At 62.8% G+C, this 55,134-nt stretch carries 55 protein-coding genes, 3 tRNA genes and 4 pseudogenes (2 of these 62 cut by a window edge); 33 read left to right on the plus strand and 29 right to left on the minus strand.

All coding sequences use genetic code 11. From position 1 onward, the window contains the following. From DRF71_RS03150 to DRF71_RS03190, 10 genes and pseudogenes are all read right to left on the minus strand, one after another. A protein-coding gene (locus DRF71_RS03150; protein WP_112309119.1) for a DsbA family protein crosses the window boundary here: on the minus strand, positions 1-681 show its 5' portion. It extends 69 nt beyond the left edge of the window; the window shows 681 of its 750 coding nt (coding positions 1-681); the start codon lies at positions 679-681; the stop codon falls past the left edge of the window. A 421-nt stretch (positions 682-1,102) separates the two neighbouring features. Then, positions 1,103-1,657: pseudogene (locus DRF71_RS03155) on the minus strand (IS66 family transposase); the annotation flags it as partial. 56 nt (positions 1,658-1,713) lie between these two features. Next, positions 1,714-1,875, minus strand: a complete 162-nt coding sequence (gene tnpB, locus DRF71_RS27165; RefSeq protein ID WP_157970900.1) for an IS66 family insertion sequence element accessory protein TnpB — start codon at positions 1,873-1,875, stop codon at positions 1,714-1,716. Between the two features lie 352 nt (positions 1,876-2,227). Beyond that, positions 2,228-2,330: pseudogene (locus DRF71_RS29325) on the minus strand (IS5/IS1182 family transposase); the annotation flags it as partial. Between the two features lie 69 nt (positions 2,331-2,399). Beyond that, positions 2,400-3,272: a DUF481 domain-containing protein gene (locus DRF71_RS03165; RefSeq protein WP_112309120.1), complete on the minus strand. Its 873-nt coding sequence runs from the start codon at positions 3,270-3,272 to the stop codon at positions 2,400-2,402. 213 nt (positions 3,273-3,485) lie between these two features. Next, positions 3,486-4,373 carry a LysR family transcriptional regulator gene (locus tag DRF71_RS03170; protein WP_112309121.1) on the minus strand — a complete coding sequence of 296 codons (888 nt, stop codon included), beginning with the start codon at positions 4,371-4,373 and terminating at the stop codon, positions 3,486-3,488. A 655-nt stretch (positions 4,374-5,028) separates the two neighbouring features. Then, positions 5,029-5,175, minus strand: a complete 147-nt coding sequence (locus DRF71_RS27170) for a hypothetical protein (RefSeq protein WP_157970901.1) — start codon at positions 5,173-5,175, stop codon at positions 5,029-5,031. A gap of 563 nt (positions 5,176-5,738) precedes the next feature. After that, positions 5,739-7,556 carry a translational GTPase TypA gene (typA, locus tag DRF71_RS03180; RefSeq protein WP_112309948.1) on the minus strand — a complete coding sequence of 606 codons (1,818 nt, stop codon included), beginning with the start codon at positions 7,554-7,556 and terminating at the stop codon, positions 5,739-5,741. Positions 7,557-7,614: 58 nt separating this feature from the next. Further along, positions 7,615-8,229, minus strand: a complete 615-nt coding sequence (locus DRF71_RS03185; protein ID WP_112309123.1) for a YitT family protein — start codon at positions 8,227-8,229, stop codon at positions 7,615-7,617. A 75-nt stretch (positions 8,230-8,304) separates the two neighbouring features. Further along, positions 8,305-8,907: a YitT family protein gene (locus tag DRF71_RS03190; protein ID WP_112309124.1), complete on the minus strand. Its 603-nt coding sequence runs from the start codon at positions 8,905-8,907 to the stop codon at positions 8,305-8,307. Positions 8,908-9,117: 210 nt separating this feature from the next. Between DRF71_RS03190 and DRF71_RS03195 the strand changes: the two genes are divergently transcribed. Beyond that, positions 9,118-9,618 (plus strand): hypothetical protein, encoded by a 501-nt coding sequence (locus DRF71_RS03195; protein ID WP_112309125.1) that lies wholly within the window; start codon positions 9,118-9,120, stop codon positions 9,616-9,618. A 94-nt stretch (positions 9,619-9,712) separates the two neighbouring features. Here DRF71_RS03195 and DRF71_RS03200 read toward each other — a convergent pair whose 3' ends face one another. The 6 genes from DRF71_RS03200 to DRF71_RS03225 form a co-directional block, all read right to left on the minus strand. Beyond that, positions 9,713-10,927 (minus strand): NADP-dependent isocitrate dehydrogenase, encoded by a 1,215-nt coding sequence (locus DRF71_RS03200; protein ID WP_112309949.1) that lies wholly within the window; start codon positions 10,925-10,927, stop codon positions 9,713-9,715. Between the two features lie 92 nt (positions 10,928-11,019). After that, a complete protein-coding gene (locus tag DRF71_RS03205; RefSeq protein WP_112309126.1) occupies positions 11,020-11,529 on the minus strand; it encodes a hypothetical protein in 510 nt (169 codons plus the stop codon). Between the two features lie 3 nt (positions 11,530-11,532). After that, complete coding sequence (locus DRF71_RS03210; protein WP_112309127.1) at positions 11,533-12,186, minus strand: HD domain-containing protein; 654 nt, start codon at positions 12,184-12,186, stop codon at positions 11,533-11,535. A 60-nt stretch (positions 12,187-12,246) separates the two neighbouring features. After that, positions 12,247-12,996, minus strand: a complete 750-nt coding sequence (map, locus tag DRF71_RS03215; protein WP_112309128.1) for a type I methionyl aminopeptidase — start codon at positions 12,994-12,996, stop codon at positions 12,247-12,249. Between the two features lie 128 nt (positions 12,997-13,124). Beyond that, positions 13,125-13,394, minus strand: coding sequence for a hypothetical protein (locus tag DRF71_RS03220; protein WP_112309129.1), 270 nt, complete (start codon positions 13,392-13,394; stop codon positions 13,125-13,127). After that, positions 13,394-14,053, minus strand: coding sequence for an alpha/beta hydrolase (locus tag DRF71_RS03225; protein ID WP_112309130.1), 660 nt, complete (start codon positions 14,051-14,053; stop codon positions 13,394-13,396). Before DRF71_RS03225 ends, DRF71_RS03220 begins: the two co-directional genes overlap by 1 nt. Before the next feature lie 292 nt (positions 14,054-14,345). On the opposite strand from DRF71_RS03225, the gene iscR reads away from it, so the two are divergent. The 11 genes from iscR to DRF71_RS03280 all read left to right on the plus strand — a co-directional run bounded on the left by iscR (position 14,346) and on the right by DRF71_RS03280 (position 22,900). Next, complete coding sequence (iscR, locus tag DRF71_RS03230) at positions 14,346-14,855, plus strand: Fe-S cluster assembly transcriptional regulator IscR (protein ID WP_112309131.1); 510 nt, start codon at positions 14,346-14,348, stop codon at positions 14,853-14,855. 112 nt (positions 14,856-14,967) lie between these two features. Further along, positions 14,968-16,026: a cysteine desulfurase family protein gene (locus DRF71_RS03235; protein WP_112309132.1), complete on the plus strand. Its 1,059-nt coding sequence runs from the start codon at positions 14,968-14,970 to the stop codon at positions 16,024-16,026. Positions 16,027-16,057: 31 nt separating this feature from the next. Next, the gene (gene sufB, locus DRF71_RS03240; protein WP_112309950.1) at positions 16,058-17,608 is read left to right on the plus strand and encodes a Fe-S cluster assembly protein SufB; all 1,551 of its coding nucleotides are present in this window, start codon (positions 16,058-16,060) and stop codon (positions 17,606-17,608) included. After that, a complete protein-coding gene (locus DRF71_RS03245) occupies positions 17,608-17,787 on the plus strand; it encodes a hypothetical protein (protein ID WP_112309133.1) in 180 nt (59 codons plus the stop codon). Before sufB ends, DRF71_RS03245 begins: the two co-directional genes overlap by 1 nt. A gap of 4 nt (positions 17,788-17,791) precedes the next feature. Beyond that, a complete protein-coding gene (locus tag DRF71_RS03250) occupies positions 17,792-18,376 on the plus strand; it encodes a hypothetical protein (protein ID WP_232831275.1) in 585 nt (194 codons plus the stop codon). Between the two features lie 10 nt (positions 18,377-18,386). After that, the gene (gene sufC / locus DRF71_RS03255) at positions 18,387-19,142 is read left to right on the plus strand and encodes a Fe-S cluster assembly ATPase SufC (RefSeq protein WP_112309134.1); all 756 of its coding nucleotides are present in this window, start codon (positions 18,387-18,389) and stop codon (positions 19,140-19,142) included. Further along, the gene (gene sufD / locus DRF71_RS03260; RefSeq protein WP_112309135.1) at positions 19,142-20,413 is read left to right on the plus strand and encodes a Fe-S cluster assembly protein SufD; all 1,272 of its coding nucleotides are present in this window, start codon (positions 19,142-19,144) and stop codon (positions 20,411-20,413) included. Before sufC ends, sufD begins: the two co-directional genes overlap by 1 nt. A 38-nt stretch (positions 20,414-20,451) precedes the next feature. Further along, on the plus strand, positions 20,452-20,967 hold the full coding sequence (locus tag DRF71_RS03265) for a YIP1 family protein (protein WP_112309136.1): 516 nt from the start codon (positions 20,452-20,454) through the stop codon (positions 20,965-20,967). Next, positions 20,964-21,554, plus strand: a complete 591-nt coding sequence (locus DRF71_RS03270) for a Yip1 family protein (RefSeq protein WP_112309137.1) — start codon at positions 20,964-20,966, stop codon at positions 21,552-21,554. Before DRF71_RS03265 ends, DRF71_RS03270 begins: the two co-directional genes overlap by 4 nt. Next, positions 21,544-22,767: a cysteine desulfurase gene (locus DRF71_RS03275; RefSeq protein WP_112309138.1), complete on the plus strand. Its 1,224-nt coding sequence runs from the start codon at positions 21,544-21,546 to the stop codon at positions 22,765-22,767. The genes DRF71_RS03270 and DRF71_RS03275 overlap by 11 nt, the downstream gene beginning before the upstream one ends. A 56-nt stretch (positions 22,768-22,823) precedes the next feature. Further along, positions 22,824-22,900 (plus strand) — tRNA-Arg (locus DRF71_RS03280). Positions 22,901-23,298: 398 nt separating this feature from the next. On the opposite strand, the gene DRF71_RS03285 is transcribed toward DRF71_RS03280, so the two are convergent. From DRF71_RS03285 to DRF71_RS27180, 3 genes are read right to left on the minus strand one after another with little or no spacing between them, the layout of a single operon-like run. Continuing rightward, positions 23,299-24,174, minus strand: a complete 876-nt coding sequence (locus tag DRF71_RS03285) for a terminase gpA endonuclease subunit (protein ID WP_112309139.1) — start codon at positions 24,172-24,174, stop codon at positions 23,299-23,301. After that, entirely contained in the window at positions 24,063-24,995 is a 933-nt protein-coding gene (locus DRF71_RS03290) for a phage terminase large subunit family protein (RefSeq protein ID WP_112309140.1), read from the minus strand. Before DRF71_RS03290 ends, DRF71_RS03285 begins: the two co-directional genes overlap by 112 nt. 13 nt (positions 24,996-25,008) lie before the next feature. Beyond that, positions 25,009-25,335 carry a hypothetical protein gene (locus DRF71_RS27180; protein ID WP_157970904.1) on the minus strand — a complete coding sequence of 109 codons (327 nt, stop codon included), beginning with the start codon at positions 25,333-25,335 and terminating at the stop codon, positions 25,009-25,011. A 746-nt stretch (positions 25,336-26,081) separates the two neighbouring features. Here DRF71_RS27180 and DRF71_RS03300 point away from each other — a divergent pair. Beyond that, positions 26,082-28,004 (plus strand): GSCFA domain-containing protein, encoded by a 1,923-nt coding sequence (locus tag DRF71_RS03300; RefSeq protein ID WP_157970905.1) that lies wholly within the window; start codon positions 26,082-26,084, stop codon positions 28,002-28,004. Between the two features lie 166 nt (positions 28,005-28,170). Here DRF71_RS03300 and DRF71_RS03305 read toward each other — a convergent pair. Continuing rightward, positions 28,171-28,729, minus strand: a pseudogene (locus tag DRF71_RS03305) (IS66 family transposase); the annotation flags it as partial. A gap of 251 nt (positions 28,730-28,980) precedes the next feature. Here DRF71_RS03305 and DRF71_RS03310 point away from each other — a divergent pair. Beyond that, complete coding sequence (locus DRF71_RS03310) at positions 28,981-30,153, plus strand: DNA cytosine methyltransferase (RefSeq protein ID WP_232831276.1); 1,173 nt, start codon at positions 28,981-28,983, stop codon at positions 30,151-30,153. Here the strand turns inward: DRF71_RS03310 and DRF71_RS03315 are convergent. After that, positions 30,137-30,793 (minus strand): Eco29kI family restriction endonuclease, encoded by a 657-nt coding sequence (locus DRF71_RS03315; protein ID WP_112309142.1) that lies wholly within the window; start codon positions 30,791-30,793, stop codon positions 30,137-30,139. The two genes, DRF71_RS03310 and DRF71_RS03315, sit on opposite strands and share 17 nt — an antisense overlap. A 133-nt stretch (positions 30,794-30,926) precedes the next feature. Beyond that, positions 30,927-31,001 (minus strand) — tRNA-Thr (locus tag DRF71_RS03320). 127 nt (positions 31,002-31,128) lie between these two features. On the opposite strand from DRF71_RS03320, the gene DRF71_RS28385 reads away from it, so the two are divergent. The 3 genes from DRF71_RS28385 (at position 31,129) to DRF71_RS03335 (ending at position 33,172) form a co-directional block, all read left to right on the plus strand. Then, positions 31,129-31,332 carry a hypothetical protein gene (locus DRF71_RS28385; protein ID WP_112309143.1) on the plus strand — a complete coding sequence of 68 codons (204 nt, stop codon included), beginning with the start codon at positions 31,129-31,131 and terminating at the stop codon, positions 31,330-31,332. Positions 31,333-31,416: 84 nt separating this feature from the next. After that, positions 31,417-32,685 carry a UDP-N-acetylglucosamine 1-carboxyvinyltransferase gene (gene murA / locus DRF71_RS03330; RefSeq protein ID WP_112309144.1) on the plus strand — a complete coding sequence of 423 codons (1,269 nt, stop codon included), beginning with the start codon at positions 31,417-31,419 and terminating at the stop codon, positions 32,683-32,685. Between the two features lie 10 nt (positions 32,686-32,695). Continuing rightward, complete coding sequence (locus DRF71_RS03335; protein WP_112309145.1) at positions 32,696-33,172, plus strand: DUF2948 family protein; 477 nt, start codon at positions 32,696-32,698, stop codon at positions 33,170-33,172. A gap of 18 nt (positions 33,173-33,190) precedes the next feature. Here DRF71_RS03335 and DRF71_RS03340 read toward each other — a convergent pair whose 3' ends face one another. Both DRF71_RS03340 and tyrS read right to left on the minus strand, forming a co-directional pair. After that, positions 33,191-33,697: a hypothetical protein gene (locus DRF71_RS03340; protein ID WP_112309146.1), complete on the minus strand. Its 507-nt coding sequence runs from the start codon at positions 33,695-33,697 to the stop codon at positions 33,191-33,193. Beyond that, a complete protein-coding gene (gene tyrS, locus DRF71_RS03345; protein WP_112309147.1) occupies positions 33,694-34,944 on the minus strand; it encodes a tyrosine--tRNA ligase in 1,251 nt (416 codons plus the stop codon). Before tyrS ends, DRF71_RS03340 begins: the two co-directional genes overlap by 4 nt. A gap of 187 nt (positions 34,945-35,131) precedes the next feature. Here tyrS and DRF71_RS03350 point away from each other — a divergent pair, with 187 nt between their 5' ends. Both DRF71_RS03350 and DRF71_RS03355 read left to right on the plus strand, forming a co-directional pair. Then, positions 35,132-36,202 (plus strand): anhydro-N-acetylmuramic acid kinase, encoded by a 1,071-nt coding sequence (locus DRF71_RS03350; protein WP_232831366.1) that lies wholly within the window; start codon positions 35,132-35,134, stop codon positions 36,200-36,202. Between the two features lie 274 nt (positions 36,203-36,476). Then, the gene (locus tag DRF71_RS03355; protein ID WP_157970906.1) at positions 36,477-37,493 is read left to right on the plus strand and encodes a Hint domain-containing protein; all 1,017 of its coding nucleotides are present in this window, start codon (positions 36,477-36,479) and stop codon (positions 37,491-37,493) included. A gap of 11 nt (positions 37,494-37,504) precedes the next feature. Here DRF71_RS03355 and purN read toward each other — a convergent pair whose 3' ends face one another. Both purN and purM read right to left on the minus strand, forming a co-directional pair. Beyond that, on the minus strand, positions 37,505-38,098 hold the full coding sequence (gene purN / locus DRF71_RS03360; RefSeq protein WP_112309150.1) for a phosphoribosylglycinamide formyltransferase: 594 nt from the start codon (positions 38,096-38,098) through the stop codon (positions 37,505-37,507). Further along, positions 38,095-39,165 (minus strand): phosphoribosylformylglycinamidine cyclo-ligase, encoded by a 1,071-nt coding sequence (gene purM, locus DRF71_RS03365; protein WP_112309151.1) that lies wholly within the window; start codon positions 39,163-39,165, stop codon positions 38,095-38,097. Before purM ends, purN begins: the two co-directional genes overlap by 4 nt. A 174-nt stretch (positions 39,166-39,339) precedes the next feature. Between purM and DRF71_RS03370 the strand changes: the two genes are divergently transcribed. Next, a tRNA-Ile gene (locus DRF71_RS03370) sits at positions 39,340-39,415 on the plus strand. Between the two features lie 164 nt (positions 39,416-39,579). Further along, positions 39,580-39,774, plus strand: a complete 195-nt coding sequence (locus DRF71_RS29330) for an Arm DNA-binding domain-containing protein (RefSeq protein ID WP_408634517.1) — start codon at positions 39,580-39,582, stop codon at positions 39,772-39,774. Between the two features lie 305 nt (positions 39,775-40,079). Here the strand turns inward: DRF71_RS29330 and DRF71_RS29335 are convergent. The 3 genes and pseudogenes from DRF71_RS29335 to DRF71_RS27185 all read right to left on the minus strand — a co-directional run. Continuing rightward, positions 40,080-40,331, minus strand: a pseudogene (locus DRF71_RS29335) (phage major capsid protein); the annotation flags it as partial. Next, positions 40,237-40,521, minus strand: a complete 285-nt coding sequence (locus DRF71_RS28970; protein ID WP_112309153.1) for a phage major capsid protein — start codon at positions 40,519-40,521, stop codon at positions 40,237-40,239. The gene DRF71_RS28970 and the pseudogene DRF71_RS29335, both read right to left, overlap by 95 nt. A 3-nt stretch (positions 40,522-40,524) precedes the next feature. Then, positions 40,525-40,701: a hypothetical protein gene (locus tag DRF71_RS27185; protein ID WP_157970907.1), complete on the minus strand. Its 177-nt coding sequence runs from the start codon at positions 40,699-40,701 to the stop codon at positions 40,525-40,527. 740 nt (positions 40,702-41,441) lie between these two features. Between DRF71_RS27185 and DRF71_RS03385 the strand changes: the two genes are divergently transcribed. The 12 genes from DRF71_RS03385 to xseA all read left to right on the plus strand — a co-directional run. Beyond that, positions 41,442-42,704 (plus strand): N-acetylmuramoyl-L-alanine amidase, encoded by a 1,263-nt coding sequence (locus DRF71_RS03385; RefSeq protein ID WP_232831277.1) that lies wholly within the window; start codon positions 41,442-41,444, stop codon positions 42,702-42,704. A 253-nt stretch (positions 42,705-42,957) separates the two neighbouring features. After that, positions 42,958-45,513, plus strand: a complete 2,556-nt coding sequence (locus tag DRF71_RS03390) for a penicillin-binding protein 1A (RefSeq protein ID WP_112309154.1) — start codon at positions 42,958-42,960, stop codon at positions 45,511-45,513. A 123-nt stretch (positions 45,514-45,636) separates the two neighbouring features. Next, the gene (gene prfB / locus DRF71_RS03395; RefSeq protein WP_112309155.1) at positions 45,637-46,758 is read left to right on the plus strand and encodes a peptide chain release factor 2; all 1,122 of its coding nucleotides are present in this window, start codon (positions 45,637-45,639) and stop codon (positions 46,756-46,758) included. 186 nt (positions 46,759-46,944) lie between these two features. After that, on the plus strand, positions 46,945-47,973 hold the full coding sequence (gene argC / locus DRF71_RS03400; protein ID WP_112309955.1) for an N-acetyl-gamma-glutamyl-phosphate reductase: 1,029 nt from the start codon (positions 46,945-46,947) through the stop codon (positions 47,971-47,973). A gap of 112 nt (positions 47,974-48,085) precedes the next feature. Beyond that, a complete protein-coding gene (gene ccmE / locus DRF71_RS03405; RefSeq protein WP_112309956.1) occupies positions 48,086-48,547 on the plus strand; it encodes a cytochrome c maturation protein CcmE in 462 nt (153 codons plus the stop codon). Positions 48,548-48,694: 147 nt separating this feature from the next. Next, a complete protein-coding gene (gene argS, locus DRF71_RS03410) occupies positions 48,695-50,437 on the plus strand; it encodes an arginine--tRNA ligase (RefSeq protein WP_112309156.1) in 1,743 nt (580 codons plus the stop codon). 73 nt (positions 50,438-50,510) lie between these two features. Further along, complete coding sequence (locus DRF71_RS28975) at positions 50,511-51,791, plus strand: SPOR domain-containing protein (RefSeq protein ID WP_269814325.1); 1,281 nt, start codon at positions 50,511-50,513, stop codon at positions 51,789-51,791. Continuing rightward, positions 51,788-52,819, plus strand: coding sequence for a beta-N-acetylhexosaminidase (gene nagZ / locus DRF71_RS03420; RefSeq protein ID WP_112309157.1), 1,032 nt, complete (start codon positions 51,788-51,790; stop codon positions 52,817-52,819). The genes DRF71_RS28975 and nagZ overlap by 4 nt, the downstream gene beginning before the upstream one ends. Next, positions 52,816-53,628 carry a segregation and condensation protein A gene (locus DRF71_RS03425; protein ID WP_112309158.1) on the plus strand — a complete coding sequence of 271 codons (813 nt, stop codon included), beginning with the start codon at positions 52,816-52,818 and terminating at the stop codon, positions 53,626-53,628. Before nagZ ends, DRF71_RS03425 begins: the two co-directional genes overlap by 4 nt. Beyond that, positions 53,625-54,269 (plus strand): SMC-Scp complex subunit ScpB, encoded by a 645-nt coding sequence (gene scpB / locus DRF71_RS03430; RefSeq protein WP_112309159.1) that lies wholly within the window; start codon positions 53,625-53,627, stop codon positions 54,267-54,269. Before DRF71_RS03425 ends, scpB begins: the two co-directional genes overlap by 4 nt. A gap of 27 nt (positions 54,270-54,296) precedes the next feature. Then, positions 54,297-54,503 carry a hypothetical protein gene (locus tag DRF71_RS03435; protein ID WP_112309160.1) on the plus strand — a complete coding sequence of 69 codons (207 nt, stop codon included), beginning with the start codon at positions 54,297-54,299 and terminating at the stop codon, positions 54,501-54,503. A 45-nt stretch (positions 54,504-54,548) separates the two neighbouring features. Further along, on the plus strand, positions 54,549-55,134 hold the beginning of the coding sequence (xseA, locus tag DRF71_RS03440; protein ID WP_112309161.1) for an exodeoxyribonuclease VII large subunit. Its footprint extends 1,052 nt past the window's final position; the window shows 586 of its 1,638 coding nt (coding positions 1-586); its start codon is at positions 54,549-54,551; its stop codon lies off the right edge, out of view.

Below are 55,134 nucleotides of genomic sequence, written 5' to 3' on the forward strand. Positions count from 1 at the left end.
GCCTTCGAGCACGAAAGTCGGCGTACCGTTGATTTGCAGCGTGTCGGCCAGTGCGTAATTGGCGTCGATCACCGCCTGGACTTCGGGCGTTGCGGCTTTCGCCAGCAGCACCGCGCCATCAAAGCCAAGCTCTTCCGCGAGTCGCGTCAGCGTCTCGGGCGACATCTCGCCCCGCATGGTGAACAGTGCGTCATGCGCTTTCTTATAGGCATCATCGCCATGCAGCATCCGCACCGCAATGGCGAATTTCGAGGCCAGCACCGACTGATCGCCCAGCACCGGGAATTCCTTCAGCACGAAGCGGATATTGCCGTCGCTTTTCACCAGCTCCTCGACCTCTGCATAGGCCTTTTGGCAATAGCCGCAGCGGTAATCCATGAATTCGACCATCACCACATCGCCCTGAAGATTGCCGCCCGCCCAGTCCGCGGCGCTGTTGAAGATCGCCTCGCGATTGGCCGCCAGCATTTCGATATCCCGGACCGCTGCCGCATCGTCTTCGCGTGTCTGCAGCACCTTCATCGCTTCGATGATGATTTCGGGATTTGACAACAGGTAATCCGCCACCGCCTCGTTAAACGCCTCCGGCTCGGCGGCGATCATCTCTTTCAGGCTCTCCGCCTTTACGGCAGGAACAGACACAGCCGTCAGAAGCGCGGCGAGGGCGAGGGCGGGACGCATGGGAAATCCTTCCGGGTTGATCCTGGGAAGCGCGCGGGGTTCAGTCGGCCGCCTGTAGCGCAATCCCGGGCAGTTTACGGGTTAGCCGAGGGGCAGATCAAGTCAGGGATACTGGCGGAGCGAATCCAATGCCTTGATTGTGATGGATGCAGCGCGTGCCAGGCCTGCGACATGATTCGTCCTGCTGCCGCAAGGGGGTCCTGTTTTTGCCGGCCTCATATATCGGCCAGGGCCGGCTTTGTTGCGCTGTTCTGATTGAGGCGGCAGGTATCCCTTTCCCGGCTATCGTCAGCGCATGGGGAAGGTTCCGGGCGTGCCGGGTGGCATAAAGCGGTTCACGCGGAGCTGGCGAACGCCCCCGGTTGGGGAGAGGCTGCGGCCCGATGGTAAGCGTTCGCTGGCCCCGACTGGCGGCTTAGCTTTACGGCTTGAAGTTCCATTGCAGGGGATCGTCGATGTCGCTTTGCGGATGGCCTTTGGCGATCGCAGTGAGGGTGGCCTTGAGACAGACGAAGGGCTCTATGCCGTTGATCTTGCAGGTTTCGATCAGCGAAGCGATGCGGCCCCAGGCGATGCCGCCTTCGTCGTGACCGGCGAAGAGGGTATTCTTGCGATTGAGGGTGATAGGGCGGATCAGATTTTCGACCCTGTTGGAGACGATCTCGACCCGGCCGTCCTGCAGGAAGGTTTGCAATCCGTCCCAGTGGGTATGGATGCAGACCAGCTTTTCGCCCAGGCGTGATTTGGTGGAGATCTTGCGGCGTTGCACCTGGAGCCATTCGCCGAAGGCCGCTACCAGCGGCGCGGTGCGGGCCTGGCGGGCGGACAGACGCTGGCCGGACGAGACGCCACGGATATCGGCCTCGACGGTATAGAATTCGGCGATACGGCGCAGACCCCCGGCGGCGATATCCGAGCCGTCGCGGGCGAAGACCTCTTTCAGTTTTCGCCTTGCATCTGCCCGGCAATGGGCCAGGTGACGCTCGCCTCCTCCAGTCGCTTGCAGGCCATCACCAGACCCGTGCCATCCCACTAAAGCAGCTTCAGCCTGTCAGCCCGGCGCGAGCGGAACACAAACACCGTGCCCGTGCCCGTGCCCGTGCCCGTGAACGGATCCTTGCGCCGCACCGATGACAGCAGTGCAGCCAGGCCGTCATGCCCCTTCCGGAAGTCGACCGGCTTCGTCGCGACCATGATCCGCACCCGGTTCAAGGGGAACATCATGGGCTGGCAGCCAGGGCGCGCACGACCGACGCAATCCGCTCCGCCGAGGCTCCGGTTTCCAAACGGATCACCACCGCGCCCGCGATGATCTCGGGCCGCTCCACAGCGCACAACCCCGCAACAGAATAGCATGGTCGCGCGCGTGATCCGGACGCTGAAAGCGCAGCTGGCCCATCGCCAGCACGCCGCACAGATGACAGGAAGACGGGATTGCCTTCCGCAACCATCGGCAACCGCATCAGGCGCTGAACATGAAAACGACAGCACAGCCATTCGACTTAGCGGCTTAACCCGAGCAGAACCCGGGCGGCAGTTCAGTCGAGGCGACCGGGCCGGCGGTGACAAACAGGCTGATCGGGCGGCCTTGCGCAGCGGCAACGGTGTGGAGTTTGGTGTTCCATGCCACCCCTGGTGCGACCGATCAGACAAATGCGCGGCGGTCTTGTCAGAGACCGCCGCCTGGGAGAGGAAGCCCCCCATTTTCGTCACGAGGCTCAGAAACCGAAAACCAGTGACAGGCCGAGTTTGTTATCCGTGCGGATGGCCCGGCTGTCATTGTATTCGGTCAGGTAGCTCACCCGGGTCGAGATCGCATCCGTCACCTTGAAATTGATGCCGAAATCATTGTTCGCCCGCAGCGCGCTATCCGAGTTCAGAACATCCGTGTCATTGGTAAAGAACACATTGTCGTTGATCTTGTAGTAGAAGCGCGACGAGGCGATGTAGCCGGTCTCGGTATTCGACTCTCCGGCGCCGTTTTTCAGATAGCTGACGCCGATACCGGCCTGGACGCGCCAGGTCATGTCCTGCTCATTGATGATGCGATAACCCGGACCCACGCCAAGGAACGCATCCTGTTTGGTCTTGTCCGACAGCAGCACACCATCGGTCACTTCCTGCGCCGTCAGCCGATCGGCCATACCATCCGAGACCACACGCCCCAGCACAAAGCCGTAGAAGCGGTCGTTGAAGGAATAATTCGCGTCATAGATCGCGAAGACATCCTTCTTGGTCGACTGGTTGTCGGCCTCGGAATAATCCAGCACGGCACCGATGGTCTGGCTGAAGACACCCGCGCCATGGCGCAGCCGCAGACCGATGGTCAGGTCCTGCGATTCATTATTGCCGGTCTTGCCGGAATAGCCGATCGAGGCCGATCCCGAGAAGCCCTGACGGAAATCCGGGCTGCCGAAACGGGCATTGTCCTCGGCGCGGGCCATGTCGCGCGCGACATCGCGTTCAACATCCTCGATCTGGTCATCCAGCGACGAGATTCCGACGATATCGGTCTGTGCGAAAGCGGGCACTGTCAGTCCGAGCGCCAGGACCGGCGCCAGGAGGGCCGAGGTCTGATACAGCGGTTTCATGGCAAATCCTTTCACGGTTTACATCCGTCCCCACTCCGGGGCGGCTGGTGAGAAGGAATTGGCGGTTTTCCCGGGAATCGGAACATTCAGGAAACTTGAGGCATCCCCGAGAATTACTCGTGGAACCGGATCGCCGCTGGTGAAACGGAAAATCCCGGGCCAGGTGGTCGAATATTTATTGTTTAAATACAAATTGATAGATTGCGTTTCGGCTCAGGTCTCGCGCTGCGCCAGCACCTCGGCATTGGTATCCACAGCCCAGGCCGCCGCCTGCAGCAGTGTTTCCTTCGCAACACAAAGCAGCTTCTCGCCGATGTCATCGCGCCACAAAGACCAGACCGGAAGATTGAAAACCGGCGCATCCGCCACCGGGTAAAGCTGCGACAGGTCGAGAAAGCGCTTGGCGTGGCGGGCAGGCAGATAGGCGGCAAAGGGGCGGGTCTGGATGAAAAGCGCCGCCAGCGAGCCGAATGCCAGTTGCAGGCGGGTGCCATGCAGCGCGGGCAGCGCCTCTTCGTGAAAGCGGATGAATTCCGGCCCCCAATCCACCAGCGCGTAGTTCTCGCTCAGCTCTGCGGTGGTCAGCCCGGCACGCGACGAGACCATCACAAGCTGGTCATCCAGCAGCTGCTCGGCATGGATGCCCGGCCGGTTCGCAATCGAATAGGACAGCGCGACGTCTATCCCCCCTTGCAGCAGATTCTGGGTCAGGGTCTCTGCCCGCGCCATTTCGGCACGCAACGCAAGGTCCGGCAGGCGGGCCCGCAGCAAATCCATCCAGCCAAATCCGAGCCGTGGCCAGAGGGAGGGTTCAGACCCGATCACCAGCCTGAACCCGTCCTCACCCGTCGCCGAGACCCTGAGGCGCGCCTGTTCCCAGTTTCGCAGGATCGTGATGGCAAAACCGCGAAACTCGCGCCCTGCCGCCGTCAGCGCTACGCCATCCTTGGACCGGGTAAAAAGCGGTCTCCCCAACTGGTCTTCAAGCCGCTGGATACGCAGACTGACGGCCGATTGGGTGACGAAGAGCCGCTCTGAAGCCGCAGCGAAGGATCCGGTTTCTGCTGTTTCCATAAAGGTCCGGACAAGTTGCAGTTCCATAACCGGCTACCCCACTCTGAGAAATCAACAGTTCGCCTCGCCGGAAGTCAGATGTCAACGAACAGCCCGCCAGCGTGAGCGCATCCATGCCGGATCTGTATCGCAAGGCAAGCCATCGGCTCCGGGGGGCAAAGGAAAATCCGGCGGCTCTTTGAATGGGGCTGTGGGCCAGATTAACCTTGGCGCTGTGATCGTCCCCGGTTGATGCCCGGCCCGGTTCTGGCCCTCATCGGCGACCATCGGGGCCTGCCGGTATCCGGGGCTCCGGACATGGCCCATGGCCTCTTCATCCTCCGGGATATTGATCACGCGATACCGGGGGGCGCGTGCGGTGCGTGCTTTGTGGTGCTGGAGGGGGTGGTGCAGAGCGTGATGAAATGAGGACCCGCCGCGCGAACACTGCCCCGGAGAACCCCGGAGAGCCCCGCAGCCCCGGCAATCGCCGCGGGCAGCGCCGGCAGATCCAGCGACAGGACGTGGCTGGTGACGGCTCAGCCGGAGATCAGCCCAACGGCGGCGGCCGGGATCGGGGAGGGGACGCAGATCGCCATGCGGACAATGAAGGTGTTCAGGGACGGGCTCCTTTTGTCATGCTGAGAAAGGCGGCCCGGGTCATGGACCCGCAGGGGCAGTTGTCGGCGGGCCAGGAAGGCGATCAGGGCGGCGTGATCTTCGGCGCTGAAATGCCATCTGCCACCATGCCGGGCAGGGATTGCGCCTCACGCAGATCCGGGACGGTCGGGCCCTGCCAGATGGTCGGGCGCGCCGCCGGCGCCGGGGCAGAGCGGGTTCGCCCCGGCATGGCAATCCCGACCTCCCGCCGCAGCGCGTTGCCGGGCGCAATGGGGCGGCCGATGCCGCCGCGCGTCGGATCATCGGAATGCCATTTGTTGCACTGCCTGACGCTCAGGGCGTATGGCTCAGCGCTGTGCGCCGCGTGACCGGGATACCGACAGATCGCCGCCTTGATCCGTGAGGTGGGGCTTGTTGATCCGGCTGATCCGGACGCCCCTGGGCGGTGGGTGGACGCATGCGACAGCGCCCGTGGCAGCTATGGCGCCTCTGGCGCTGGATACGGAGGAGGAGGGATGCCGCTGGCCAGGTCCTGCCGTCGCTGATCGGTGCTTTTCGGCACGGGTTTCGGGCAGCTGTCGCTCGCGGCTGTCCATATGCGGCGAGAAGGGAATGGCGGTGCGCGAAGGGGGGCGTAGCATCGAAGGCTGCACTGTCGACAGCGGATGCAGCAGCTTACTGCCCTTACAGGCCGGCGTCTGAATAGCTGCGGAAACGACCGCCGGCACAGTTCGGATGCGGGAGCACCCTGATGCCGGCGGTCGCTGAATTTAAGGCGGAGGACGGCTGCGATCAGCCTTCGCGGCTCATGCGTTTGCGCTCATGCGGGTCGAGATAGCGTTTGCGGATCCGGATGATCTTCGGCGTCACTTCGACCAGCTCATCGTCCTGGATATAGGCGATGCTTTCCTCAAGGCTCATCCGCACCGGGGTGGTGAGGCGGACGGCCTCGTCGGTGCCCGATGCGCGGACGTTGGTGAGCTGCTTGCCGCGGATCGGGTTGATTTCCAGATCATTGTCGCGGTTGTGTTCGCCGAGGATCATGCCGGTATAGACAGCTTCCTGCGCGCCGATGAAGAAATGGCCGCGATCTTCCAGCTTCCACAGCGCGTAAGACACCGAAACGCCATTCTCCATCGAGATCAGCACTCCCTGGCGGCGACCCTGGATCGGGCCCTTATGAGGCACCCAGCCGTGGAAGATGCGGTTCAGCACACCCGAGCCGCGCGTATCGGTCAGGAACTGGCCCTGATAGCCGATCAGCCCGCGCGAGGGCACATGCGCGATGATCCGGGTCTTGCCGACGCCGGCGGGTTTCATCTCGACCAGATCGCCTTTGCGCTCTCCGGTCAGCTTTTCAATGACGACGCCGGAATATTCATCATCGACATCGACGATGACTTCCTCGACCGGCTCCATCCGGGTGCCGTTCTCTTCCCTGAAGATCACGCGCGGGCGGGAGATCGACAGCTCGAACCCTTCGCGGCGCATGTTTTCGATCAACACGCCCATCTGCAATTCGCCACGGCCCGAGACCTCGAAGGCGTCGCCGCCGGGGGTGTCGGCGATCTTGATCGCGACGTTCTGCTCGGCCTCTTTCATCAGACGGTCGCGGATGACGCGGCTTTGCACCTTGGTGCCATCTTTGCCCGCCAGGGGCGAATCGTTGATGCCGAAGGTCACGGTGATGGTCGGCGGATCAATCGGCTGGGCGGGAAGGGCGGTGTCGATTTCCAGCGCGCAAAGCGTGTCGGCCACGGTCGGTTTGGTCATGCCGGCAAGGGTCACGATATCGCCGGCGACGGCCTCATCAATCGGGGTCTGGGCGATGCCGCGGAAGGCGAGAATCTTGGTGACGCGGAACTGCTCGATGCGCTCGCCATCCCGGGTCAGCGCTTTGAGCGAGGCACCCGCCTGGATGGTGCCCGATTCCACGCGGCCCGTCAGCAGACGGCCAAGGAAAGGATCGGCCGAAAGCGTGGTCGCCAGCATCGAGAAGGGCTCGCTGACCTTGGCGATCTGCGCCGGGGCGGGGACGTGTTTGATGACCAGCTCGAACAGAGCGTTCAGATCCTTGCGCGGACCATCAAGCGAATCATCGGCCCAGCCAGCGCGGCCCGAGGCATAAAGATGCGGGAAATCAAGCTGTTCGTCGGTGGCGCCAAGGTTCGCGAAGAGGTCGAACACCTCGTTCAGCGCGCGCTCGGGCTCGGCATCGGGCTTGTCGACCTTGTTCAGCACCACGATCGGGCGCAGGCCAAGCGCCAGCGCTTTCGAGGTCACGAATTTGGTCTGCGGCATCGGGCCTTCTGCGGCGTCGACCAGCAGAACCACACCATCGACCATGTTCAGGATCCGCTCCACCTCGCCGCCGAAATCGGCGTGGCCGGGGGTATCGACGATATTGATGCGCAACCCGTTCCACTCGACCGAAGTGGCTTTGGCGAGAATGGTGATGCCGCGCTCGCGTTCGATGTCATTGCTGTCCATCACGCGCTCGGTCGTGGCCTGGCCTTCGCGGTAGGTGCCCGACTGTTTCAGAAGTTCGTCGACCAGGGTGGTCTTGCCGTGGTCAACGTGGGCGATGATCGCGATGTTGCGAAGGTCCATAAGGCTGTCCTGTTTGCTGCGCTGCCGCGAATACACCGGTTTTCAGCGATTGGCTAGGTCAGCTTGCGACATACCAGTCGCGGCGGTGGTTGAAGGTGATTACCGCGTTCAGGATTGCCGCACCCAGCAGCGACCAGGCAACCAGGGCTGCGGGCATCAGTGCCAGGGCTGCGCAAAACAGGATCAGGTCATGGATGATCTGCGTCCAGCCGGCGCGAAAGCCGGTCTTGTCCTGTATGATCAGCGCGAGGATCGAGATGCCGCCAAGGCTGCCGGAATGTCGGAACAGCCCCAGCAGACCAACGCCGGTCGAGATGCCGAACAAAACCGCCGCCGCCGCCGGATGGATGGAGCCGATCTGCAGGATGGGCTTCAGCGCCTCGGCCATCAGCGAGACAAGCGTAACCGTGGCCGCGCTTTTTATGCAGAATACCGGGCCGCGTGCGATCCAGGCAAAGGCGAAGAAGGGCAGGTTCATCAGGAAGAAGGTGACCGAGAAATTCCAGCCAAAGATATAAGAGAGGATCAGCGCCGTTCCCGCCGTGCCGCCTGTCACCAGCCCCGCCGCGCGCAGGAGATGGATCCCCAGGGCGGCCTGCGCCGAGGCGATCACGAGGCCCTGGATATCCTCGAAGGTGGTATAGTGATGGCGTGATGTTAGGTCAGCTTCCATGACCTTATTCTGCGCCTGTCCGGGGCGCGGGTCTATTGCACAATCCGCGGGCCGGCTCTGCAATGCGGGAATGGGTCAGATGGCGATATAGCGGTCGCGGCGGTGATTGATGGCCAGAACCAGGTTCAGGATCACCACGCCGGGCAGCGACCACAAGACGCGATCCGCCGGGATCCAGAGCAGCGCTACCGCAAACAGCATGAGATCAAAGATCATCTGCGCCCAGCCGGCGCGAAAGCCGGTCCGGTCCTGGAGCATCAGCGCGACGATGCCGATGCCGCCAAGGCTTGATCCGTGGCGGAACAGCGCGAGTAAGCCGGCACCGGTGACAAAGCCGAACAACACCCCGGCGAGCAGCGGATGCAGGGTGTCAAAGCTCAGATAATGCGGCATGACCTGCGCGAATACCGACAGTAGCGCCACAGAGATCAGGCTTTTGATCGTAAAGCGCAGCCCGATGCGGCGATAGCCGAACCAGTAAAAGGGCAGGTTGATCAGGAAGAACACCGCGCCAAAGCCCCAGCCCGAAGCGTAAGAGATCACCAGCGCAAGCCCTGCCGTCTGGCCGGTGATCAGCCCGGAATGTGTCAGGAACTGCAACCCGAGCGCGCACATCAATGTGCCGAAAATCAGGCCCTGGGCGTCATCGGCAAGGGAATGCTGTGCGGGATTTGACATGCGCGCCTCGCTATCGGGATCACCTGCTGCCTGCAACCCTTCCTTGCGGTGCCCTGCCGGCCAGCCGGGCTGCCGAGGCTGCAATCACCGCAAATGCCCCGGTTTTGGAAGCGGCCTGCCGACATGAACTTGCCGGGTTCCAGTCATGGTTGCACCAGTTTGACAGGGTAGAGCCGGTTTACAAAGAAACGTATTCAGGATTGGTCAACCATGTTTTCATTGCGTCTTTTCGCAGCTCTGGGCGGCTGTCTTGTCGTGGCGGCCTGTGGTGGTCCCGAAAGCTATGCGCGGCAGGCTTTGCCGGAAACCGTGCAGCGCAATGCGATCCTTGAATGCCAGGCCGAAGCAGGCATGAACAAGCCCGAAGCAATCCAGAAGCTTGATTTGCGCTCTGGCGCATCGCGGGATGTTTTTATGACAAATACTTACGGGGTTACGCTGGGGCAGGCCCGGGCGATCAATCAATGCAAACAGGCAAAGCTTGATGCGCGTATTGCCTCGGGGCTGGGCGGTTCCAGCCTGCCTGCAGGGGAGCCCGCCACTGCCATTCCCAGCATCGACACGCGATTGCGTGGGGCCAATGTCACACCGGCCCCCTTGGGAGGCAATAGCCCGACCGCAGGTGCCGGGGCTTCGCCTCCGGCGTCGGAGGAATGCCGGGCAGGGGGCGGCGTTTTCCAGGGCGGAGCGGCATACTGCCTGAAAAACTGACCGGGCGGCTTGCGTACTGAAAATCATGCCGCAAAAAGCGGGGTGCCATCGGTTGCACCCCGCCTTGTTCCTGTGATTGCGACCTGTTGCAGGCTCAGCCCGCCAGCGCCTTGTTCAGATAGTGGTCAACCTTTTCGAGGTAACCGATGGTCGTCAGCCATTTCTGATCGGGGCCGACCAGCAGCGCGAGGTCTTTGGTCATAAACCCGTCCTCGACCGTCTGGACGCAGACTTTCTCCAGCGTCTCGGCGAAGCGTGTCAGCGGCGCATTGTCATCAAGCTTTGCGCGATGCTTCAGCCCGCCGGTCCAGGCGAAGATCGAGGCGATGGAGTTGGTCGAGGTCTGCTTGCCGGCCTGGTGCTGGCGGTAGTGCCGCGTCACGGTCCCATGCGCGGCCTCGGCCTCAACGGTTTTGCCGTCCGGTGTCAGCAGGATCGAGGTCATCAGCCCGAGCGAGCCGAAGCCCTGCGCCACGGTATCGGACTGCACATCGCCATCGTAATTCTTGCAGGCCCAGATATAGCCGCCCGACCATTTCAGCGCCGAGGCCACCATATCGTCGATCAGCCGGTGCTCGTAATGGATGCCCATGGCCTTGAACTGATCCTCGAATTCTTCGGCATAGACCTGGGCAAAGAGATCCTTGAAGCGGCCGTCATAGGCTTTGAGGATGGTGTTTTTGGTCGAAAGATAGACCGGCCAGCCCTTGATCAGCCCGTAATTGAACGAGGCGCGCGCAAAATCGATGATCGACTGGTCGAGGTTATACATCCCCATCGCCACACCCGCCGCCGGCGCGTCGAAGACGTCATATTCCTGGGTGGTGCCGTCTTCGCCCACGAATTTCATCGTGATCTTTCCGGGGCCGGGAAAGCGGAAATCGGTCGCCTTATACTGATCGCCGAAAGCATGGCGGCCGACCACAATGGGTTTTGTCCAGCCCGGCACCAGGCGCGGCACGTTCTTGCAGATGATCGGCTCGCGGAAGATCACGCCGCCGAGGATGTTGCGGATGGTGCCATTCGGGCTTTTCCACATCTTTTTCAGGCCGAATTCCTCGACCCGCGCCTCATCCGGGGTGATGGTCGCGCATTTGACGCCGACGCCGTATTTCCGGATCGCATGGGCGGCATCGACGGTGATCTGGTCTTCGGTGCGATCACGCTCCTCTATGCCGAGATCATAATACTTCAGATCAATATCGAGATAGGGGAGGATCAGCTTTTGTTTGATGAAATCCCAGATGATCCGGGTCATCTCATCGCCGTCAAGCTCCACCACCGGGTTGGCCACCTTGATCCTGGTCATCATACGCCCTTTCGACCTGGGTTACGCCCTGGCCCGTGTCTAGCGTGGATCGGGGGAAAGAACCAGATAGTATGCGACGGTATACCGAAATTTCATCGGCCTTTCACCTCGTATTGTCGCACCAGAAGCGCGGCTGCCCGTTTTGCGATCTTCTTCTGACGAGTGCCGCTGAGCGCTGCGGGCGAGGCGAGCCATTTCTGTTCAAGGAGGAAGAGCGGGAAGAGGAGGAGGAGCCGGAAAAGCCAGAGCACCAGCAGCACCGGCAGCAAGATGGCCGACAAGAGCCGCGCCGCCCACCCAGGCGCTCCGGCCCGCATCGGTCGGTGGAGGAAGACCGAAACCGTCTCGGGCCAGTCGCCAAAGGGGGCGAGCGGCGCGTAGAATAACGGGATCGTGACGGGCGCCAGCTGGGTGATCGAGAGGCAATGATGCCCGGTGCCGATCCGGTCGGTCAGGGTGAGGCGTTCTTCGCCCCCATCCGGGGCAGGGCGCTGCCAGATCCCCTGGCCCTGCTCGCGAAAGCCTGCGGATTTCAGAACGGGGAGGACCGCGCTGTGGATCTCCTCCTTCAGCAAAAGCTGCGGCGTCACCCGCTTTGCCATGGCTCAGCCCCGGTGGTCGAACCAGGGCCGGGCTTTCGCGGCCACCCAGTCCCAGATCCGGGGGGCGCCACGGGCGATTTTCTGTCCCACCCGCGCGGTCAGCTGATCCCAGGTGACGTTATAGCTGCTCCAGGTGCCGCCGCCGGATTGCAGATTGGCCAGCACCGGCTGCACCCGGTCGAGCGATTTGGCAAAGACCGCATCCGGAGTCTCGGATGCCTCGAATTCGTCCCAGAGCGCCCGGAAAGCGGTGGCCTGATCGGCGGGAAGCAGGCCGAAGATGCGCCCGGCGGCGCGCTGTTCTGCCTGGATCGTGTCGCTGCTGGCATGGGCCTGACCGCCGGCGGAATGGATCGGCACATCGCCGGTGTCGATCTCGACAAGATCATGCAGGATCAGCATGCGGATCACGCGGTCGATCCGCACGCCCTCGGGCGCCTGATCGGCCAGCACCATCGCGTAAAGCGCCAGATGCCAGGAATGTTCGCCGGAATTCTCGCGCCGCGATCCATCGCAAAGCGTGGTGGCGCGCAGCACCGATTTCAGCCGGTCAGCCTCGTTCAGAAAGGCGAACTGGGCATCAAGTCGGGGATCGGTGCCTGTGGGTTGAGCTGCGGGCAGCTTTTCGGCGGGAAGGGGATGGGGCAGGGTGTCCATGCGGCAGTCATCGCGTGAAACCCCGGCTCTGGCAAGCAGGGCCGCAAATGGCTCGTGGGCTCAGCCGGGCAGGGTCACGATGATCGGAGCGCCGGCCGTCGCCACCACCGTATGCTCATATTGCACCACCGGCGCCATCGGCGTGCTGTAAAGCGTCCAGCCATCCTCGCCATTATCGGCCCAGAGCCCGCCGGTCGACAGAAACGGCTCTACCGTCAGCACAAGGCCCTTTTCGATCCGGCGCCGGTCGCCGCGGGTGGGCCAGGTGGCGATCTCTTTCGGATCCTCATGCAAGCCGCGACCGATGCCATGGCTCGCCAGGTTGCGGATCAGCGTATAGCCGCGCTTTTCGGCGAATTTGCCGACCGCATTGCCGATCCCGGCCAGCGGTTTGCCGGCACCGACCTCGGCGATGCCGGTCTCCATCGCACGGCGCCCGTCGCGGCAGAGCCGGCTCAGGGGGCTGCGGACCGGTTCCAGCTGCCAGCTTGAGCCGGTATCTGCGAAGAAGCCGTTTTTCGAGGCGGAGACATCTATATTGATCAGATCGCCCGCCTGGATCACCCTTGGGCCGGGGATGCCATGGGCGATTTCCTCATTGACGCTGATGCAGGTGGCGCCGGGGAAGTCATAACAGGAGCGTGGCGCCGATACCGCGCCCTCGCATTCCAGCATCCGTGCGCCCAGATCATCCAGCTCGGCGGTGGTCATGCCCGGCTCCAGCGCCTTTGCCATGGCCAGCATGGTGTTGGCGACGATGCGGCCAATATGCTGCAGCCCTTCAAGCTCGTCCTGATGGGTGATCGTCATCGCTGGTCTCCCTTGTGCTGCCGCGCGCCAGTCTCAGCCTGCCAGTCTTCAGCCTGCCAGTGGAGGCCTGACAGTGAAGGCCCGTCAGGTGGAGGCCGGCCAGTTGCGGGCCAGCCTGCAAGCGCCTGTCAGTGGCCGCTGCCGAGGCTGAGATCCCTTGGCGCATCGGGCGCCTTGCTGCCATCCCGCTTCGCCTTCAGCGCGCGGTTGAGGAAGTCGCGGCCCCGCGCCTCGGCCAGGCGGATGCGGATCGAGGTCATATAGGCCTCTTGCAGTGTTGGCGAGGCTGAAAGCAGCACCTTGCCGACCTGTTCGTAAAAGCGGTCATCCTTCAGCTCGTCCTGCGAGTCGAGCACGTCTTTCGCAAGCTTATCGGCCAGCTCCTGGATGAACGACATCAGCGGGTGCTTTCGGTCATGCGGCGCTTCACATAGCCCGAGACCGTGTCGATCATCGGCTTCATATGCGCCTCTTCATCCTTGAAGAAGTGATCGGCGCCCTCGACCTCGGTATGGGTGATGGTGATGCCCTTCTGCTCATGCAGCTTGCCGACAAGGGTGCGGGTATCTTTCGGCGGCGCCACCTTGTCGGCGGTGCCGTTGATGATCAGACCCGAAGAGGGGCAGGGCGCGAGGAAGCTGAAATCATAAAGATTCGCCGGCGGCGCGACCGAGATGAAGCCGGTGATCTCGGGGCGGCGCATCAGAAGCTGCATGCCGATCCAGGCGCCGAAAGAGAAGCCTGCGACCCAGCAATGTTTCGCATTCTGGTTCATGGATTGCAGGTAATCCAGCGCCGAGGCCGCATCCGACAGCTCGCCGATCCCCTGGTCATATTCGCCCTGGCTGCGCCCGACGCCGCGGAAATTGAACCGCAGCACATTGAAGCCCAGATTGTAGAAGGCGTAATGCAGGTTATAGGTCACCTTGTTGTTCATCGTGCCGCCATAGGCAGGATGCGGGTGCAGAACGATGGCGATCGGAGCGTCGCGTTCCTTCTGTGCGTGGTAGCGTCCCTCAAGACGTCCATCGGGGCCGGCAAAGATAACTTCGGGCATACGCTCTCGCCTGATTTGACCGGGATCGAAACTTGACGGAAACGCCCGGTTAATTTAGAACTGTTCTAAAGGGGGCAAAGCTTGTCCCCCGGATCGCATCTGAGGTAATCGTCCCGGGCTGGATCGTCAATGGATCTGCCTGGAAATGGCCGGTGCCAGTGCCACTGCCGGGAGGCTGTCGGGCCGGAAATCGGGGGATTCCGCTTAAGAGATCCGCTGATTGCTGCCTGGGCTGTGCGCCCGGGATGAATGTCGGGGATGGGGCGGCGGCGCGCTCGCAAGGAGAGCTGGAATGAAACTGTCGACGAAGGGCCGGTATGCGATGGTGGCGCTTGCCGATCTGGCCATGAACGAGGCGAAGGCGAAAGCCGCGCTGGCAAAGGCCGGGGGGGATGCGTCGGAGCCCGAAGACCTGGTGGCTCTGGCCGAGATTTCGAAGCGCCAGGATATTTCGCTGCCCTATCTGGAGCAGCTGTTCGTCAAGCTGCGCCGGGCGGGGCTGGTCGATGCGGTGCGGGGGCCTGGTGGTGGCTACCGGCTGGCGCGCTCGCCGGATTCGATCCGGGTCAGCGAGGTGTTGCAGGCGGTCGAGGAGACGGTCGATGCGATGCATACCGGCGCTGGCGCCACCGGGGGATCCTCGGGGACGCGGGCGCAATCTCTGACCAACCGGCTCTGGCAGAGCCTGTCGGCCAATGTCTATGTGTTTTTGCATCAGACCCGGCTGTCGGACGTGATCAGCAATGAGATGACACCCTGTCCGGCAGTGCCGAACCTGTTCCGGGTGGTGGATGAGGAATGAGTTTGATGCGCTCAGGGGCTGATGTCGCCGGGGGGCTGTCTGCCCCCCGCGCCGGCCGCTTTGCGTCCGGCTCCCCCCGAGGATATTTGGGGACAGATGAAAGGGGCCGGCAGTGAGCGCACGGCTTTATCTGGACTGGAATGCGACGGTGCCTTTGCGGGACGAGGCGCGGGCGGCGATGACGCTCGCGATGGATGTCATCGGCAATCCGTCTTCGGTTCACAGCGAGGGGCGGGCGGCGAAGGCGCTGATGGAGCGCGCGCGGGAGGAGATTTCTGCGGCTTTCGGCGCGGATGGGGCGGATCTGGTCTTTACCTCGGGGACGACCGAGGCTTCGGCGCTGGCTTTGGCCGGGCGCGGGCTGCATTGCGGCGGGGTCGAGCATTCGGCGGTTTCGGCCTGGTGTCACGAGGTTTTGCCGGTCTCGGGTGAGGGGCGGGTAACAGTCACTGACCCCGGGCAGAGCACGCTGCAGCTGGCCAATCCCGAGACCGGGATCGTGCAGGATCTGCCTGAGGGGCTGGCGGTGTCGGATCTGACGCAGGGCATGGGCAAGCTGCCGGTCGCTTTCAACTGGCTTGGCTGCGATATGGGGCTGGTATCGGCGCATAAATTCGGGGGGCCGCGCGGGATCGGCGCACTTTTTCTGAAGCGTGGGCTTGATGTAGAGGCAAAGCTGAAGGGCGGCGGCCAGGAGATGGGACGCCGCTCGGGCACCGAGAACCTGATCGGCATTGCCGGCATGGCGGCTGCGGCGAGGGCTGCGGCGCGTGATCTGGCCGATGGGACCTGGGAAGAGGTCGCGCGCATAAGGGATATTCTGGAATCAGCATTGTTTGCCGGCACAGAGGGCATTATCTCGGGGGGGATTATCTCCCCCTCGAAAGGCCAGGCGAGGTTGCCGAACACGCTTTGCATCGTCGCGCCGGGCTGGAAGGGCGAGACGCAGGTGATGGCGATGGATCTTGCGGGCTTCGCGGTTTCTGCGGGTTCGGCCTGTTCCTCGGGCAAGGTGCGGGGATCTAAGGTGCTGGGGGCCATGGGATACGGCGATCAGGCCGGCCACATGATCCGGATCTCTATCGGTCCGGGCGTGAGTGAAGAGAATGTGCTCAGGTTCGCGGAGGCGTGGACCAGGGCTTACGGAAAAGCCCGCGCCCGTGCCGCTTGAAGCTGGGCCGCGTGAGGATGGAGTGACCGAAATGAATACCCATGTGGCCGGAGACGATATCCGCATCCCCGATGAGGCGATCCGGGAAGGCGTGGACCGTGAGACGATTGAAACCGTCCAGGCCATGGCCGGCAAATATAAATACGGCTGGGAGACCGAAATCCCGACCGAATATGCGCCCAAAGGCCTGAATGAGGACATCGTCCGCCTGATCAGCCAGAAGAATGGCGAGCCGGAATGGATGCTGGACTGGCGCCTGAAGGCTTACCGGCGCTGGCTGGAGATGAAGGAGCCGCGTTGGGCGATGCTCAACTATCCTGAGATTGATTACCAGGATCAGTATTACTATGCGCGCCCGAAAAGCATGGCGGAAAAGCCGAAATCGCTGGACGAGGTTGATCCGAAGCTGCTGGCGACTTACGCCAAACTCGGCATCCCGCTGAAGGAGCAGGCCTTGCTGGCGGGCGTCGAGGCGCCGACCGGGTCTGAGACCGGGGGCGAGCGCAAGGTTGCGGTCGATGCGGTGTTCGATTCCGTCTCGGTCGGCACCACCTTCAAGGCGGAGCTGAAAAAGGCCGGCGTGATCTTCTGTTCGATCTCGGAAGCGGTGCGCGAATATCCTGAACTGGTTCAGAAATATCTCGGCTCGGTCGTGCCGCAATCGGACAATTTCTTTGCGACGCTGAATTCGGCGGTCTTCTCGGACGGGTCTTTCGTCTACATTCCCGAAGGCACCCGCTGCCCGATGGAGCTTTCGACCTATTTCCGCATCAATGCGGAGAATACCGGGCAGTTTGAGCGCACGCTGATCATCGCCGACAAGGGCTCTTACGTCAGCTACCTTGAGGGCTGCACCGCGCCGAAGCGTGACACCATCCAGCTGCATGCGGCGGTGGTCGAGATCGTCATCCTGGAAGATGCCGAGGTCAAATATTCCACCGTGCAGAACTGGTTCCCGGGTGATGAGGACGGAAAGGGCGGCATTTACAACTTCGTCACCAAGCGCGCCGATTGCCGGGGCGACCGGGCCAAGGTGATGTGGACGCAAGTGGAGACCGGCTCGGCCATCACCTGGAAATACCCGTCCTGCATCCTGCGCGGCAATGACACGCAGGGCGAGTTCTACTCGATCGCGATTGCGAACAACTATCAGCAGGCCGATACCGGCACCAAGATGATCCATCTGGGCAAGAACTCGAAATCGCGGATCGTGTCGAAGGGGATCTCGGCGGGCAAGGCGCAGAACACCTATCGCGGCCAGGTCTCGGTGCATCCGAAAGCCACCGGATCGCGGAACTACACCCAATGTGACAGCCTGCTGATCGGCGATCAGTGCGGTGCGCATACGGTTCCCTATATCGAGGTCAAGAACAACTCGTCCCGCTGCGAGCATGAGGCGACGACCTCGAAGGTGGATGAGGATCAGCTCTTCTATTGCCGCTCGCGCGGGATGGATGAGGAAGAGGCGGTTGCCCTAGTGGTGAACGGCTTCTGTAAGGAAGTGCTGCAAGCCCTGCCGATGGAATTCGCGATGGAGGCGCAGAGCCTTGTCGCGATCTCGCTTGAGGGATCGGTGGGCTGATGACCGGGGCGGAGATGATCGACCAGATCGTCACCCCCATCGGGGGCGGGATCGGTGCCATGCTCGGGCTGGGCATGATTGCGCGCAGACAGCCGGATGTGGCGCTGCCGCGCTTTGCGGCGCCTGGTGTGGGTGTGCTGGTGGCGCTGGCTTTGTTTGCTTTCAAACGCTGGGGCTGAACTGGTGGCGGTCCTCCTTCAGCGCCCTGATCTGACCATGCCCGAGGCGGAAGCCCTAGCCTGGGCAGCGGCCTGCGCGGATGCGCAGAGAGTGCTGGAATATGGCTCCGGTGGCTCGACGCTTGTTGCGGCAGAGGCCGGGTGTGAGGTCTGGTCGGTGGAATCGGATGGCGCCTGGGCGCAGATGATGAGGGACTGGTTTGCCGCGCATCCGGCAAAGGTCCATATCCACCATGCCGATATCGGCCCGACCAGGGAATGGGGCCATCCGGCGGATGAGGGCGCCTTTCGCCGCTGGCCGGATTATGCGTTGAAAATATGGGACTTGCCCGGATTTTCTCATCCTGATCTGGTGCTGGTCGATGGCCGCTTCCGGCTCGCCTGCTTTCTGACCGTGGCCTATCGGATCACCCGCCCGGTCACGCTGTTTTTCGACGATTACGCCCCGCGCGAGGCCTATCACAAGGCCGAAGATCTCGCGCGGCCAACCGAGATGATCGGCCGCATGGCGCGGTTTGATTTACACCCTGTACAACTGACACCGGACCGGCTGCGCGCCTACAGCCGCGCCTTGCTGCAACCGGTCTGAGGAGAGAAAAATGCTTGAGATCAAGAATCTGCATGTGAAACTTGAGGAAGAGGACAAGGTCATCCTCAAGGGCGTCGATCTGAAAATCGGACCTGGCGAAGTGCATGCGATCATGGGGCCGAACGGCTCGGGCAAGTCGACTTTGTCTTATGTTCTGGCCGGCCGTGAGGGCTATGAGGTCACCGAGGGTTCGGCCGAGCTCGACGGCGAGGAACTCCTTGAGATGGAGCCGGAAGAGCGCGCGGCGGCGGGGCTTTTCCTTGCCTTCCAATACCCGGTCGAGATCCCGGGCGTCGGCAATATGACCTTCCTGCGCACTGCGGTGAATGCACAGCGCAAGGCGCGCGGCGAAGAGGAACTCTCGGCCGGCGATTTCCTGAAAATCGTGCGCGAAAAGGCGAAAACGCTGAAGATCGACGCCGATATGCTGAAACGCCCGGTCAATGTCGGCTTCTCGGGCGGTGAGAAAAAGCGCAATGAAATCCTCCAGATGGCGATGCTGGAGCCGAAGATGTGCATCCTTGATGAGACCGATTCCGGGCTGGATGTCGATGCGATGAAACTCGTCTCGGAAGGCGTAAATGCGCTGCGCAGCGCGGGGCGGTCGTTCCTTGTGATCACCCATTACCAGCGCCTCCTCGACCATATCAAACCGGATGTCGTTCATATCATGGCGGCGGGCCGCATCATCCGCAGCGGCGGGCCGGAACTGGCGCTTGAGGTCGAGAATAACGGCTATGCCGACCTGCTTGACGGGGTGAAGTAATGGCCCTTCCCCAGGTGAAACAGGACGCGCTGGCGGCGCGTCTGAGCGGGCTGAGCGCCCCCGCAAAGGGCTGGACCCAGGCCGCGCGGGCCGCAGCGACTGATCGGCTGAACGCCCAGGGGCTGCCGACGCGGCGCGATGAATACTGGCGCTATACCGACCCGGCGCAACTGACCAGGCCGGATGTGAGTGGCGCGGCTGCCGTGCTGGCGCCGTCATTCGCGGCGCTGGATACGGTGAAGCTGGTTTTCACCGATGGCGTCTTTGATGCGGCAGCGTCAGATGATCCGGCGGCGGCGGGGGTCGAATTGCTGTCCCTTGCCGGCGCTGCCGATATCCATTGGGCACAGGGGCTTTACGGGCAGCTGGAGACGCGGGGCTCTTCTCCGGTCGAGCGCCCGCTTGCGGCCCTGAACACCGCCCATGCTCGCGAGGGCGTGCTGATCCGTGTGACCGGGCAGGCCGCAAAGCCGGTATCTCTGATTTACACGCAGAAATCAGCGGTTTCTGACGTGTTCCTGCATCATGTTGTAAAGCTGGAAGAGGGCGCGGAAATCACCCTTCTGGAAAGCGGCACCCCGGGCGCCCGGTTCAACACTGTGCTTGAGGTCGATGTGGCCTCGAATGCGCGCTTCCACCATATCCGCACGCAAGGGCCGGATGCGGACCGTCGCGGTCTCACCCATATCTTTGCCCATATGGCCGATAATGCGCTGTTCAAAAGCTTTACCCTCACCGCAGGCGGTCGTCTGACCCGCAACGAGGCGATCCTTGAGATCACCGGCGACGATTCCGTGGCGCATGTTGCCGGCACCGTGATGGGGGAAGGCCGCGATTTCCTTCAGGACGACACCATCTTCATCACCCATGCCTCTGAGCGTTGCGAGAGCCGCCAGGTCTTCCGCAAAGTGCTGAAAAACGGCGCAACCGGTGTGTTCCAGGGCAAGATCCTCGTCAAACAGGGCGCGCAAAAGACCGATGGCTATCAGATGAGCCAGTCCTTGTTGCTGGATGAGGACGCGCAGTTCCTCGCCAAGCCCGAGCTGGAAATCTATGCCGATGACGTGAAATGCAGCCACGGCTCGACTTCGGGCGCGATTGACGAGACCGCGCTTTTCTACCTGCAATCGCGGGGGCTGCCGAAACGGACCGCCCAGGCACTGCTGGTGCTGGCTTTCCTTGCCGGCACCCTGGAAGAGATCGAGGATGAGGCCATCGCGGCCGAGGTTCATGCAAGGCTGGAAGACTGGCTGCACGGGCTGGAAGACTGAGATCCGGCCACAGAGCAGTCAGAGAACAGGCAGAGCACATGTCGATCACCACCGATATCTTCCGGACCTGGACCCGCCCCGGCACGGTCATCCGCGAAAAGCTGGCAGGGGGGCCGCGCGAAGACAGGGCGCTGATCCTGTTATTCGCGGCCTGCCTGCTTTTGTTCGTGGCACAATGGCCGCGCCTCTCGCGGGAGGCTTTCCTTGCGCGTGAGGCCGCCACTGCGGCTGGAACACCCCTTGATCAGGTGCCTGGCATCCAGGCGCTGATGGGGATCAATTTCTTCGTCTTTCTCTTCGTGGTGCCGCTGATCTTTTACGGCATCGCGGCGCTTTCGGCTGGGGTGATCAGCGCCTTTGGCGGTCGGATCGATCCCTATGCGGCGCGGATTGCGCTGTTCTGGGCGCTGTTATGCACGGCGCCGCTGATGCTGTTCCAGGGGCTGCTGGCCGGTTTCAGCGGGCCTGGCCCGGCGGTGACGGTGATCGGGGTCCTGGTGGCCCTGCTGTTCCTCTGGCTCTGGGTGAAACTTCTGCGCGAGGCGATGCGGTGATCGGCTTTTTCTTCTCTACCCTGCTTTTGTCCCTGCGTGATCCGCGAGTGGGCATGCGGCAGATCCAGGCGCTGAACCGGCCTCCGGGCACGGAAATGGTGGCGCTTTTGCTGATGGCGGTGGCGTCGGCGCTTTTGATGCAGCTGAGCCTGCAGGTCCTGCCGTTTCCCGGGGGAACCCCGTTCAGCGCGCTGTTCGCCAGCCCCTTCGTGACGGTCGGGCTGCAATTCCTGACCCTGATGATCTCCGCCTTTCTCGCCTGGCTGGTTGGCGGCTGGTTCGGCGGGCGCGGCTCTTTCGCCGATGCGGTGCTGGCATTTGCCTGGCTTCAGGCGGTGATGCTGGCGGTGCAGCTGGTGCAGCTGCTGGCGCTGTTCACCCTGCCGGTGCTTTCCGGCATTATCGGCATGCTGGCCATCGGGATTTTCGTGGTGATGCTGAGCAATTTCGTCGCCGAAATCCACGGTTTCATATCGCCGCTGAAGGTCTTCCTCGCGGCCGTCATCACCTTTTTCGCAGCCGTTTTCGTGCTGACGCTGATCATCGCCCCCTTCATCCCGCCGGAGTATCTGCCGCGTGAGCTATGATGTCACAAAAATCCGCGCCGATTTCCCGATCCTCGCGCGCAGGGTGAATGACCGGCCGCTGGTCTATCTGGACAATGGCGCCTCGGCGCAAAAGCCGCAGGTGGTGATCGACGCGATCACACGGGCCTATTCCTTTGAATATGCCAATGTTCACCGGGGCCTGCACTACCTGTCGAACCACGCGACCGAGGCCTATGAGGCGGTGCGCGGCAAGATCGCCCGTTTCCTGAACGCGCCCTCGGAAGATGAGATTGTCTTCACCTCCGGCGCGACCGAGGGGATCAACCTCATCTCCTATTCCTGGGCCGCGCCACGCCTGCAGCCGGGAGATGAGATCGTGCTGAGCGTGATGGAGCATCACGCCAATATCGTCCCCTGGCATTTCCTGCGCGAACGCCAGGGCGTGGTGCTGAAATGGGTCGAGGTGGATGCCAATGGCGTCCTTGATCCTCAGGCGGTGATCGACGCGATCGGGCCGAAGACCAGACTGGTCGCTGTCAGCCATATGTCGAACGTGACCGGCACCGTGGTCGATGTGGCGACGATCTGCCAGGCGGCGCGTGCGCGCGGCGTTCCGGTGCTGGTCGATGGCAGCCAGGCCTCGGTCCATATGCCGGTCGATCTGACGGCGATGGGCTGTGATTTCTACGCCATCACCGGACACAAGCTTTATGGGCCCTCAGGGTCTGGCGCGATCTACATCTCCCACGCGCGGATGGAGGAAATGCGCCCCTTCATGGGCGGCGGCGATATGATCCGCGAGGTCCATCGCGATGCGGTCACATGGGCCGACCCGCCGATGCGCTTCGAGGCCGGCACGCCCGGCATCGTCAACCAGATCGGGCTCGGGGTGGCGCTGGATTACCTGATGGGGCTGGGGATGGAGAACATCGCCGCCCATGAACGCCGGTTGCGCGATTATGCCCGGACGCGACTGGACGGTCTCAACTGGCTGAACATCCAGGGCCAGGCGCCGGATAAAGGGGCGATCTTCAGCTTCACCCTGCAAGGGGCTGCGCATCCACATGATATCTCGACGATTCTCGATAAGAAGGGCATCGCGGTGAGGGCAGGGACCCATTGTGCCATGCCGTTGCTGGATCATTTCGGTGTCAGCGCCAGCTGCCGCGCCTCGTTCGGCCTCTATAACACCCTGGCCGAGGTGGACGCATTGGTCGAAGGCCTGGAATTCTGTCACGAACTCTTTGCGTAACCCCACGCCAGAAGCCTTGCGACATCCCGCCAGAGCGGTTATGAAGCCCGGGCGCTGCACCCGTAGCTCAGCTGGATAGAGTGCTGCCCTCCGAAGGCAGAGGTCACAGGTTCGAATCCTGTCGGGTGCGCCAATTTTATCCACTTAAGTTGTTGATCTTAAACAAGAAAATGGCATTTTTAGCCTGAATATGTAACACATTTTGTGACACATTCCGTTCACAGGGGTGCCTTGTGGGTGCCGTTTCGACCGCTATTCTTGGCGCATGACAATTTACATGCGAGCAAACACCTTCCACCTGAGAAAGCTGGTTCCGCGCCGGTTCCGGGATGTGGAACCGCGCGAGATTGTAGCATTTTCTCTTCATACCGACAGTAAGACGGTCGCAAGGCAGAAGGCTGACCAGATCTGGAATCACCTGATCGAGGGCTGGGAATCGGCCTTGCGTGGTGACAGCATAAACGGAAATGCCCGATGGGAAGCTGCGAAGGTTATCGCAAATCGGCGCGGCTTCAGCTTCCTGTCGGTTGATCAAGTCGCGGCCCTGCCGTTGGTTGATCTGTTGCGAGGGTGCAATCGGTTCCGGTTGTGGCCACGGGCGTTCCGAACCAGGTAATAGGCAACGCGCTTCTGGGCGGGGTGGTGCAGCCGGGTCTCACAGTCAGCGGGGCGCTTGAGGAGTTCTGGAAGATCGCGGCCGACCAGACCCGAGGCAAGACTGATGATCAGGTGCGCCGCTGGAAAAATCCGCGCCGCAAGGCGGTCGATAACTTCATAAAGGCAGCGGGCGATAAAGAGCAGCGTAGTCTTCGAGCTGCTGCGTTCCATGAAGGGGCGCGCGAAGCCCGGAACGCCCTTCACGTTGACGACGCGCCGGGCGAAGCGCGGGCGGCAGAAGGCGCGAACGATTTCGACGTGTCCGCCTGACCCCTCATCGACGGCAGCCGCATCGACCCCGATCGTGCCGCCGCCCGAGTGCTGCCAGCGCATTTTCAAGTGGTCGTCGAGTTCGGACCAGGGCGTGTCTGTCTCGATGCGGCCCCAGAACACCCGATGATCGAGGGTGAACACGGACCCGTCTTTAGTGTGGCCGAGAGTGACAGCTTCGAGGCGGTCGTCCTGACAGTCTACCCCCACGGTGATCAACAGCACCTCAGGCGGCAGGGCGTCGAGGCTGAACGCCTCGGCCCGCCCGCGCAGGGTCGCGTCGTCGATCTCATCGCCCTGAGTCCGCCATGGCTCTCCGAGGATCAGGTTCGTGAAGGTCTGTAAGGTTTCAGGCGCCCGTTTGGCGATCAGGAACTCAGCCGCCAGCTTGCCCCAAGCAGCGTTAGGGTGAGGCGAGACAAGGCAGTGTTGACCCGGAAGCCTGCATGGCTGCGCTGGCCCTGCGCTATGGCCCGCCAGCGGCCCTCCTGCACCATGCGGGGCTTGTGGCGCTCATGGACCACTGAGCCGCAGGAGGGGCAGACCCAATGCGCCTCCTCGGGCTTCCCGTCTGGCCACCGGATGTCCTGCCAGGCTATCTCATGGAAATCGCCACATTCGGGGCAGGGCAATTCAAAGACGCGCTGGTCAGACTGACTGTAAAGCGTCGTCACCGCCCCATGGTCGAAAATCGGGGTGCCGCCGAAGATCAGCTTGCGGTTAGAGAAGGTGAGCGTTCGCATTGTCGCGAGTTCGATGGGGCTGCCTTCGGCGCTGACTTCCCAAGCGTCGATCTCATCCCCGAAGACCACGCGTGCGCTGTGCCGGCGAAGGGTGCGGGGTGCTTTCGCTGCGAGGAACTTCAAGCTGCCTCCCGCGAACCGCCGCGCCATCATCGTGCTGCGTCCCGCCTCATCCGCTTCATCCGACATTAGCCCGCGCAGGGCGGGGCTCGCCTCCATCATGCTTTCAAACTCGACGGAGGAGTCGCGGGCATCGTCGGCGGTCGGCTGGATGTAAAGCACGGGACTGGGCTGCACCGCGACGAACGAGGCGACAATCGCGTTGCCCAGAGCGGTGAAGCCGACACGCGCGCCCTTGCCGGCTGTGATGCGCTCGATCTCGGGATCATCCACCGCATCCAGGATGCCGCGCTGATAGGACCAGAGGCGCATCCGGCCCGGCGTGGCGCTGGCGCTCGACGGGATGAAAACCGTATCCTCCACCCATTGCGACAGGGGCAGATCGGCAGGCGGCAGGAGGGCGCGAAGGGCGTTGCGGCGGACAGTCTCGATGCTCATTCGGCAAGCCCCTTTAAAGCGGCGCGGATCTCGCGATCAAGATGCGCAGTGTCGGCTTTCGACAGATGCGCTGCCATACGGCCCGGGATTGCCAGCATTGCGGCGCGCACGTCGCGCAGACAGCAGACCATGCCTTTTCGACGGTAGAAGCACCGAGGAGTTCGCCGCGGCGGCGGGCGGTTTCTTGTTCGATCTTCTCGGCATCGGCCAGGGTGCGACGGAGTCGGGCTTCTGCAAGTTGTGCATCGACGCTGCCGGCCTCAGGTGCAGCCTTGCGAGGACGGCCCGGGCGGCGCGGAGTGCCGATAAGGTCAGCAATGGCTTGGGCGCGGTCACGCATTTCCGAATCCAGATTCATGTTTCAAAAAGTTTGTGGTGTCTGACGCTTCGGGGTCTATGTCCCCCGCGGCACCCGCCCCCAATGGGAGGACCCTGATAGGGTGTCCCGACGTGTCACCAGCCGCCCGTTCATGTCTCTCAGTGTCATCTTGTGTCATGGCGTGTCATTCCGATCAGGGAAGCGGTGCGTTCCTTGCGAGCGCGTCGACGTTCCTCCTCTTCACCACGCAAGCGCATCCCCTCGTTTCGGCCTGCGAGGTCATAGGTCAGGATCAGGTGAGACTGGTCGAGTGGAACAATCAGCACCTCATCCCTGTTGATGATCGCGCTGACGAATTGAGGCTGGGATTTGGGAAGTGAATCCGGGGCGCCCCACAATAGTTCGTGCCCTAGCCTCCACCGTCGAGGCGTATCCGCTCACGAGCCTTACGGGCGAAGCAAAACGGCGAACACGCTCCGAAGGATTGCCCCGGCTTTTGTGCCAGTAGAGACGCGGGCCTTTGGCGCGGATTGGCATTTTCTGATCAGCTCCGGCAATTGTGAGCGGTCGAGCCTCACGGCCCGGTCAATATGAATGAGAAACCCGTGATCCTCTGCGGCACGGCGCAAAGAGCGGGTCGCAGAGCATGAAGCGCCGCAGAGCAAAATGCCTTTGCCATGCGACGGCGGCTGGTGCAGACGCTGGCCGTATACTTATGTTAGGAAATGGTGGCACACTGACTCGCCCTTATAGCCGGAGAACGGGGTATGCGAATCCACGTCATAGGAAACTGCCAGGCCGCAGTGGTCACCGAGCAGATCAGGATGTTGCTGCCGGCGGCAGAAGTCTCCAGCGACATGATCCTTTCGAAAGTCGACGCACCGGAAGAATGCGATGTCGTTTTTATACAAAAGCCACATGAAGCACAGTTTCGCAGCTCTGCTTCCATTGGGCCAAAACTCGTCACCTGGCCGGCAATCACATTTGGCGGGTTTCACCCTGATATCGTGACGCTAAAGGGGATCCAATCGCCGACCGGCGGCTGGCATTCCGCGATTGCTCTGCAAGCCTACCGCCTTGGAATCTCAGAAGAAGATGCGCTGTCACTCTACCGCCCTGAGGTGTTTGAGCATCTGAACTTTCACCGTATCTACGATTTGGGCATGTCCCATTTGCGACACGGGCTTGAAGAAGTCGACTTCCCGGCAGACCGGATTCTGCATCGCTGGTCGAATGCAGGCTGCTTCATGCACGGGGTCAACCATCCACGCCGGGTGGCCATGGAAGATGTTTCACTGGAGATGGTACGCAAGCTGGGCCTCTCGCCCGATGACTACGCGCTGCGCAACTTCGGGATCGACCGGCTGGCTCTCTCTGCATGCTGGTCCGTCTATCCTTGGATCAGCGAACAGCGCGGCCTGGGCAAGGGCCAGTTCCTGTTCCGCAACGCCACCAACGCCACTAAAAACCCGGCGCGGATCTACTCGCTGCAGGAATTCGTCGCCGAGAGTTACCAGATCTATCGAGAGGCCGATCCGGAACTGCTGCAAAATGACCGGCTGAAACATGCGCGCTTCGAGGCACTGTCGGATTTGGTGCTTCGCAAGCCCGTGCGCAATGCTGCACCCGAAAACCCCTATCGGGGCCTGCCTGGCCATCAGTTCTGGAAGCACGGCGTCACTCGCCCCGCCAAAAGTGAAGTCGATCCGGTCGTTGCCCCGAAGTTCCCAATCCGTGCCGGCGATCTGGTTGCTACTGCCGGCAGCTGTTTCGCTCAGCATATCGCGCGCACGCTCGTAGCCTCTGGCTTCAATTATTACGTTGCCGAGACTGCGCCCGGCAACATGGCCAAAGATGAGGCGGAAGCGCGTCAGTTCGGCTTGTTCTCCGCCCGCTTTGGCAACCTCTATACTACGCGTCAGCTGGTGCAGCTATTCGACCGTGCATTCGGTCACTTTACACCGGAAGATAAAGCCTGGGAGGCTGGACCGGGCCGCCTCGTAGATCCGTTTCGCCCGACGGTCGAGCCCGATGGCTTCGAAAGCCTCGCCACGCTCGAGGCAGATCGCAACGCGCACTTTGCCTCGGTGCGCGACATGTTCACGCGGCTTGACACTTTCATCTTCACCCTCGGTCTGACCGAAGGCTGGCGCGCCAAATCGGATGGTGCCGTCTTCCCGCTGGCACCAGGAGTCTCTGGTGGTCAGATGGCGCCTGAAAGATACGAATTCGTCAACTTCACCGTCGAGGAGGTGAAGGAGGATTTGGAGGAAATCTGGAAACGAATCCGTTCGATCAATCCGGTGGCGAAAATGATCCTCACCATCTCGCCGGTGCCTCTGATCGCAACATATGAGCCGCGCCATGTGCTGGTTTCAACCGTTGCCTCCAAGTCCATTCTGCGCGCCGCAGTGGAGGATATCACACGTCGAGAAAGCGATGTGGCCTATTTTCCTTCCTTCGAAATCATTACGGGCCAGCATGCCGGAAACACCTATTTCGAAGACGATCTTCGCTCCGTGCGTCCCGAAGGTGTGGCCCATGTAATGTCGCTGTTCCTTAAACACTATGCAGGAATCTCAACCACCTCTGCCTCTGCGAGCACCACCCCGGAAGAGGAAGAGGAGTTCGCAAGAGAAGCTGAAAAGAGTGCAGCAGTTGTTTGTGATGAAGAACGTATAGCATTTTAGGATATTAGGATTGGCCATCAAGATGAGCTGCCCTGACAATGCCCGGGCGGCTCAGCGAATGATCACCGGGCGACTATCAGAAGCTAAAGACAGTTGCGCGCCAGCTGGCTGCGGACAGATCGATTGATGTACCGGTACTGTTGCGCAATCGTAATCGATGTCCCGATCACACGTTGACGGTGTAGTTCCATGGGAGCAGGTTTTGGATCTGGCTCTGCTTGTGGCCTTTGGCGATGGGGGTGAGCGTGGTTGTCAGCCACGCGTGGGGATCGACGCCGTTCATTTTGCAGGTCTCGATCAGCGAGGCGATGACGGCCCAATTTTCGGCACCGGCGTTATGATGCGAAGAGGGCGTTTTTGCGGTTCAGGGCGTTTTTGCGGTTCAGGGCGATGGGGCGGATCGTGCGCTCGACAGTATTGCTGTCCAACTCGACGCGGCCATCGGTCAGGAAGCGGCCCAGACCGTTGCGGTATTTGGCGATATAGGCCAGCGCCTCGCCCAAGGGCGATTTTGCGGACGCGCGGGCGCGGTGATGGCTTAGCCAAGTATCGATGCGGGCGAGGATCGGGGCGGAGCGTTCCTGCCGGACGGCAAGTCGGGTTGCGGGGTCGTTGCCGCGGATGTCGGCCTCGATGGCATAGAGATCGCGGATAAGTGCCACGCCTTCCTCTGCAATTGGCGCGGAACCGGTGCGGGTGATCTCGACCAGTTTGCGGCGCGCGTGAGGCAGGCGCGCTTGCAGCGTCTCTGGGCCACGCTGTCGAGGCTCGGGTGACAGACCCCGCCGGAGCCTTCGCCGGGGCTGCCCTTGGGCGGGTGACTGGCCTAGCGGACTGGCTGCCCTTCGGCTCTGCGCGGCCTGAGGCCTTGGCAAATAGCAATTGTTCACTCATTGTTCCCATTGTGACGTGCTATCGGCTTGACTTGAATCGGTGAGTAAGGCGATTTGGGCAAAAAGTTTCGGAGTTGCGACCCATGGGCCTGATGCGGTCGATAGAGCTTTTCGTTGGTGCCGGTGGCCTTGGTATTGCTGCCAGCCGATCCGGCTTCGCACCTGCCGTTGTGATCGACTGGGACAAGTGGGCCTGCGACACAATCCGTGAAAACAAGCAGCGCGGCCTTGCCCCCTTCGCCCACTGGAACGTAGTCGAGTGCGATATTCGCGGTTTTGACTTCGGGCAGGTGAAGGGTCCTATCGACTTGGTGACCGGCGGTCCCCCGTGCCAACCATTCTCCCTTGGTGGCCAGCATCGCGCCTTCCTAGACACTCGTGACATGTTTCCGCAAGCGGTGCGCGCGGTTCGGACCCTCCGGCCCAAGGCATTCGTCTTTGAGAACGTGAAGGGGCTGACCCGCGCGACCTTTGCCAGTTATCTAGAATACATCAGGCTCCAACTGCGGCACCCGGACGTGGTGGTGCGTGACGGCGAACCTTGGATAGACCATCTGGCGCGGTTGGAAGAGTTTGAGACCTCCGGCAGCCACGATGGCCTCCACTACAACGTGGTGATGCGCGTCCTGAACGCCGCCAACTACGGTGTGCCGCAGCGGCGGGAGCGGGTGTTCATCGTCGGCTTTCGGTCGGACCTTGCCTTTGACTGGCACTTCCCATCGCCCACTAACGGACAGGACGCGCTGCTTTGGTCGCAGTGGCGTTCCGGCGAATACTGGGACCTGCACCGGGTCGCCAAGAAAGACCGTCCCGAGGCTGGCAGTGGTCGCGCGCGGGCTTTGAAGTTGGCATCCCCGCCGATGGAGGAGCCTTGGCTGACTGTGCGTGATGCCATCTCCGACCTGCCAGACCCAGAACATTCGCCAGAGAAGGCGCGCGCCTACCACGACCACCGCTTCATGGGCGGGGCGCGGACCTATGCGGGCCACACCGGAAGCCCGCTGGATGAGCCTGCCAAGACCTTGAAGGCCGGGGTGCATGGTGTTCCCGGGGGCGAGAACATGCTGCGGCGAGCGGATGGGTCGGTGCGCTACTTCACCGTCAGGGAGAGCGCGCGCTTGCAGACATTCCCTGATGAGATGGTGTTCCACGGGTCTTGGACTGAATCCATGCGCCAGCTAGGCAACGCGGTCCCGAGCTTGATGGCAGAACATGTCCTGACCAGTGTGAAGCGGCGGCTCACACAAACTTCGTGATGCGCTCATACATGCGCCGCAGCGTCGGGTCGGCATAGTCTGACGCAAGGTCGGTTGTCCGCTGGCGGATCAGTTCCTCAGCCTTGACCGCCCCCTCCGTCCCCGCTGGCCTGCCGCCGCGACCGGGGTGGAGTGAGTCCCAGAGGCCGGGCGTTCCTGTCATTCGGTTCTTGCCAACAACCTTGCTGCCGAAGCTCATCCCGTTCCAGACGGGCCGAAAGACACGGATCATCACCGACTCAGCAAGGGTGATGTAGGCGTCGTTCAGAACCAGCGCCCTGCACTGGAAGTCGGACAGCGACAGGTTGTTGACGGCTGCGATGGACCGGGAGTGTTCTGCGATCCTGTCATAGAGCTTGCGCGCCCGAGTGCCGCTGGGGCTGAACCCCTGCTTGGAGCTCTCGCCCGCCGCCTTGCCGATGTAGATCGGATACTTGAACCGCCTGCCATCCAGAGAGACGAGGCTGCTGTAGGCGGTATGGTCGCCGCTGTAGTAGAGCGCATAGACCCCGGCCCCGGCGAAGGGGGTGGGCGGCGGCATTGCGAGAAGCGGCTGCTCCAACAATTCCACAGCCAGCGTCACGCCGACATTCTCGACTGACAGCGGGTCAAACTCAGTTGGGGCAAATGAATCGGCCATACCCCGGTTATTGCACAGCAATCTGAGGCTGTCGCCCTGAAGTTGCTGGCGCCAATATTGCCCAGGGTAACGCGGGATAACGATCCGGCTTGACCGCCGCTTCCGCCTAACCGCTTGTTTTCCTAAGGATTTATGGTGCTGTGAGAGAGGATTGAACTCTCGACCTCTCCCTTACCAAGGGAGTGCTCTACCACTGAGCTACCACAGCGCCGTCTCGGTGAGCGGGGGAATAACCACAAACATTCGGGACCGCAAGCCCCTTTTCATGCTCTTGTGAGCGCTCTGTTTCGGCGGGCTCTGGACCGTGCCTCGGGGAGAGGGTATTTCTTCCCGCCATGGACAGGTCTTCGGAAAATGGTGGCGGCGAGAAGCCTTTGGGCAGGAAGCCCGCGCAGGCTGCGACGACGCGGGAAGGGCGGCTCAAGGCGGCTCTCAAGGCCAATATGGCCCGGCGCAAGTCTCAGGCCAGGGGGCGGGCGGAGGCTGATGAGGGCGGATCCGGGGATGGCCCAGACGAAGGCGCCGGCGAAGACAGCTGACCGGCGCCCTGGCGCAACGGATCGCAGCGGCGGGCGGAAGAACGGCTAACACGGCATAACAAAGACAAAGGGTAAGAGGCGGGCATGGATTCGATTCTGGTTAAGGGTAACGGGCCGCTGAATGGTGTGATCCCCATCGCGGGCGCCAAGAATGCCTGCCTCACGCTGATGCCGGCGACGCTGCTCTCGGAAGAGCCGCTGACGCTGACCAATGCACCGCGGCTTTCGGATATCCGGACCATGACGAGCCTGTTGCAATCGCTGGGGGCCGAGGTCTCGGCGCTGCAGGATGGCAAGGTGATCACCATGTCCTCGCATGGCATGCTGAACCCGACCGCCGATTACGACATCGTCCGCAAGATGCGGGCGTCGAACCTGGTGCTGGGCCCCTTGCTGGCGCGACTGGGGCATGCGGTGGTCTCGCTGCCGGGCGGCTGCGCGATCGGGGCACGGCCAATGGATATCCATATCGACGCGCTGGCGGCGCTTGGCGCCGAGATCGACCTGCGCGATGGCTATCTGCATGCGAAGACGCAAGGCGGGCTGAAAGGCGCGGTGCATGAAATGCGCTTTGCCTCCGTGGGTGCTACCGAGAATTTCGTGATGGCGGCAACGCTGGCAAAGGGCACATCGGTCCTGAAAAACGCGGCGCGGGAGCCGGAGATCGTCGACCTCGTACAGTGTCTGCGCCGCATGGGCGCCGAGATCGAGGGCGAGGGCACATCGACCATCACAATCCAGGGCGTCGACCGGCTGCGCGGTGCGACCCATCCGGTGGTGACCGACCGGATCGAGCTGGGCACCTATATGCTGGCGCCGGCGATCTGCGGCGGCGAGGTGGAATGCCTGGGCGGGCGGATCGACCTGCTGGCGGCCTTTTGTGAAAAGCTTGATGAGGCGGGGATTTCCGTTACCGAGACCGAAAAGGGCCTGAAGGTTGCGCGCAGGAATGGGCGTGTGAAGGCGGTGAATGTGGTGACCGAGCCCTTCCCGGGCTTCCCCACCGATCTTCAGGCGCAGATGATGGCGCTTTTGTGCACCGCCGAGGGCACCTCTGTGCTGGAAGAAAAGATCTTTGAAAACCGCTTCATGCATGCGCCCGAACTGATGCGGATGGGCGCCCGGATCGAGGTTCATGGCGGCCATGCCACGGTTTATGGCGTCGAAAAGCTGCGCGGCGCGCCGGTGATGGCGACCGATCTGCGCGCGAGCGTGTCGCTGATTCTGGCGGGCCTTGCGGCCGAGGGCGAAACGGTGGTCAGCCGCGTCTATCACCTTGATCGCGGTTATGAGCGGGTCGAGGAAAAGCTGCTGGCCTGCGGCGCCCATATCGAGCGGATCAGCGGCAGCTGAGGAGAAGACAATGGCAGATGCACGTTTCGAGGATGGCGATGAGGCGCCGCTGAAGCTGGTCGCGCTGGAGCCGGCGGATCTGACGGTGATCGCCAGCCTGATCCAGGACGCGGTTCTGCCGGGATCCGAGATGAAATACGACCGCAGGCGGCGCCGGTTCGCGGCGCTGATCAATCGGTTTCGCTGGGAAGACAGTGCTTTCGCCGAACGGGCCGGGCGCCCTTATGAGCGGGTGCGAAGCCTGTTGACCGTCGAAGACGTGCTTGAGGTGCGCAGCCAGGGCATCAGCCCGGGCGATGCCGGTCAGGTGCTCTCGATCCTCGACCTGCATTTTGTGCCGGGCGAGGATGGGGCAGGGGTGCTGACGCTGATCCTGGCCGGAGACGGGCTGATCGAGCTGCGGCTTGAGGCGCTGGAAGTCGTGCTGAGCGATGTGACAAAGCCCTATATCGCGCCCTCGGGCAAGAAGCCCGGGCATGGCGACTGAGCCCCGCGCCCGTCCGGCTCAGCCTGGCGGGCAGGTGGTCAGCCAGAGCTGATCCCAGGGCTCATCGCCGGGGCTGTCGAAAATCTCATAGCGCAGCTGCCGGCCCAGATCGGTGAACAAAAGGCTGGGTGGTGCCTTTTCGCCCTCGACCGGGAAGGCGCCGATCTGGTTGGCTTCCACTGAATAGACCAGCCCCTCCCAGACGCGGCAGGCTTCCAGTTCTTCCTCTGTCGGCCCCTCATCGGGGCCGGGGATCGGGCAGCCAAGATAGATCTGTCCGGTATCGCGGCTGGTGCCCATATTGGTCCGGATGACGCCCCAGAGATTGCGGCCGTCCTGCAGTTCGACATCGAAAATCGCGACGGTCATGCCGGTCTGTTCCCAGCTTTTCATTGGCCGGAACGAGATGCGGAAGCCGCTATCCTCATGCGCATAGACCGCACGCTCTGGCGGGCAGGCGACCTCGGCGATTGCGGGTGCCGCCATTCCGGCCAGGGCGATCAGGGTGGCTGCGGCGCGGATCACTCCAGCACCACCAGTGCGTGCCGTTTCTTGCCAGCGGTGAGCTTGACCGGATCGGCCAGCTCACCCGCGCCAAGGCGCAGGCCCGCATCAAGGATCAGCTCGTCATTCATCTTCGCGCCGCCCTCGGCGATCAGGCGCTTGGCATCCTTGCCCGAGCCCGAAAGCCCGGCGCGCACCAGCAGCTGTACGATGCCGATCCCGTCGGCCAATTCGGCGGCGGTCAGGGCAACGGTCGGCAGGTCGTCACCGATACCGCCCTTTTCAAACACTTCGCGCGCGGTGGCCTCGGCGGCCCGTGCCGCCTCTTCGCCATGCAAAAGCCCGGTCGCGAGATTGGCGAGGATGATCTTACCCTCGTTGATCTCTGACCCTTGCAGCGCGCCCAGGCGGTCACATTCCTCAACCGGCAATTCGGTGAAGATTTTCAGGAACTTCGCCACATCGGCATCGGTCGTGTTGCGCCAGAACTGCCAGAACTCATAGGCCGAGAGCATCTGGTCATTCAGCCAGACCGCGCCATTGGCCGATTTACCCATCTTGCGCCCGTCCGAAGTGGTCAGAAGCGGCGTCGTCAGCCCGTAAATCTCGCGATCCGCCACGCGGCGGGCAAGGTCGATGCCATTGACGATATTCCCCCACTGATCCGAGCCGCCCATCTGCAACAGGCAGCCGTAACGGCGGTTGATCTGGACGAAATCATAGGCCTGGAGGATCATGTAGTTGAATTCGAGGAAGGAGAGGCTCTGCTCCCGGTCCAGCCGCGATTTGACCGATTCAAAGGACAGCATCCGGTTGACCGAGAAATGCCGCCCTATATCGCGCAGGAAGTCCAGATAATTCAGATTATCCAGCCATTCCGCATTGTTGAGCATGATCGCGCCATTCGGCGCATCCGAGTAATCGAGATATTTCGCGAAAACCCGGCCCATACCGGCGATATTCTCGTCGATCTTTTCCGGCGTCAGCAGCGGGCGCTCCTCTGACCGGAACGAGGGATCCCCCACCTTGGTCGTGCCGCCGCCCATCAGCGTGATCGGCTTATGGCCGGTTTTTTGCAGCCAGCGCAGCACCATGATGTTCATCAGATGGCCGACATGCAGGCTTGCCGCCGTTGCGTCATAGCCGATATAGGCGGGCACCACCCCCCTGATCAGCGCCTCGTCCAATGCCTGATAATCGGTGCAATCGGCGACAAAGCCGCGCTCGAACATCACGCGCAGGAATTCTGATTTCGGATGGTAGGTCATGGGTCGCGCTCCGCGCTCTCGCTTGCATATAGTCAGGCGGGTATAGCCGGGCGAGGCTAAAAGGAAAAGCCGGGTGGGGGCAAAAGGAAAGATGGGCAGCAAGGCTGAAAAAGATCCGTGGAAAAGCGGGCCAGATGGCAAAGTGGTCGGGGGGGCGGCCGGGTCTGCGGTCTGGGCTCTGGGCACGATGTCGGGCACCTCGCTGGACGGGGTTGATGCGGCGATGGTGTTGACCGATGGGCATCAGGTGCTGGAATTCGGGCCTTCGGCCTTCCGCCCCTATACCGCCAGTGAACAGGTGGTTTTGCGCGCCGCGCTTGGCCACTGGCCGGGCGATCCCGGTGTGGCAGAAGCGGCGGAGGTGGTTGAGACCGCCCATGCCGAGGTGATGTCGCGCTTTGACGGTGTGCAGATCGCGGGTTTTCATGGCCAGACGCTCGCGCATGATCCGGGCGGGCGGGGCACCCATCAGGCCGGCAATGGCCAGCTGCTGGCCGATACGCTCGGGGTTCCGGTTCTGTGGAATTTCCGCTCGGCCGATGTGCAGATGGGCGGGCAGGGGGCACCGCTGGCGCCGTTCTACCATTTTGCGCTGGCGCGACGGATCGGGGCGAGCGAGCCGCTGGCCTTCCTGAACCTTGGCGGTGTCGGCAATCTGACCTGGATCGACCCGGCGCTGCCGCATCCCGAATCCGAGGGCGCGCTGCTGGCTTTCGACACCGGCCCGGCCAATGCGCCGGTGAATGACCTGATGCAGGCTCGGCTTGGCAAAAGCCATGACGAGGGCGGCAGCATTGCGGCGAAGGGCCGGGTGAAAAAGCCGGTGCTGGACCAGTTCCTCGCCCACCCGTATTTCCTGAAAATCCCACCGAAATCGCTGGATCGCGACGGCTTTCCGGGGCTGGCGGCAGCGGTCAGAAAGCTCGACACGGCGGCGGCGGCGGCGACGCTGACCGCTGCGGCGGTCTCGGCGGTGGTCGAGGGTGCGAAGCACTTCCCCAGCCCGGTCTCGCGGCTGCTGGTGACCGGCGGCGGGCGTCATAATCCGGTGATGATGAAAGGGCTGGCAAAGCGCCTTGGCTGTCCGGTCGATCCGGTCGAGGCGGTGGGGCTGGATGGCGATATGCTGGAGGCCCAGGCCTTTGCCTTCCTTGCGGTGCGGGTGGCAAAGGGGCTGCCGACATCCTGCCGGATGACCACCGGCGTTGCGGCCAATATCGGCGGCGGAACCCTGTCGCGCCCGGTCACCTCTGACTGAGCAAAAGGGCCGGAAATTTCCGGCCCTGGCAAACCGGGCCCTGGCAAACCCGGCCCTGGCAAAAGCCGCTCTGGCAAAACCCGGCAACACCACCTGGTTCCAGGTGCTGTTGCCGCATTATCGCACAATATGAGGCATCTGCCGCACCAAAAACTTTGCCTGGCGGGCGTTTCATTCCTGCGTTAAAATCCTATCTGTTGCCAGGTGTCGCGATGGGGGTTGCGGCGCTGATTTGCGCCTCTGACGGGGCGTCCGTTCTGAATGGATGACTGGCTTGGCAACCTTTGAATATTACCTGACCGGCGATCAGATTGGCACCTATGGTTCTGCCAGCGGTCAGGGTAATGGCATGCAGATGGTCGTGACCCTGACCAATGTGCAGGCGATCGGCAGCTCGACAGATATCTACCGCATCGTGGTCACCCAGGCCAATTCCAGCGATACCAGCTTGCGCAATGGCCAATGGGTCTCGATCTACAGCTGGTCGGAAAGCAATCCCTCGGGCCGCCTTGTCTACAGCCAGCTGAACCCGCAGGACGATATGTTCCAGGGGCGGGCCTCCGGCGTGAATTACCAGGTCTTCAGCTACAGCTCCAATCTGGTGATCGACCTGCGCGGCGTGACGCCCGGCACCATGACCTATGGGGTCGAGCAGAACGAGGCGCTGAATATGCGGATGCCCTTCACGGGTTTCGCGACCACACCGCAAGAGCTTTTGCCTCCAACGCCCTGTTTTCTCAGCGGAACCCGTATTCTGACCCGGCGCGGACTGGTCACGGTCGAGGCATTGCAGGTCGGTGACCGGGTCTGGACGCGCGGCCATGGCATGCAGCGGATCCGCTGGATCGGCTCGGCCCCGGCGGCGGGGATCGCCCATCTGGCGCCGGTGCGGTTCGATGCCGGGGTGCTGGGCAATGACCGCCCGGTCTGGCTGTCGCAGCAGCATCGCGTGTTGATCAGCGGCTGGCAGGCGCAGCTGAATTTCGGCGCGGATGAGGTGCTGGTCGCGGCGGTGCATCTGGTCGATGGCGAGCGTATCCGCATCGAAAGCCGGCCGCTGGTGCAATACTGGCATATGGCTTTCGCGCAGCATGAAATCATCTGCGCCGAGGGCATGCTGGCCGAAAGCCTGTTCCCCGGCCCGATGGCGCTTGGCTCGCTGGTGCCCGAGGCCCGGGCCGAGATCCTTGCGCTGTTCCCCGATTATTTCGGCGACAGCGCCAGGGAAACCCCGCAGACCACGCGGCAATGCCTGAACCGGCGCGAGGCGCGGCTGGTGCATCTGGTCTGACGCCTGGCGGCTCAGCTGCCGAAGAAAACCGGGCTGTGATCGCCGCCTGCATAGCGGCGCAGCACTGCCGGGTAGAGGCGGTGTTCCTCGCGCAGCACCCTTGCGGCAAGGGTCTCAGAGGTGTCGCCTGCCAGCACCGGCACCCGCGCCTGGCCCAGAAGCGGCCCGTCATCCAGCACCGCCGTCACCTCATGCACGGTGCAGCCGGCCTCAGGATCGCCGGCATCCAGCGCACGCTGATGGGTATGCAGCCCCGGATATTTCGGCAAAAGCGACGGGTGGATATTCAGCATCCGGCCCTGAAACCGCGCGACAAAGCCCGGCGTCAGCACCCGCATGAACCCGGCAAGGCAAAGGATATCCGGCTCGGCCGCCTCGATATGGGCGATCAGTGCAGTCTCAAAAGCCGCGCGGTCGCCCTGGAAGGGGCGGTGATCGACTGCCGCTGTCGCGATACCGGCCGCGCATGCCTTTTCCAGCCCCGAAGCCCTGGGGTCATTCGACGCCACCAGCACCGGCCGCGCCGGATGATCACCGGTCATCGAATTGACCAGCGCCACCATATTCGAGCCACCCCCCGAAATCAGGATGGCCACGCGTTTCACAACAGGCGCCCTTTATAGATCACGCCCTCGCCCGAGGCGTCCTGTGCCACGATCCGCCCCATGCGCACCGGCTCTTCGCCGGCGGCTTTCAGGCTTGTCTCGACCCCATCCGCCTGGGCCGGATCGACCACGAGGATCATGCCGATGCCGCAGTTGAAGGTCTTCAGCAGTTCCGGCTCCGACATGCCGGCGGTCTCGGCCAGCCAGCGGAAGACGGCGGGCAGATCCCAGGCGCCAAGGTCGATCTCGCAGGCCAGGCCTTCGGGCAGGACACGCGGCGGGTTCTCGGTGATGCCGCCGCCGGTGATATGGGCAAGCCCATGCACGCCGCCGAGCCTGGCCGCCGCCAGCGCCTGCTTCACATAAAGCCGGGTGGGCGCAAGCAGCGCCTCGCCCAGGGTCGATTGCGCCCAGGGGCAGGGATCGGACCAGGAAAGGCCGGAAATCTCGACCACCTTGCGCACGAAACTGTAGCCGTTGGAATGCACGCCGCTGGAGCGCAGGCCGATCAGCACATCGCCCTCGGCCACCCCGGCGGGCAGGTGGGTGCCGCGCTCCATCGCGCCGACCGCAAAGCCCGCAAGGTCGAAATCGCCCTTGTGATACATGCCCGGCATTTCTGCGGTCTCGCCCCCGATCAGCGCACAGCCGGAATCCGCGCAGCCTTTGGCGATCCCTTCGATGATGCGGGTCGCCTGATCGACATCAAGCTTGCCGGTCGCGAAATAGTCTAAGAAAAACAGTGGCTCAGCGCCCTGACATACCAGGTCGTTGACGCACATTGCCACAAGGTCGACGCCGATCGTATCGACATTGCCGGTATCGATCGCGATCCGCAGTTTGGTGCCGACACCATCGGTTGCGGCCACGAGGATCGGATCTTTATAGCCGGCATCTTTCAGATCAAAAAGCGCGCCAAACCCACCGAGTCCGCCCATCACGCCGCTGCGCGATGTGGCCTTTGCCGCCGGTTTGATACGGTCAACCAGCCGGTTGCCGGCATCGATATCGACGCCTGCGCCCGCATAGGTCAGCCCCTGTTTCCCGGTATTCCCGCTCGTGGTCATTCGCCCGTCTCCCGGCCCGCTGATCGCCCGTTCTGTGTCAGGTCCGCTTAGACCAAAGCCCCGCAAAGCGCAACGCGCCCCGGAGCCGCGAAAGCCCCGCCTTTGTCGAATCCTTGACCCCCGCCGGTCATCTGCTAGGCAGAGCGCATCCTCGCCGGCCAACGGCGCCATCGGGGGCCTGTAGCTCAATGGTCAGAGCAGGGCGCTCATAACGCCTTGGTTGGGGGTTCGAGTCCCTCCGGGCCTACCAACCCTCCGTCTCAGTACGTCTCACAACGTCTCAATTTCCGTTGTTTTACTTGGTTTTTGGGACAGAATCGTTCAAATGCTGGGGCTTCGAAAATCCCGGTTCAGAACAGAAACGTGGTATCCAACGAGTCGCGATACCACGTGTGGCCGTAGGGGAAATACCACGTGCTTTCTGATGCAAAGATTCGGGGGCTAAAGCCTCGTGACAAAAGCTATCGCGTGACCGACTCGGCCCGCTTGTATCTGCAAATCGAGCCTGGTGGAGGCAGGCACTGGCGTTTTGGTTACAGCTTTGGCGGCAAACAGAAGACGCTAAGCCTTGGCTCATATCCGGACGATGCGGGTGAAGGAGTCCTGTGATGGAAGATAGCAAGATGCTCTGTATCGCAACTTCTGAGGGCGGCGCGAAACGCGTCGATCCTATCGCAATTTCGGGTCCTTCCCCCCGCCACCGCCTTGCGGGGTCCTCTGAGCCACATTGTGTTTCTCTTCACAAGATTTTTCGAAATCGGAAATTCTGCGATGTATGACGATTTTGAAGACCTGCTGGGCAGCGCCACAATCGAAAACACGCCTGCCTCTCTGCCGATTGAACTGGACGAAAGGCGCATGCCCCAGGTCGCATTTGCCCGGTAGAAGGGTTTCAGGGCATAGAACAGGGAAATCAGCAGATCGGCGGGCGCGGTGCCCAGGGTCGCGGCTGCCCCGGTCGCCAATGCCCCGGCCTGGATCGTGGTATCTGTCAGAAGGCCGCTCGGCTGCCCCGTGCCGGTGCCGGTGAGGAAGGCTTTCCCTTCGAGGCGGCCAAATTCCTCGGCGGCGTCAAAGGCCCAGTTCCCCGGCGAGGTCGAGGGCGCTGTCTTCCAGAAGGGCGTTGCTGATCGTGGTGAAGCACCGTGCGGTGTGAGCCGGGACATTCACCTGGCCAAAGGTCGGGTTTGTCTCGGCGCTGTCATCGCCTTCATCCACCCAGGCGGCGGTCATGGTGCCGGTGCGCTTCGGCAATTTCACCGCATCCCCGGTGATGGAAAGCACCCGTGCAACGCTGCGGATCGGGCTGAAATTGACGATATTGCGGAGAAGCTCGGCCACAAAGGTTTCGGGCACGGTTTAGCCGCCGCCCGCGCCAGCGGTGCCGGAGACGATTGCCGCGCGATTCTCCTGGCCTTCCGGGAAAGCACCACGGCGGGCATAGTTCAGGAAGTGGCGAATTTCCTCGGTCTGGCCCGTGGTCGTCTCGGTGGTGCCGGGGCGATTGGCGCGGGTCTCCAACCAGCAGCGACACATAGTCCCACGCCAGGGCCTGCGTCCGGGCGCTGTCGTGATTTCCCACCAGCAGATGCCGTCGCACAGCGGGAAGCTTGGCGACGATACCCTGCAGCCAGCCCTCGTTCTTCGCTTTGGGACCAAAGGGGAAGTCACCGATGATCCGGAGGCGATCCCCGGGGCCGACTGGCACGGTTCCGCGCCTCGTCTGGTTGCGTGAATGTTGCGTGAATCTCGCAAATACACACGGCGTTATGACGCTGGAAGCTGTCCTGCGATGGAGGGGCTGAACTTGATCGGAGACCAGCGCGCAGGCAATCCAGCGACGGAACTCAGGCTCGCCGGGCTGCAAGCCTGGTATAGGCAGACCGCCCGCCCGCTTGGGAATGCGGTCTGACGCCGCCCCGCGCGCGTTTGTTCGCGCGTTTGTTCTCGCGTTGGTGCAGGTGCCCGCCTTCTGGCGTGACCTCCTGCACGGCAGGCCTGTTTCCGGGCGGAAAGGGAGCGACGAACAGCGGCCTCAGTTGTGCGCGGCGCTGCCATGAAAATCTCCTTTCCATTCGTCGGATAATGGAAACCGGACCTCCCGGTCAGCGCAGCCCGCAGGGCGGTCTGACAAGGAATGGCCGCAGGGACGCGTCTTGCCGGCGGGGATCCTGTCAGCAAGGTGAGTGGACTTCGCGCGCCGGATTTCCCATAGTCACACCGTCATTTCCCGGATCAGCGCAAGAGCCGGGTGCGGGTTGCGGGGATCGGGCGGAATGTGGATTTCAGGGCTGGCGCGGGTTCAGGCGCTTGTCATTGCTTTTGCCATGCCTCTGACGGGGCTCAGGGCGGAAACGCCGGGTGCGGATGCAGTAAGGGATGCGGCCGCCCTGACGGCACTTGCCCGGTTCGATCCGATGAAATCCGCGCTTTCCGAGGCGAATGGCAGCCTGGTGCTGGATCTCTCAATCAGCCAGCCGGTGCCCTGGCGGGTCAGGATGCTGGATAATCCGCCGCGCATGATCCTTGATATGCGCGAGGTGGACTGGGCGGGGCTGGACCGGATGCCCCAGGCGGCGGCGCCGGTCAGGGCGCTGCGGGCCGGGATTTTCCGTCCCGGCTGGTCGCGCCTCGTGATCGAGCTGGACGGGCCCTGGCTGGTCGCGCGTGCGGGCATGGAAACCGGCAAAGCGGGGGCGGCACAGCCCGCGCGGCTGATGATCACGCTGTCGCCCAGTTCGGATGCCAATTTCGCGAAGATCACCGCGCTGCCGGAGCCGGCGGAATGGGCGCTGCCGGCGCCGGCCGAGATCCCGGTGATCGAGAAGCGCGCCGGCGGTCCGATCATCATCGTGCTGGATCCCGGTCATGGCGGCATCGACCCGGGCGCCGAGCGCGATGGCCATAAAGAGGCCGATCTGATGCTGGTTTTCGCGCGGGAACTCAGGGAGCTGCTGGCGCGTGACGAGCGCTTTCAGGTGGTGCTGACCCGCGAAGAGGATATTTTCGTGCCTCTGGAGGCGCGGATTTCAGTGGCACGGGCGGCGGGGGCGGATCTGTTTCTTTCGCTCCATGCGGATGCGCTGGCCGAGGGCGAGGCGCATGGAGCGACGCTTTACACGCTCTCGGCCGAGGCCAGCGATGCGGCGGCCGCGGCGCTGGCCGAGCGCCATAAGCGCGACGATCTGCTGGCAGGGATCGACCTTTCCGCCCAGGACGATCTGGTGGCCTCGGTGCTGATCGACATGGCGCGGACCGAGACCAGGCCCAGGATCGACCGGCTGGTGGCGGCGCTGGAGGCCTCTATCAAGGGGGCGGATCTGAGGATGCACCGCAAACCGCATCAGGAGGGCGGGTTTTCGGTGCTGAAATCGCCTGATATTCCTTCGGTTCTGGTTGAGCTGGGGTTTCTGTCCTCGGCGCGGGATATGAAGCGGCTGACAGATCCGGACTGGCGCGGGCGGATGGCGCTGGCGCTTCGTGAGGGGATCCTGGCCTGGGCGAAGGAAGATGCGGCTTTGCGCGCGGCGCGGGACTGAGTGCGGGATTGGGCGGCCGCATCGGCTGGCCGGGCAGGGGGGCGCTGCCCCCGTCATGGCAGGGCCATGACTCCCCCGGGATATTTTCGGACAGATGAAAATACGGCGCGGCGCCCCTGGGCAAGGAGCCTGGACAGATAGAATGGGCAGGGAGGCGGATTCCGCCGGGGGTGACGATCTGGTGAAGGCCAGGGTTTTGACGGGCGCGCGCGTCTGATATAGGGAAGGGCACGATCAGCCGGGGACCTGAGCAGTGTTGCGATTCATCGCCTCCTTTCTGGGGGCTATCTTTTCAGCGGTGACGCTTGGCATCTTCTTTGGTGCCCTGACCGTTGGCGCGATCTTCTGGATGTATTCGCGCGATCTGCCGAGCCATGAGAGCCTTGCGAAATATGCTCCGGCCACCATAAGCCGGATCTATTCCGGCGAGGGGCGCATTCTGGATGAATTCGCCGATGAGCGGCGGCTGTTCGTTTCTGCCGAGGATATTCCCGATCTTGTGAAACAGGCCTTTGTCTCGGCGGAGGACAAGAATTTCTTTTCGCATCAGGGCTATGATGCCGGCGGTATGGCTGCGGCCTTTACCGAGGCGATCCGCTCTCGTGGCCAGGATGTGCGCGGCGCCTCGACCATCACGCAGCAGGTGGCCAAAAACATGCTGCTGGATGGCACCCGCCGTGGCGCGGCGGGGGTCGAGCGCAAGATCAAGGAAATCATTCTGGCCACACGGCTGGAAGAGACGCTGTCCAAGGACCGCATTCTGGAAATCTATCTGAACGAGATCTTCCTCGGGCAGAATTCCTATGGCGTGGCGGCAGCGGCGCAGACCTATTTCAACAAGAGCCTGACCGAGCTTTCGCCGCATGAGGCGGCGACTTTGGCCTCGATGCCGAAAGCGCCCTCGGATTTCCATCCGGTGCGCAACCGCCAGAAGCTGATCGACCGGCGCGACTATGTGCTGCGCGAGATGTGGGACAATGGCTATATCGACGAGGCGACCTATCTGGCCGAGCGGGATGCGCCGCTTTTGTCGGTGCAGAATGGCGATTTCCCGTCTTTCCGGCAAGAGCTGCCGGGGCGGACCTATTTCACCGAAGAGGTGTCGCGCCAGCTGTCGAGGGATTTCGGCCGCAAGGAATTCTTTGAAGGTGGCATGACGATCCGCGCCACCATCGACCAGGAATTGCAGATCATCGCCGAGACCGCGCTGAGGAAGGCGCTGGAGAAATATGACCGCGGCATCGGTATCTGGCGCGGCACCGGCAAGACCATTCCGGTCGATCAGCTGTCGCGAGAGGAAGACTGGCGCGCGGCGCTTGGGGCCGCGGATGTGCCGCGCGATATCGGGGACTGGTATCCGGCGGTGGTGCTGTCGCTGGGCGAGCGCTCGGCCACCATCGGCATCGAAGGCCTGGCCGAGACCGGTGAGATCCCCGCCGAGGATGTGACCTGGGCCAGAAAGCGCAATGCGGATGGCTCGCTGGGGCGCAAGGCGACGCGGGCCTCGGATTTGGTCGATCCGGGCGATGTGGTGCTGGTGCGGCGCATGGTGAAGGATTCGGACGGATCCTTCATGCGCTGGACTTTGCGCCAGGTGCCGGAGGTGCAGGGCGCCTTCATGGCGATGGATGTGAATACCGGCCGTGTTCTGGCGATGCAGGGCGGGTTCTCGTATCAATATTCAGTGTTCAACCGTGCCACCCAGGCCGAACGCCAGCCGGGCTCTTCGTTCAAACCCTTCGTCTATGCGGCGGCTTTGGACAGCGGTTACACGCCGGCCACCATCGTGGTCGATGCGCCGATCGAGATCGAGACGCCGCAGGGGCTCTGGACGCCCAAGAATGCCTCGAACAAATTCTACGGGCCGACGCCGCTCAGGACCGGGATCGAGCAGTCGCGGAACCTGATGACCATTCGCCTTGCCCAGGAAGTGGGGATGTCGACCGTCGCCGCCTATGCCGAGCGGTTCGGCGTTTATGACCGGCTGGGCCAGAATCTGGCGAACAGTCTCGGCGCGCAGGAGACCACGCTTTACAAGATGGTCGCGGCCTATGCGATGTTCGCCAATGGTGGCGAGCGGGTGGAGCCGACGCTGGTTGACCGGGTGCAGGACCGGTATGGGCGCACCATATACCGCCATGACAAGCGGTCCTGCGAGGATTGCGGCGCGGGCGATTTGCCGCGCGGCGACGGGGTGAAGATCACGTCGAACCGCGAGCGGGTGATGGATGCGATCACCGCCTATCAGCTGACCTCGATGATGGAAGGGGTGGTTCAGCGCGGCTCGGGCTCCGGGGTGAAGCTGCCGGTGCCGGTGGCGGGCAAGACCGGTACTACCAATGACGCCAAGGATGTCTGGTTCATCGGCTATACCTCGAACATCGTGGCGGGCTGCTATATCGGCTTTGACCAGCCAAGGACGCTGGGGTCTTCGGCCTATGGCGGCACGCTTTGTGTGCCGGTCTTCCAGGACTTTATGAAAGAGGTCGTGAAGAAATATGGCGGCTCGAAGTTCAAAGTGCCGCCGGGGGGCTATTTCGTAAAGATCGACCGTTTCACCGGGGCGCGGCTGTCGGATGATGCCTCGGGCCCGAATGTGGTGGCGGAGTATTTCCGCGAGGGCGAGGATGTGACCTTTGGTCTTGGAGCCATGGTCGATGGCGGTTTCGAGATGGGGCAGAACCTGCCGCTTTTCGCCTATGGCGAGACGGAGAGCGGGGCGGCCTCGGTCACCACGGCGACGGGAGAGAAGCGGGTGATCCCGGGCAAGGCCGATTTTGGAACAGTGTCTTCGGGCGGGCTTTACTGAGACCCGGGGGGCGCGCGCCGGGCCTCGTGCCGGTGGCCGCGTTGCTGTATGCGCGCGCTCAGGCCCCTTGTTCCGGCGGCCCCCAGGCGATATGACGCCGCTCGACGATTGAGAGGGTGAGAGATGCGCGCCGAGACGCAAGGGAATGTTGAGCAGATCCGCAAGTCGCTGGGCCTTCTGGCGCAGCGGATCGACCTTGAGATGGCGCCGCACCGGCTTGAGGAATTCAACGCGCTGATCGAGCAGCCGGATCTGTGGAATGATCCGGCGCGGGCGCAGAAGCTGATGCGCGAGCGGCAGTCGCTGATGGATGCGCTGAACGGCTACCGGCTGATCGAGAGCGGCCTGAATGACAATCTCGGGCTGATCGAGCTGGGCGAGGCCGAGGGCGAGGATGCGCTGGTATCGGAGGCCGAGGATGCGCTGAAGGCGCTCCTTGAGGTTGCGGCGCAAAAGGAGCTGGAGGCTTTGCTGAATGGCGAGGCCGATGGCAATGACACTTTCCTTGAGATCAATGCCGGCGCCGGCGGTACCGAGAGCCAGGACTGGGCCGAGATGCTGGCGCGGATGTATACCCGCTGGGCCGAGCGTCGGGGTTTTACCGTCGAGATGCTGTCGGAAGAGGCGGGGCAGGAGGCGGGAATCAAATCGGTCGCCTATAAGATTTCCGGCCATAATGCCTATGGCTGGCTGAAGACGGAATCGGGGGTGCATCGCCTGGTGCGGATCTCGCCCTTTGGGTCAGGCGACAAGCGGCAGACCTCGTTTGCCAGCGTCTGGGTCTATCCGGTCGTTGATGACAATATCGAGATCGAGGTGCTGGATAAGGATATCCGCATCGACACGTTCCGCTCTTCGGGCGCGGGTGGCCAGCACGTCAACAAGACGGATTCGGCGGTCAGGATCACCCACTTCCCGACCGGGATCGTGGTGACCTCATCGCTGAAGTCGCAGCATCAGAACCGCGAGATCGCGATGAATGCGCTGAAGGCGCGGCTTTATCAGCAGGAGCTGGACAAACGTTCGGCTGCGATCAACGAGGCGCATGATGCGAAAGGGGATGCGGGCTGGGGCAACCAGATCCGTTCCTATGTGCTGCAGCCTTACCAGATGGTGAAAGACCTGCGCACCAGCCATGAGACCTCGGATACCCAGGGTGTGCTGGACGGTGATCTCGACCCGTTCATGGCGGCGACGCTGGCACTGGATATGGCCGGCAAAAGCCGCGCCGACGCCGAGAGCTGAAACCTTCGCCTCCGGCGGGAGTATTTGGATCAGGAGGAAAACGGCAACTCCTGTCCCTTCCTCTTGACCTGAATACTCCGGGGTGCGGGGCAGAGCCCCGCTCCTGGTCTGTATGCCGCATTGCAAAACGGCAGAATTCGCGTCAGGAAAGCGGGCAGAATTCCCCCTTGCTGATGGATGCTGCCCATGACCTTCCGCATCGCAATCCTCGGTGCCTCCGGCTATACCGGGGCCGAGCTTGTCCGTCTGATCGCGGGTCATCCGCAGATGCGGATCACCGCGCTCTCTGCCGACCGCAAGGCGGGAATGGCGATGGCGGATGTCTTCCCCTTTCTGCGCCACCTTGACCTGCCGCAGCTGGTCAAGATTGACGAAATCGACTTCAGCCAGATCGACCTTTGTTTCTGCGCGCTGCCGCATGCGACCAGCCAGGCGGTTATCTCTGCCTTGCCGCAGACCCTGAAAATCGTCGATCTCTCGGCCGATTTCCGGCTGCGCGACCCTTCCGATTACGAGAAATGGTATGGCCAGCCCCATGCTGCGGTCGAAATGCAGAAAGAGGCGATTTACGGCCTTACCGAATTCTACCGCGACGATATCAGCAAGGGTCGCCTGATCGCCGGCACCGGCTGCAATGCGGCGACCGGCCAATATGCGCTGCGCCCGCTGATCGCGGCCGGGGTGATCGACCTTGACGATATCCTGATCGACCTCAAGGCCGGGGTGTCCGGGGCAGGGCGCTCGCTGAAAGAAAACCTGCTGCATGCCGAGCTTTCCGGTGGCACCCATTCTTATTCGGCCGGCGGCAAGCACCGCCATCTGGGCGAATTCGACCAGGAGTTCTCGAAAATCGCCGGCCGCCCGGTGCTGGTGCAGTTCACGCCGCATCTCTTGCCGATGAACAGGGGGATCCTCGCGACCACCTATGTCCGGGGCGATGCGAAAGCGGTCCATGCCGCGCTGAGCGCAACCTATGCGCCTGAACCCTTCCTGAAAGTCCTGCCCTTCGGCGCGCTGCCCTCGACCCGCGACATTGCCGGCTCGAACTACTGCCATATCGGCGTCATCGGAGACCGTATCCCCGGTCGCACGATCGTGATTGCGGTGCTCGACAACCTGACCAAAGGCTCTTCGGGCCAGGCCTTGCAGAACGCAAACCTCATGCTTGGGATTGATGAGACCATTGGCCTGTTGATGGCTCCGGTTTTCCCGTAATATCGTTTGGGACTTGATCAAGGTCAGGGCGGCGGGCAAAGCGATCTGCCAGTTTCGCTCTGACGAAAGAAGGACAGCCATGCAAAGCACAGCAAAGCCGCAGTTCCGGGGTATGAAGGGGCTGAAAAAACAGCGCCGCATCCAGATCATCGTGCTGGCGGCCCTGGCCATGCTGCTGGCCACCATCTTCGTGGGCTTCGCGCTGAAAGACGGGATTAATTTCTTCCGCAGCCCGACCCAGGTGCTGGAAGAAGCCCCGCCCGAGGCCGAGACCTTCCGCCTTGGCGGCCTTGTCAAAGCCGGCTCCATCGTCAATCGCGCCGGTGTACAGTTTGATTTCATCATCACCGACGGTGGCGCCGAGATCCCGGTCGCCTATGTCGGCAACGACCCGCGCCCGGATCTCTTCAAGGAAAACACCGGCACCATCGCCACCGGCAAGCTTATCAACGGCACCTTCGAGGCCACCACGCTCCTCGCCAAACATGATGAGACCTATATGCCGAAAGAGGTGATGGATGCGCTGAAAGCCCAGGGCATCTATAAGGGTCCCGACGCGCAGCCCGACAGCTGATTTTTCATCTGTCCTGAAATATCCCGGGGGAAGCGGCAGAGCCGCGAGGGGGCAGCGCCCCCTTTCCCGGCCTGAACAACCGCGCCTCGCTTGACCAATGCCGCCGCCTCTGGCAATGCCTGATCCATCAGGACAGGATTTGATCAGATGAACCTCTTTGCGGATATCCGCGGCGCGGTGGTGGATGCTCTGGGCCGGATGGCCACAGACGGCGTGCTGCCCGCAGGTCTCGACCTTTCGAATGTGGCGGTGGAACCCCCGCGCGATGCCGCCCATGGCGATATGGCGACCAATGCCGCGATGGTGCTGGCGAAACCCGCAGGCCTCCAGCCGCGCGCGATTGCCTCTGAGCTCGCGACCCGTCTGATGGAGGATCCGCGCATCGCCGGCGCCGATGTGGCGGGGCCGGGCTTTCTGAACCTCCGGCTTGATGATGCGGTCTGGCAGGGGCTGGTGCGCGAGGCTCTGGCCGGGGGTACCGCTTTCGGCCGCTCCACCATTGGCGGCGGCGAGAAGGTGAATATCGAATTCGTCTCGGCGAACCCGACCGGCCCGATGCATGTCGGGCATGTGCGGGGCGCGGTGGTGGGCGATGCGCTTTCCAATCTGCTGGCCTTTGCCGGATGGAATGTCACCCGCGAATATTACATCAATGATGGCGGCGCACAGGTCGATGTGCTGGCGCGCTCGGCCTATGAGCGCTACCGCGAGGCGAACGGGCTTGAGCCCGAGATCCGCGAAGGTCTTTACCCCGGCGATTACCTGATCCCGGTGGGCGAGGCGCTCAGGGCGAAATACGGCACCTCGCTGATTGACCAGCCGGAATCCGTCTGGCTCGCGGATATCCGCGAATTCGCGACGGAAGCGATGATGGGGATGATCCGCGCGGATCTGGCGGTGCTTGGCGTCACCATGGATGTCTATTCCTCGGAAAAGGCGCTTTACGGCACTGGCGAGATCGAGGCAGCTATTGCAGAACTGCGCTCGAAAGGCCTGATCTATGAGGGCGTGCTGGAGCCGCCGAAAGGCAAGCTTCCGGAAGACTGGGAGGCGCGCGAGCAGACGCTGTTCCGCTCCACCGATCACGGCGATGACGTTGACCGGCCGGTGATGAAATCCGACGGCTCCTGGACCTATTTCGCTCCGGATATCGCCTATCACTACAATAAGGTGAAACGCGGTTTCAACCAGCTGATCGACATTTTCGGCGCTGATCATGGCGGCTATGTCAAACGGATGAAAGCGGCCGTTGCTGCGCTTTCGGATGGCAAAGTGCCGCTGGATATCCGGCTGATCCAGCTGGTCAAGCTGTATAAAAACGGCGAACCCTTCAAGATGTCGAAACGCGCCGGCACTTTTGTGACGCTCCGCGATGTGGTTGATGAGGCGGGGGCCGATGTCACCCGCTTCATCATGCTGACCCGCAAGAATGACGTGGCGCTGGATTTCGACTTTGCCAAAGTGCTGGAACAGTCCAGGGACAATCCGGTCTTCTATGTGCAATATGCCAATGCGCGGGTGAATTCCGTGATGCGTAAAGCGCGTGAGGCCGGAACCCCGGTCGACGATTCCGCGCTGCTGGCCGCCGATCACCGCAGCCTGTCGCATCCGGCGGAAATCGCGCTGTTGAAGAAAATCGCCGAATGGCCGCGTCTGGTGGAAATCGCCGCCCGCAATAACGAGCCGCATCGCGTCGCCTTCTACCTCTATGAACTCGCGTCAGAGTTTCATGGGCTGTGGAACCGTGGCAATGATGAAACGGAATTGCGCTTCGTGCAGGAGAAAGTGGCTGATTCACAGGCGAAAATCGCCCTTGCACGCGCCACGGGCGTTGTCATTTGCGCAGGTCTTGCTATCCTGGGTGTGACGCCGGTTGAAGAGATGCGCTGACCAACAGCGCCCGCAGCCGGCACTCACAGGCAAAGGGCATCATAAGCCCTGAGAGCAGGCGCAGAGGGCAGGCATGGCAAACGCTGATTACGGCGATTACGGCGGCTACGCATCACATGCGCGGCCGCAGGATTATACGCGGTCGAATTCCACAAGGTCGAATGCCGCGCGGCCGGGTTTTCCCGAAGCCGCGCCGCTGCGGGGCGCTGAAGGCGCCACAGGTCAGGCCCGCGTCCAGCCGCGACAGCCGCTGCAGCCGCGCGCGCAGGGGGGCTCCGCTTTCCAGGTTCAGGACGGCAACAGGGCGTCTGCCGCGATGGCACCTGCTTTACCGCTGACACGCGGGCAGCGCATGGTCAACATGGCGGGCGCGCTCGGCTCGGTGGCGCTGGTTCTGTCGCTGGGCTATTGGGGCTGGGAGCTGGCGGTGCGCGACGTGCGCGGCGTGCCGGTTGTCAAAGCGCTGGAAGGGCCGATGCGCAGCGCCCCGGAAGTGGGGGGCGGCATGGTTGTCGACTATCAGGGGCTTTCGGTGAATGATGTTGCGGCGCGGGATGGCGGCAATGGCTCGGATCGGGTGGTGCTGGCACCGGCCCCGGTCGAGCTGGCGGCTGACGATGTGGCCGGTCTCGCGATGGTCGCCGAGGCGCCGATTGCGCCGGGGGGCGTGCAGGGGGCGGTGATGGCACCGGCAGTGGCACCGGCTCCGGCAGGTGGGGCAGAGGTCTCGCGCATGTCTGTCGCCGAGGAATCTCCGCTGCCGCTGGAAGTCACGCCTGAAGAATTGCCCGCAGCCCCGGCAGTGGCGGTCGAAAGCCAGCCGGCAATCATCAGCCAGGATGAGGCGGTGGCGCTTGCGCTGGCCGAGGCGCTTGGCATGGATGAGGCGGCTTCGGCCGATCTGGTCGCGGCGGCTGCGCCTGCGGCACCGCCCGGCGCCATGATCTCCTCGCCGCGCCCCCGTCTGCGCCCGGACAGTCTGGGTCAGGCCAGTCCGGCTCAGGCCAGCATGGCCGCAGCAACTGCGCCGGTAAATGTCACCCAGACCGCCGCTGTCGCACCCGCAGCCTCAGGGGCCGGCAAAGACCCCGCCACAATCGAAGTCGGCGCCCGCCTTGTGCAATTCGGCGCCTATGACAGCGAGGCCCAGGCCCAGGCCGAATGGCAGAAGATCGCGGCAAAGCTGGGGCCGCTGATGGCGGAAAAACAGATGGTGGTGCAATCGGCGGAAAGCGGCGGCCTTACCTTCTGGCGGTTGCGCGGCTTTGGCTTCGCCAGCGAGGATGATGCGCGCCGCTTCTGCTCGGCTGCGGTGGCGGAACAGATCAACTGCATCCCGGTTACCCAAAGATGACCCCGGCGGAACAGGTCGCAACCGGGCGCGGCGCGGCGATTTTCGGCACGGCCGGAACCGCTCTCCTGGCCCAGGAACGCGACTTCTTTCGCGATTACGACCCTTTGGGCTTTATCCTCTTCGCGCGTAATGTCGAGGATCCGGATCAGCTTAGCCGCCTGACCTCTGATCTGCGCGACGCCGTGGGCCGCGAGGCACCGATCCTGATCGACCAGGAAGGCGGCCGCGTCCAGAGGATGCGTGCCCCCCATTGGCGCGAATGGGAGCCGCCCTTTGACCTGATCGCCCGTCTGGCCCCCGAAGCCGCTTTGCGCGCGATGGAGATCATGGCCCGCCTCATCGCGGATGAGCTGCGCGCCGTCGGTATTGATGCGAATTGTGCGCCGGTGGGCGATGTGGCCCGCACCGACACCCATCCTTTCCTGAAAAACCGCTGTTACGGCACCGGCCCCGAGGCCGTGGCACGGATCGGCCGTGCGGTCGCCGATGGGCTGCTTTCGGGCGGCGTGTTGCCGGTGATCAAACATATGCCCGGCCATGGCCTCGCGCGTCAGGACACACATCACGAGCTTCCCCGCGTCACCGCTTCGCGCACGGAGCTGCATGAGGTGGATTTCTGGCCCTTCACCGCGCTCTCTGACCTGCCGATGGCAATGACCGCCCATATCGTTTTTGCCGATTACGACCCCGACCACCCGGCGACGCAGAGCCCTGAGATGATCCGGGTGATCCGCGAAGAGATCGGCTTTCACGGCCTGTTGATGACCGACGATCTGAATATGGAGGCGCTTTCGGGCAGCCTGGCCGAGCGCACTGCCGCCTCGATCCGGGCGGGCTGCGATATCGCGCTGCATTGCAAGGGCGATTTCGGTCAGATGCAGGCCGTCGCGGCGGCTGCGGGCGAGATGACCGGGCCCGCGCAGGAACGGGCGGCGCGGGCGCTCCTGCGCCGGGCCGCGCCCGATAAGGTTGACATCGAGGGCCTCGGGGCAGAGTTTCTGGCTCTGTCGCGGGATGCCCATGGATGAATGACGAGACGCAGCTGCCTCTGGCCGATGACTGGTCCCTGCCGGAACGGCTGGACCCTGCCGCCCGGCTTGCCGCCGAGGCGCTGATTGTCGATGTCGACGGGTTCGAGGGGCCGCTGGACCTTTTGCTGACGCTGTCCCGGACGCAAAAGGTGGATCTGCGGCGGATCTCGGTTTTGCAGCTGGCGGAACAGTATCTGCTGTTCGTGAACAAGGCGGCGAAACTCAGGATCGAGCTGGCGGCGGATTACCTGGTGATGGCGGCCTGGCTCGCCTTTCTGAAGTCGCGTCTTCTGTTGCCGCCCGAACCGGGCGAGGCCGGGCCTTCCGCCGAAGAACTCGCCGCGCATCTGGCCTTCCAGCTGGAACGGCTGCAGGCGATGCGCGAGGCGGCGGCGCGGCTGATGGCGCGTGACCAGAAGGGGCGCGATTTCTTTGTGCGCGGCCAGCCCGAGACGGTTTCCCTGCAGCGCAAAACACGGTGGGAGGCGAACCTTCTCGACCTGATGCGCGCCTATGCCCGCATCCGTACCCGCGACGAGTTCCGCCCCTTCGTGATGGACCGCGAGCATGTTTTCACCATGGAACAGGCGCTTGACCGGATGCGCGGACTGATCGGCTATGCGGGCGACTGGGCGGATCTGTCGGGTTTCATGCCCGAGGGCTGGGATGCGACGCCGATGGCGCGCAGATCCGTGACGGCGGCGCATTTCGCGGCGGTGCTGGAAATGGCGAAACGCGGCCAGCTGACCCTGCGCCAGGGCGAGACTTTCGCGCCGATCCAGATCCGGCGGAGGGAGCCCGAATGAGCCGCGAGCCGGAGGAACAAAGCCTTTTCGAGGCCCCCCCGATGGGCGAGCAGGAGCGCATGGTCGAGGCCATGCTTTTTGCCTCGACCGAGCCGATGACGGTTGCGGAGCTCGCAAAACGCATGCCGCATGGCTGCGACCCTGCCGAGGCGCTGGCTTACCTTCGCAAACGCTATGAGGGGCGCGGTGTGCATCTGACCCGGGTGGGCGATGCCTGGGCGTTTCGCACAGCCGGCGATCTGGGCCATCTGATGGTGCGCGAGCAGGTCGAGAGCCGCAAGCTTTCCCGCGCGGCGATCGAGACGCTGGCGATCATCGCCTATCACCAGCCGACTACGCGGGCGGAAATCGAGGAAATCCGTGGGGTTGCGGTTTCGCGTGGCACCATCGACCAGTTGATGGAGATGGAATGGATCCGCTTTGGCCGCCGCCGCATGACGCCGGGGCGGCCGGTGACTTTCGTGGTGACCGAGGGCTTTCTTGACCATTTCGGTCTCGAATCCGCGCGCGATCTGCCGGGGCTGAAAGAGCTGCGCTCGACAGGTCTGCTTGAAAATCGCCCGATGCCGGGCCAGGATTTGCCACGCGATGATGATGAGGATGAGGCGCAAAGCGGTCAGAGCGAGCTGTTCGAGGATTGATCTCTGCACTGCCCCAGGGAGGGTGAGATGGATATGAACCGGCTGATCAATATGCTGGTGAACATGTTCCTGCGCAAAGCGGTGAACAAGGGCGTCCGCAGCGCCACCGATTATGCGGCGCGGCGTGGCAAAAGCGATGCGGAACTGACGCCCGAAGACCGCGAACAGGCGAAGAAGATGCGCGATCTGGCCGATAAGGCCCGCAAGGCCGCGCGGATCGGGCGCCGGATGTAAACCTCGCCAGTTGCATGCCCGCGCGGGGCAGGGCAAAACTGCCCTATGGAACTGTTTGACGATCAGGAGCCCGATCAGGGCGGCAATCGCCCGGAATTCACCGTCTCCGAGCTTTCGGGCGCGGTGAAGCGCGTGATCGAGGGCGAATTCGGCATGGTCCGGGTGCGTGGCGAGATCGGGCGGGTGTCGCGCCCGGCCTCGGGGCATCTTTACTATGACCTCAAGGATGACCGTTCGGTCATCGCCGCCATCACCTGGAAAGGCCAGGCGGGGCGGCTGACCGTCCGGCCCGAAGAGGGGATGGAGGTGATCGCCACCGGGCGGATGACCACTTTCCCGGGCCAGTCGAAATATCAGCTGATCATCGACGATCTGGCCCCGGCTGGGGCCGGCGCCCTGATGGCGATGCTGGAAAAACGCCGTGCCATGTTGCAGGCCGAGGGCCTGTTTGACCCCGCCCGCAAGCAGCCGATCCCCTGGTTGCCGCAGGTGATCGGGGTGGTGACCTCGCCTTCGGGGGCGGTGATCCGCGACATCCTGCACCGGCTGCGCGACCGTTTCCCGCGCCCGGTGCTGATCTGGCCGGTGGCGGTCCAGGGCGAGCGTTGCGCGCCAGAGGTCGCGGCTGCGA

Source organism: Pseudogemmobacter bohemicus (assembly GCF_003290025.1).
Lineage (GTDB): Bacteria > Pseudomonadota > Alphaproteobacteria > Rhodobacterales > Rhodobacteraceae > Pseudogemmobacter > Pseudogemmobacter bohemicus.

What these genes read in the sequence shown, in the direction of transcription:
- DRF71_RS03185 (WP_112309123.1), bottom strand. Translation starts at nt 8,229, where the DNA reads ATGGAAGCTGACCTAACATCACGCCATCACTATACCACCTTCGAGGAT.
- scpB (WP_112309159.1), top strand. Translation starts at nt 53,625, where the DNA reads ATGAGCCGCGAGCCGGAGGAACAAAGCCTTTTCGAGGCCCCCCCGATG.
- DRF71_RS03335 (WP_112309145.1), top strand. Translation starts at nt 32,696, where the DNA reads ATGGCAGATGCACGTTTCGAGGATGGCGATGAGGCGCCGCTGAAGCTG.
- DRF71_RS03245 (WP_112309133.1), top strand. Translation starts at nt 17,608, where the DNA reads ATGACCGGGGCGGAGATGATCGACCAGATCGTCACCCCCATCGGGGGC.
- DRF71_RS03165 (WP_112309120.1), bottom strand. Translation starts at nt 3,272, where the DNA reads ATGAAACCGCTGTATCAGACCTCGGCCCTCCTGGCGCCGGTCCTGGCG.
- DRF71_RS03170 (WP_112309121.1), bottom strand. Translation starts at nt 4,373, where the DNA reads ATGGAACTGCAACTTGTCCGGACCTTTATGGAAACAGCAGAAACCGGA.
- DRF71_RS27185 (WP_157970907.1), bottom strand. Translation starts at nt 40,701, where the DNA reads ATGTGTCGCTGCTGGTTGGAGACCCGCGCCAATCGCCCCGGCACCACC.
- DRF71_RS03290 (WP_112309140.1), bottom strand. Translation starts at nt 24,995, where the DNA reads ATGAGCATCGAGACTGTCCGCCGCAACGCCCTTCGCGCCCTCCTGCCG.
- DRF71_RS03200 (WP_112309949.1), bottom strand. Translation starts at nt 10,927, where the DNA reads ATGACCAGGATCAAGGTGGCCAACCCGGTGGTGGAGCTTGACGGCGAT.
- argC (WP_112309955.1), top strand. Translation starts at nt 46,945, where the DNA reads ATGACCTTCCGCATCGCAATCCTCGGTGCCTCCGGCTATACCGGGGCC.
- map (WP_112309128.1), bottom strand. Translation starts at nt 12,996, where the DNA reads ATGACGATCACCCATCAGGACGAGCTTGAAGGGCTGCAGCATATTGGC.
- murA (WP_112309144.1), top strand. Translation starts at nt 31,417, where the DNA reads ATGGATTCGATTCTGGTTAAGGGTAACGGGCCGCTGAATGGTGTGATC.
- DRF71_RS28975 (WP_269814325.1), top strand. Translation starts at nt 50,511, where the DNA reads ATGGCAAACGCTGATTACGGCGATTACGGCGGCTACGCATCACATGCG.
- iscR (WP_112309131.1), top strand. Translation starts at nt 14,346, where the DNA reads ATGAAACTGTCGACGAAGGGCCGGTATGCGATGGTGGCGCTTGCCGAT.
- DRF71_RS03315 (WP_112309142.1), bottom strand. Translation starts at nt 30,793, where the DNA reads ATGGCCGATTCATTTGCCCCAACTGAGTTTGACCCGCTGTCAGTCGAG.
- DRF71_RS03205 (WP_112309126.1), bottom strand. Translation starts at nt 11,529, where the DNA reads ATGGCAAAGCGGGTGACGCCGCAGCTTTTGCTGAAGGAGGAGATCCAC.
- DRF71_RS03195 (WP_112309125.1), top strand. Translation starts at nt 9,118, where the DNA reads ATGTTTTCATTGCGTCTTTTCGCAGCTCTGGGCGGCTGTCTTGTCGTG.
- DRF71_RS27180 (WP_157970904.1), bottom strand. Translation starts at nt 25,335, where the DNA reads ATGCGTGACCGCGCCCAAGCCATTGCTGACCTTATCGGCACTCCGCGC.
- DRF71_RS03300 (WP_157970905.1), top strand. Translation starts at nt 26,082, where the DNA reads ATGCGAATCCACGTCATAGGAAACTGCCAGGCCGCAGTGGTCACCGAG.
- DRF71_RS03435 (WP_112309160.1), top strand. Translation starts at nt 54,297, where the DNA reads ATGGATATGAACCGGCTGATCAATATGCTGGTGAACATGTTCCTGCGC.
- DRF71_RS03190 (WP_112309124.1), bottom strand. Translation starts at nt 8,907, where the DNA reads ATGTCAAATCCCGCACAGCATTCCCTTGCCGATGACGCCCAGGGCCTG.
- DRF71_RS03210 (WP_112309127.1), bottom strand. Translation starts at nt 12,186, where the DNA reads ATGGACACCCTGCCCCATCCCCTTCCCGCCGAAAAGCTGCCCGCAGCT.
- DRF71_RS03425 (WP_112309158.1), top strand. Translation starts at nt 52,816, where the DNA reads ATGAATGACGAGACGCAGCTGCCTCTGGCCGATGACTGGTCCCTGCCG.
- DRF71_RS27170 (WP_157970901.1), bottom strand. Translation starts at nt 5,175, where the DNA reads ATGCCGGGGCGAACCCGCTCTGCCCCGGCGCCGGCGGCGCGCCCGACC.
- prfB (WP_112309155.1), top strand. Translation starts at nt 45,637, where the DNA reads ATGCGCGCCGAGACGCAAGGGAATGTTGAGCAGATCCGCAAGTCGCTG.
- DRF71_RS03220 (WP_112309129.1), bottom strand. Translation starts at nt 13,394, where the DNA reads ATGTCGTTCATCCAGGAGCTGGCCGATAAGCTTGCGAAAGACGTGCTC.
- tyrS (WP_112309147.1), bottom strand. Translation starts at nt 34,944, where the DNA reads ATGACCTACCATCCGAAATCAGAATTCCTGCGCGTGATGTTCGAGCGC.
- tnpB (WP_157970900.1), bottom strand. Translation starts at nt 1,875, where the DNA reads ATGGTCGCGACGAAGCCGGTCGACTTCCGGAAGGGGCATGACGGCCTG.
- DRF71_RS03385 (WP_232831277.1), top strand. Translation starts at nt 41,442, where the DNA reads ATGTGGATTTCAGGGCTGGCGCGGGTTCAGGCGCTTGTCATTGCTTTT.
- sufC (WP_112309134.1), top strand. Translation starts at nt 18,387, where the DNA reads ATGCTTGAGATCAAGAATCTGCATGTGAAACTTGAGGAAGAGGACAAG.
- sufD (WP_112309135.1), top strand. Translation starts at nt 19,142, where the DNA reads ATGGCCCTTCCCCAGGTGAAACAGGACGCGCTGGCGGCGCGTCTGAGC.
- ccmE (WP_112309956.1), top strand. Translation starts at nt 48,086, where the DNA reads ATGAAGGGGCTGAAAAAACAGCGCCGCATCCAGATCATCGTGCTGGCG.
- DRF71_RS03265 (WP_112309136.1), top strand. Translation starts at nt 20,452, where the DNA reads ATGTCGATCACCACCGATATCTTCCGGACCTGGACCCGCCCCGGCACG.
- nagZ (WP_112309157.1), top strand. Translation starts at nt 51,788, where the DNA reads ATGACCCCGGCGGAACAGGTCGCAACCGGGCGCGGCGCGGCGATTTTC.
- sufB (WP_112309950.1), top strand. Translation starts at nt 16,058, where the DNA reads ATGAATACCCATGTGGCCGGAGACGATATCCGCATCCCCGATGAGGCG.
- purM (WP_112309151.1), bottom strand. Translation starts at nt 39,165, where the DNA reads ATGACCACGAGCGGGAATACCGGGAAACAGGGGCTGACCTATGCGGGC.
- DRF71_RS03225 (WP_112309130.1), bottom strand. Translation starts at nt 14,053, where the DNA reads ATGCCCGAAGTTATCTTTGCCGGCCCCGATGGACGTCTTGAGGGACGC.
- argS (WP_112309156.1), top strand. Translation starts at nt 48,695, where the DNA reads ATGAACCTCTTTGCGGATATCCGCGGCGCGGTGGTGGATGCTCTGGGC.
- DRF71_RS28385 (WP_112309143.1), top strand. Translation starts at nt 31,129, where the DNA reads ATGGACAGGTCTTCGGAAAATGGTGGCGGCGAGAAGCCTTTGGGCAGG.
- DRF71_RS03350 (WP_232831366.1), top strand. Translation starts at nt 35,132, where the DNA reads ATGTCGGGCACCTCGCTGGACGGGGTTGATGCGGCGATGGTGTTGACC.
- typA (WP_112309948.1), bottom strand. Translation starts at nt 7,556, where the DNA reads ATGGACCTTCGCAACATCGCGATCATCGCCCACGTTGACCACGGCAAG.
- DRF71_RS03310 (WP_232831276.1), top strand. Translation starts at nt 28,981, where the DNA reads ATGGGCCTGATGCGGTCGATAGAGCTTTTCGTTGGTGCCGGTGGCCTT.